This is a genomic window from Ensifer aridi, from assembly GCF_002078505.1.
Classification (GTDB): domain Bacteria; phylum Pseudomonadota; class Alphaproteobacteria; order Rhizobiales; family Rhizobiaceae; genus Sinorhizobium; species Sinorhizobium aridi.
Window position 1 is genome coordinate 55,857 of the sequence record NZ_LUAV01000022.1, and the last position, 57,671, is coordinate 113,527.

45 protein-coding genes and 6 pseudogenes (3 of these 51 running past the window's edge) are annotated in these 57,671 nt (G+C 58.5%); 22 read left to right on the plus strand and 29 right to left on the minus strand.

Going from position 1 to position 57,671, the window contains the following annotated elements; all coding sequences use genetic code 11:
* Positions 1–22 carry the 5' portion of a P-type conjugative transfer protein TrbJ gene (gene trbJ, locus AYK65_RS19330; RefSeq protein WP_081159674.1) on the minus strand. The gene continues 782 nt to the left of window position 1, outside the view, so the window shows 22 of its 804 coding nt (coding positions 1–22); the start codon lies at positions 20–22; its stop codon lies beyond the left edge, outside the window.
* On the minus strand, positions 1–2,450 hold the 5' portion of the coding sequence (locus AYK65_RS19335) for a conjugal transfer protein TrbE (protein WP_081159676.1). It extends 7 nt beyond the left edge of the window; only the first 2,450 of its 2,457 coding nucleotides appear in the window; its start codon is at positions 2,448–2,450; its stop codon lies beyond the left edge, outside the window. Before AYK65_RS19335 ends, trbJ begins: the two co-directional genes overlap by 29 nt.
* Positions 2,451–2,460: 10 nt before the next feature.
* A complete protein-coding gene (locus AYK65_RS19340) occupies positions 2,461–2,760 on the minus strand; it encodes a conjugal transfer protein TrbD (RefSeq protein WP_028002687.1) in 300 nt (99 codons plus the stop codon).
* Positions 2,753–3,136: a TrbC/VirB2 family protein gene (locus tag AYK65_RS19345; RefSeq protein ID WP_081159679.1), complete on the minus strand. Its 384-nt coding sequence runs from the start codon at positions 3,134–3,136 to the stop codon at positions 2,753–2,755. The genes AYK65_RS19340 and AYK65_RS19345 overlap by 8 nt, the downstream gene beginning before the upstream one ends.
* Complete coding sequence (gene trbB / locus AYK65_RS19350) at positions 3,126–4,097, minus strand: P-type conjugative transfer ATPase TrbB (RefSeq protein WP_081159682.1); 972 nt, start codon at positions 4,095–4,097, stop codon at positions 3,126–3,128. The genes AYK65_RS19345 and trbB overlap by 11 nt, the downstream gene beginning before the upstream one ends.
* Before the next feature lie 10 nt (positions 4,098–4,107).
* Entirely contained in the window at positions 4,108–4,734 is a 627-nt protein-coding gene (gene traI, locus AYK65_RS19355) for an acyl-homoserine-lactone synthase (RefSeq protein WP_081159684.1), read from the minus strand.
* A 354-nt stretch (positions 4,735–5,088) separates the two neighbouring features.
* Here traI and repA point away from each other — a divergent pair, with 354 nt between their 5' ends.
* The 3 genes from repA to repC all read left to right on the plus strand — a co-directional run bounded on the left by repA (position 5,089) and on the right by repC (position 8,748).
* Positions 5,089–6,312 carry a plasmid partitioning protein RepA gene (gene repA, locus AYK65_RS19360; protein ID WP_081159687.1) on the plus strand — a complete coding sequence of 408 codons (1,224 nt, stop codon included), beginning with the start codon at positions 5,089–5,091 and terminating at the stop codon, positions 6,310–6,312.
* A complete protein-coding gene (gene repB, locus AYK65_RS19365; protein WP_081159689.1) occupies positions 6,309–7,337 on the plus strand; it encodes a plasmid partitioning protein RepB in 1,029 nt (342 codons plus the stop codon). The genes repA and repB overlap by 4 nt, the downstream gene beginning before the upstream one ends.
* Positions 7,338–7,533: 196 nt before the next feature.
* The gene (gene repC, locus AYK65_RS19370; protein ID WP_081159691.1) at positions 7,534–8,748 is read left to right on the plus strand and encodes a plasmid replication protein RepC; all 1,215 of its coding nucleotides are present in this window, start codon (positions 7,534–7,536) and stop codon (positions 8,746–8,748) included.
* A 398-nt stretch (positions 8,749–9,146) separates the two neighbouring features.
* Here repC and AYK65_RS19375 read toward each other — a convergent pair whose 3' ends face one another.
* Positions 9,147–10,964 carry a vanadium-dependent haloperoxidase gene (locus AYK65_RS19375; RefSeq protein WP_081159694.1) on the minus strand — a complete coding sequence of 606 codons (1,818 nt, stop codon included), beginning with the start codon at positions 10,962–10,964 and terminating at the stop codon, positions 9,147–9,149.
* 290 nt (positions 10,965–11,254) lie between these two features.
* Positions 11,255–12,166, minus strand: a complete 912-nt coding sequence (locus tag AYK65_RS19380; RefSeq protein ID WP_081159696.1) for an HNH endonuclease — start codon at positions 12,164–12,166, stop codon at positions 11,255–11,257.
* 171 nt (positions 12,167–12,337) lie between these two features.
* Between AYK65_RS19380 and AYK65_RS32490 the strand changes: the two genes are divergently transcribed.
* Positions 12,338–14,695, plus strand: coding sequence for a hypothetical protein (locus AYK65_RS32490; protein WP_081159699.1), 2,358 nt, complete (start codon positions 12,338–12,340; stop codon positions 14,693–14,695).
* A gap of 1,000 nt (positions 14,696–15,695) precedes the next feature.
* Here AYK65_RS32490 and AYK65_RS31895 read toward each other — a convergent pair.
* The gene (locus tag AYK65_RS31895; protein ID WP_139793250.1) at positions 15,696–16,169 is read right to left on the minus strand and encodes a hypothetical protein; all 474 of its coding nucleotides are present in this window, start codon (positions 16,167–16,169) and stop codon (positions 15,696–15,698) included.
* On the opposite strand from AYK65_RS31895, the gene AYK65_RS19395 reads away from it, so the two are divergent.
* Positions 16,140–17,192, plus strand: coding sequence for a PAN domain-containing protein (locus tag AYK65_RS19395; RefSeq protein ID WP_081160186.1), 1,053 nt, complete (start codon positions 16,140–16,142; stop codon positions 17,190–17,192). The two genes, AYK65_RS31895 and AYK65_RS19395, sit on opposite strands and share 30 nt — an antisense overlap.
* Positions 17,193–17,371: 179 nt before the next feature.
* On the opposite strand, the gene AYK65_RS19400 is transcribed toward AYK65_RS19395, so the two are convergent.
* Positions 17,372–22,708 (minus strand): hypothetical protein, encoded by a 5,337-nt coding sequence (locus AYK65_RS19400; protein WP_139793251.1) that lies wholly within the window; start codon positions 22,706–22,708, stop codon positions 17,372–17,374.
* Positions 22,709–23,116: 408 nt separating this feature from the next.
* Here AYK65_RS19400 and AYK65_RS31900 point away from each other — a divergent pair, with 408 nt between their 5' ends.
* The gene (locus AYK65_RS31900; protein ID WP_139793252.1) at positions 23,117–23,632 is read left to right on the plus strand and encodes a hypothetical protein; all 516 of its coding nucleotides are present in this window, start codon (positions 23,117–23,119) and stop codon (positions 23,630–23,632) included.
* A 411-nt stretch (positions 23,633–24,043) separates the two neighbouring features.
* On the opposite strand, the gene AYK65_RS19405 is transcribed toward AYK65_RS31900, so the two are convergent.
* The 3 genes from AYK65_RS19405 to AYK65_RS32750 form a co-directional block, all read right to left on the minus strand.
* Positions 24,044–24,676 carry a Shedu anti-phage system protein SduA domain-containing protein gene (locus tag AYK65_RS19405; RefSeq protein WP_172402027.1) on the minus strand — a complete coding sequence of 211 codons (633 nt, stop codon included), beginning with the start codon at positions 24,674–24,676 and terminating at the stop codon, positions 24,044–24,046.
* Positions 24,677–24,990: 314 nt separating this feature from the next.
* On the minus strand, positions 24,991–26,295 hold the full coding sequence (locus AYK65_RS19410) for a hypothetical protein (RefSeq protein ID WP_081159706.1): 1,305 nt from the start codon (positions 26,293–26,295) through the stop codon (positions 24,991–24,993).
* A 271-nt stretch (positions 26,296–26,566) separates the two neighbouring features.
* Positions 26,567–26,692 (minus strand): nucleotidyl transferase AbiEii/AbiGii toxin family protein, encoded by a 126-nt coding sequence (locus AYK65_RS32750; protein WP_244560027.1) that lies wholly within the window; start codon positions 26,690–26,692, stop codon positions 26,567–26,569.
* Between the two features lie 117 nt (positions 26,693–26,809).
* On the opposite strand from AYK65_RS32750, the gene AYK65_RS32755 reads away from it, so the two are divergent.
* Both AYK65_RS32755 and AYK65_RS32760 read left to right on the plus strand, forming a co-directional pair.
* Positions 26,810–27,343, plus strand: a complete 534-nt coding sequence (locus tag AYK65_RS32755; RefSeq protein ID WP_210190409.1) for a PIN domain-containing protein — start codon at positions 26,810–26,812, stop codon at positions 27,341–27,343.
* Positions 27,309–27,842, plus strand: a complete 534-nt coding sequence (locus AYK65_RS32760; RefSeq protein WP_210190410.1) for a hypothetical protein — start codon at positions 27,309–27,311, stop codon at positions 27,840–27,842. The genes AYK65_RS32755 and AYK65_RS32760 overlap by 35 nt, the downstream gene beginning before the upstream one ends.
* Here AYK65_RS32760 and AYK65_RS19425 read toward each other — a convergent pair.
* The 8 genes from AYK65_RS19425 to AYK65_RS19455 form a co-directional block, all read right to left on the minus strand.
* Positions 27,839–29,131, minus strand: a complete 1,293-nt coding sequence (locus AYK65_RS19425; RefSeq protein WP_081159709.1) for a hypothetical protein — start codon at positions 29,129–29,131, stop codon at positions 27,839–27,841. The genes AYK65_RS32760 and AYK65_RS19425 overlap by 4 nt on opposite strands.
* A gap of 5 nt (positions 29,132–29,136) precedes the next feature.
* Entirely contained in the window at positions 29,137–29,382 is a 246-nt protein-coding gene (locus AYK65_RS32765; RefSeq protein WP_210190411.1) for a hypothetical protein, read from the minus strand.
* A gap of 226 nt (positions 29,383–29,608) precedes the next feature.
* Positions 29,609–30,313, minus strand: coding sequence for a hypothetical protein (locus AYK65_RS32770; RefSeq protein WP_210190412.1), 705 nt, complete (start codon positions 30,311–30,313; stop codon positions 29,609–29,611).
* 4 nt (positions 30,314–30,317) lie between these two features.
* A complete protein-coding gene (locus tag AYK65_RS19435; RefSeq protein WP_244560028.1) occupies positions 30,318–30,968 on the minus strand; it encodes an Abi family protein in 651 nt (216 codons plus the stop codon).
* Between the two features lie 133 nt (positions 30,969–31,101).
* Positions 31,102–31,584 carry a helix-turn-helix domain-containing protein gene (locus AYK65_RS19440; protein WP_081160188.1) on the minus strand — a complete coding sequence of 161 codons (483 nt, stop codon included), beginning with the start codon at positions 31,582–31,584 and terminating at the stop codon, positions 31,102–31,104.
* A gap of 342 nt (positions 31,585–31,926) precedes the next feature.
* Positions 31,927–32,769 (minus strand): hypothetical protein, encoded by an 843-nt coding sequence (locus tag AYK65_RS19445; RefSeq protein WP_081159714.1) that lies wholly within the window; start codon positions 32,767–32,769, stop codon positions 31,927–31,929.
* A 9-nt stretch (positions 32,770–32,778) separates the two neighbouring features.
* Positions 32,779–33,504: a DUF6602 domain-containing protein gene (locus AYK65_RS19450; protein ID WP_081159716.1), complete on the minus strand. Its 726-nt coding sequence runs from the start codon at positions 33,502–33,504 to the stop codon at positions 32,779–32,781.
* Positions 33,501–34,256 carry a nucleotidyltransferase domain-containing protein gene (locus AYK65_RS19455; RefSeq protein WP_081159719.1) on the minus strand — a complete coding sequence of 252 codons (756 nt, stop codon included), beginning with the start codon at positions 34,254–34,256 and terminating at the stop codon, positions 33,501–33,503. The genes AYK65_RS19450 and AYK65_RS19455 overlap by 4 nt, the downstream gene beginning before the upstream one ends.
* A gap of 553 nt (positions 34,257–34,809) precedes the next feature.
* Here AYK65_RS19455 and AYK65_RS19460 point away from each other — a divergent pair.
* Positions 34,810–38,067 (plus strand): NERD domain-containing protein, encoded by a 3,258-nt coding sequence (locus AYK65_RS19460; protein ID WP_081159721.1) that lies wholly within the window; start codon positions 34,810–34,812, stop codon positions 38,065–38,067.
* Positions 38,068–38,222: 155 nt separating this feature from the next.
* Here the strand turns inward: AYK65_RS19460 and AYK65_RS19465 are convergent.
* A pseudogene (locus AYK65_RS19465) lies at positions 38,223–39,362 on the minus strand (RHE_PE00001 family protein).
* 237 nt (positions 39,363–39,599) lie between these two features.
* On the opposite strand from AYK65_RS19465, the pseudogene AYK65_RS19470 reads away from it, so the two are divergent.
* Positions 39,600–39,801 (plus strand): annotated as a pseudogene (locus AYK65_RS19470) (type II toxin-antitoxin system VapB family antitoxin).
* Positions 39,801–40,182, plus strand: a pseudogene (locus AYK65_RS33895) (type II toxin-antitoxin system VapC family toxin). Before AYK65_RS19470 ends, AYK65_RS33895 begins: the two co-directional pseudogenes overlap by 1 nt.
* Positions 40,183–40,208: 26 nt before the next feature.
* Here AYK65_RS33895 and AYK65_RS33900 read toward each other — a convergent pair.
* Positions 40,209–40,456, minus strand: a pseudogene (locus AYK65_RS33900) (type II toxin-antitoxin system Phd/YefM family antitoxin); the annotation flags it as partial.
* Positions 40,457–40,603: 147 nt separating this feature from the next.
* Between AYK65_RS33900 and AYK65_RS33100 the strand changes: the two are divergent.
* Both AYK65_RS33100 and AYK65_RS19480 read left to right on the plus strand, forming a co-directional pair.
* A pseudogene (locus AYK65_RS33100) lies at positions 40,604–40,803 on the plus strand (integrase); the annotation flags it as partial.
* 1,805 nt (positions 40,804–42,608) lie between these two features.
* Entirely contained in the window at positions 42,609–42,950 is a 342-nt protein-coding gene (locus AYK65_RS19480) for a hypothetical protein (RefSeq protein ID WP_081159724.1), read from the plus strand.
* A 6-nt stretch (positions 42,951–42,956) separates the two neighbouring features.
* Here the strand turns inward: AYK65_RS19480 and AYK65_RS19485 are convergent.
* Both AYK65_RS19485 and AYK65_RS19490 read right to left on the minus strand, forming a co-directional pair.
* Positions 42,957–43,521, minus strand: a pseudogene (locus tag AYK65_RS19485) (tyrosine-type recombinase/integrase); the annotation flags it as partial.
* Positions 43,522–43,870: 349 nt separating this feature from the next.
* Entirely contained in the window at positions 43,871–44,788 is a 918-nt protein-coding gene (locus AYK65_RS19490) for a recombinase family protein (RefSeq protein ID WP_081159727.1), read from the minus strand.
* A gap of 529 nt (positions 44,789–45,317) precedes the next feature.
* Here AYK65_RS19490 and AYK65_RS19495 point away from each other — a divergent pair.
* Positions 45,318–46,463, plus strand: coding sequence for an RHE_PE00001 family protein (locus AYK65_RS19495; protein WP_081159729.1), 1,146 nt, complete (start codon positions 45,318–45,320; stop codon positions 46,461–46,463).
* A gap of 88 nt (positions 46,464–46,551) precedes the next feature.
* Here the strand turns inward: AYK65_RS19495 and AYK65_RS19500 are convergent, their stop codons facing one another.
* Complete coding sequence (locus tag AYK65_RS19500; protein WP_081159732.1) at positions 46,552–47,433, minus strand: ImmA/IrrE family metallo-endopeptidase; 882 nt, start codon at positions 47,431–47,433, stop codon at positions 46,552–46,554.
* Entirely contained in the window at positions 47,430–47,789 is a 360-nt protein-coding gene (locus AYK65_RS19505) for a helix-turn-helix domain-containing protein (RefSeq protein WP_081159734.1), read from the minus strand. Before AYK65_RS19505 ends, AYK65_RS19500 begins: the two co-directional genes overlap by 4 nt.
* A 205-nt stretch (positions 47,790–47,994) precedes the next feature.
* Between AYK65_RS19505 and AYK65_RS33495 the strand changes: the two genes are divergently transcribed.
* From AYK65_RS33495 to AYK65_RS19525, 4 genes are all read left to right on the plus strand, one after another.
* Positions 47,995–49,068 (plus strand): patatin-like phospholipase family protein, encoded by a 1,074-nt coding sequence (locus tag AYK65_RS33495; RefSeq protein WP_275531675.1) that lies wholly within the window; start codon positions 47,995–47,997, stop codon positions 49,066–49,068.
* A gap of 111 nt (positions 49,069–49,179) precedes the next feature.
* On the plus strand, positions 49,180–50,118 hold the full coding sequence (locus AYK65_RS19515; RefSeq protein ID WP_210190413.1) for a cyclic GMP-AMP synthase DncV-like nucleotidyltransferase: 939 nt from the start codon (positions 49,180–49,182) through the stop codon (positions 50,116–50,118).
* Positions 50,111–51,940, plus strand: coding sequence for a ThiF family adenylyltransferase (locus tag AYK65_RS19520; RefSeq protein ID WP_081160191.1), 1,830 nt, complete (start codon positions 50,111–50,113; stop codon positions 51,938–51,940). Before AYK65_RS19515 ends, AYK65_RS19520 begins: the two co-directional genes overlap by 8 nt.
* A gap of 117 nt (positions 51,941–52,057) precedes the next feature.
* Positions 52,058–52,558 carry a hypothetical protein gene (locus AYK65_RS19525; RefSeq protein ID WP_081159742.1) on the plus strand — a complete coding sequence of 167 codons (501 nt, stop codon included), beginning with the start codon at positions 52,058–52,060 and terminating at the stop codon, positions 52,556–52,558.
* Between the two features lie 9 nt (positions 52,559–52,567).
* Here the strand turns inward: AYK65_RS19525 and AYK65_RS19530 are convergent, their stop codons facing one another.
* Positions 52,568–53,161 (minus strand): hypothetical protein, encoded by a 594-nt coding sequence (locus AYK65_RS19530; RefSeq protein WP_081159745.1) that lies wholly within the window; start codon positions 53,159–53,161, stop codon positions 52,568–52,570.
* 159 nt (positions 53,162–53,320) lie between these two features.
* Between AYK65_RS19530 and AYK65_RS19540 the strand changes: the two genes are divergently transcribed.
* Genes AYK65_RS19540 through AYK65_RS19555 form a run of 4 tightly spaced genes read left to right on the plus strand, consistent with a single transcriptional unit; the run spans position 53,321 to position 57,137 of the window.
* Positions 53,321–54,457 carry a radical SAM protein gene (locus tag AYK65_RS19540; protein ID WP_244560029.1) on the plus strand — a complete coding sequence of 379 codons (1,137 nt, stop codon included), beginning with the start codon at positions 53,321–53,323 and terminating at the stop codon, positions 54,455–54,457.
* The gene (locus AYK65_RS19545) at positions 54,448–55,038 is read left to right on the plus strand and encodes a 3'-5' exonuclease (RefSeq protein WP_244560030.1); all 591 of its coding nucleotides are present in this window, start codon (positions 54,448–54,450) and stop codon (positions 55,036–55,038) included. Before AYK65_RS19540 ends, AYK65_RS19545 begins: the two co-directional genes overlap by 10 nt.
* Complete coding sequence (locus tag AYK65_RS19550) at positions 55,035–55,619, plus strand: AAA family ATPase (RefSeq protein WP_081159755.1); 585 nt, start codon at positions 55,035–55,037, stop codon at positions 55,617–55,619. Before AYK65_RS19545 ends, AYK65_RS19550 begins: the two co-directional genes overlap by 4 nt.
* Positions 55,620–55,676: 57 nt before the next feature.
* Positions 55,677–57,137: an HD domain-containing protein gene (locus tag AYK65_RS19555; protein WP_081159757.1), complete on the plus strand. Its 1,461-nt coding sequence runs from the start codon at positions 55,677–55,679 to the stop codon at positions 57,135–57,137.
* 12 nt (positions 57,138–57,149) lie between these two features.
* Here AYK65_RS19555 and AYK65_RS19560 read toward each other — a convergent pair whose 3' ends face one another.
* Positions 57,150–57,671, minus strand: partial view of a PIN domain-containing protein gene (locus tag AYK65_RS19560; RefSeq protein WP_210190414.1) — the 3' portion only. It continues 162 nt past the right edge of the window; 522 of the gene's 684 nt are visible here — the last part of the coding sequence; its start codon lies beyond the right edge, outside the window; it ends in the stop codon at positions 57,150–57,152.

Consider the following 57,671-nt stretch of genomic DNA (forward strand, 5'->3'; position numbering starts at 1 on the left):
ACGTCGAGCAGCGATGCGGCATCGTGAACTCCTCTCATTTGAAGCCATTGGATTGGCCAATTGGGGCCGTGTTCGGAACTGAGCGCGCGAATGCGCTTCAAGTCTTCCTTGCCGGATGCGCCGACGAAGCTGAGCGCCACGGGACCGAGCGCCATGTCGAAGAGCCGCCGGCCTTCGGGTGTGACGACATAGTATTCGCGCTTGGGAATCGCGTTCGAAACGATCTCGATCTGCCGCTCGTTGAATCCGATCCGTTCGTAGAACTCGCGCGTCCCGGGCTCGCGTGCGGCGCCGTTCGGTAGGCAGATCTTCGTCGGGCAGGATTCCTTCAGCACGTCGATGATCCCGGAGCGCTCGGCATCCGAGATAGACTGGGTAGCCAGCACGACCGCGCAGTTCGCCTTGCGGAGCACCTTCAGCCACTCGCGGATCTTACTTCTGAACACCGGATGCCCGAGCATCAACCAGGCCTCGTCCAGCACGATCAGACTGGGCGAGCCGTCGAGGCGCTTTTCAATCCATCGGAACAGATAGGTAAGCACGGGCACGAGATTGCGCTCGCCCATGTTCATGAGGTGCTCGATCTCGAAGGTCTGGAAGGCGCCGAGCGCCAACCCGTCCTCCTCTGCGTCGAGAAGCTGACCCATCGGCCCGTCAACTGTATAGTGATGCAGCGCGTCCTTGATCTCGCGCATCTGAACGCCGCTCACGAAATCCGACAGCGATCGACCACGTGCTCTCGCCATCAAACCGACTTGCCGCGAGATGGCGTTGCGATGATCGGGCGTGATGGTGACACCCTGCAGCGCGACCAGCATCTCGATCCATTCCGCGGCCCAGGCCCGATCGCCGTCACTTTCAAGGTTAGACAGGGGGCAAAAGGCCAATGCCTTCCCCTCCTCCGCATTGTCGCCGCCGATCACGTAATGGTCGCCCCCGGCAGCCAGCGTCAGCGGCAGGAGCGAGCTGCCTTTGTCGAAGGCGAAGATCTGGGCTCGGTCATAGCGTCTGAACTGTGCCGCGATCAGTGCGACAAGTGTCGACTTGCCCGAGCCGGTTGGTCCGAAGATCAGCGTGTGGCCGACGTCATCGACGTGCAGATTCAGCCGGAACGGCGTCGAGCCGCTCGCGACCTGCATCAGCGGCGGAGAATTCAGAGGATAGAAGGGGCAAGGTGCGATCGGGTTTCCCGACCAGACCGAATTGAGCGGGACTAAGTCGGCGAGATTGCTGGTATTGATCATTGGATCACGCACGTTGCAATACCAGTTGCCCGGCAAGCTGCCGAGGTAGGCGTCAGTGGCGTTGAGCGATTCGATGCGCGCACCAAATCCTTCGGCTTGGATCAGCCGTCGGATCGCCTCGGCTTTTTCCTGCAAGGCTTCCCGATCACTGTCGAAGAGAATGATGACGGGCGTGTAGTGGCCGTAGGCAACAAGTTGCGAGGACGCGTGCGCGATCGCATCCTCGGTCTCTGCCACCATCATCATGGCGTCCTGATCGACCGACCGGCTTTGCGTCTGGAATAGCTGGTCGAAGAACGGACGAACTTTCTGTTGCCACTTCTTACGGGTCCGCTCCAACTTTTGACGCGCCTCTTCCGCGTCAAGGAAGACGAAGCGCGACGACCAGCGATAGGTGAGCGGCATCAGGTCGAGACTGTTGAGGATCCCCGGCCAGCTCTCCGCCGGCAGCCCGTCGATCGCTACAACGCCGAGAAACCGGTTTTCGACTTTCGGGGTCAGGCCATGCTCGAGTTCAGCGGTCGCGATCCAGTCGAGATACATCGGAGCATCGGGAAGTCGGATCGGGTGGTTCTCGCCGGTAATGCAGAAGCGGACGAATTGGAGCAATTCGTCGTAGCGGGCAACGCGCTCCCCTCCCCTCTCGGCAACCTCGCGCGTTTGCATACGCCGGATCGAAAGCGTGCTCGCGAAATATTGCTCGATCTCACGGACGGCGTTCTTGAAGATGAAAAGCACCGTGTCGGCATAGGTCTTCTTGCGGCTCTCCTCATCGGAATAGATGTATTTGCTGAGAGCCGTCCTTTTGGACTCCAACGGCCGGTAGGTGAGGACCAGTGCGTGCTTGCTCTCGAAATGTCCCCGCTCACGCGTGAAATGCGCCCGCCGCTCAGCGTCGATCGCCCGCGTGACAGCATCAGGGAAATGGCAGTGGTCTTCCGGGGGATAGTCGATCGTCGGAATACGCACGGCCTCTACCTGGATCATCCATCCGCTTCCGAGCCGTGACAGGATTGCGTTGATCTGCCTCGAAAATTCGTTGCGCTCGAGGTCGGTGGCGCTTTCGGAATCTGGCCCGGCAAAATACCAACCAGCCATCAGGCTTCCGTCTTTCAACAGAAGGACGCCGTTGTCGACCAGACCGGCATAGGGCACGAGATCGGCGAACGACGGACCTGTCGCGCGGAAAAGCTTGAGAGCAACCATGATCCGCTCCTCAGTGGCGGCGCCAGGGCGAGGTCGTCGCCCGATAATAGGATCTGTAGGAGATGTGCCGGATATAGACGTTTCGCATCAGCGGATCGGACTTGGCCATCATTCGCAGCAACCCGACAATGACGATCCAAACGGCGGCGCCGAAAAGAGCCGAGTAAAGGGTCAATACTACGAAGATCAGGATGACCGCGGCGATACCCGTGAGCAGGACCAGTTCCCGGTCGGCACCCATCAACAGGTTCGGACGCGAGAGTGCACGGTGGATGCGATTGCGCTGAAGGCCGGACAAGGACTCAGCCATGAGTCCCCTCCCCTTCTCCGCTCTGCCCGCTTGGAGTAATCGACTCGTCTGCCAGTCCGATCGAGGCGCCGGTCGCACCGAACAGGCCGACGATGTTGGTGGCGCCAAGCAGGATGCCGGTGACGAGGACGATATACATGAGCCTCCGCGCGAAATCGTTGAGCTCACCCCCGAAGATCAGCATGCCGCCCGCGATGGCAACCGCTGCCAGCGCGATGGCACCAGCGACGGGACCGGTGATCGACTCCTGGATTTGCTGAAGCGGCCCTTCCCAGGGAAGGCCGCCGCCGGAACTCGCGAGGGCCGGTGCGACAGAGGCAAAAACCAAGGGAGCTGCAAGCAGCGCAATGGCGACTAATGCATTCTTACGCGACATGGCGCGCCTCCTGTTCTTCGGTGAGCTGGCCGGTTTCGTACTGGCCGTTGACGTACCGCTCGACCTGGATGACATCGCGAACGCGCCGTCCGCGCGGCGTTCTTTCAATCGAGATAACGAGATCGACCGCTTCGCCAATCACCTCGTGCATGGGCTGCTGACTGGCCTCCGCGGTGAGTTGCTCGAGCCTGCGCAGTGCCGACATGGCGGTATTGGAGTGAATAGTTGCCACGCCACCCGGATGGCCGGTGTTCCACGCCTTGAGCAACGTGAGCGCGGCTCCGTCGCGGACCTCGCCCACGACGATCCTGTCGGGGCGCAGGCGCATCGCGCTTTTGAGGAGCCGCGCCATGTCGACGGTATCGCTGGTATGAAGAAGAACTGCGTTGTCGGCTGCGCACTGGATCTCGGCGGTGTCCTCCAGAACGACGAGCCGGTCGTCCGGCGCGCTCTTCACGATCTCGCCGATCACTGCGTTTGCGAGGGTCGTCTTGCCAGAGCCAGTTCCACCGGAAATGACAATGTTCAGGCGTGAAGCCATCGCGCTGCGGATGGTCGCAGCCTGATTCTCTGTCATCATGCCGGAGCACACATAGTCGTCCAGCGGGATAAGACGCGAAGTACGACGGCGAATCGTGAACGCGGGCTTGGCGACCACCGGCGGCAAGAGACCTTCAAATCGGTGGCCGCCGATCGGCAGTTCTCCGGAGATGATCGGCTGTTCCGTGTCGACCGTCGACTGAAGCGCATGCGCAACGGTGCCGATCACCATTTCCGCCGCAGCTGACGACATCTCTCCGGCCGGCGCAACGCCATGCCCAAGCCGTTCGATGAACAGCTGTCCATCGGGGTTCAGCATGATATCGACGACGTTGCCATCATCCAATGCGACGCAAAGCTGGTCGCCGAGGGCGTTCTGAAGCTTGCGGACGAGACGAGCATGGGAGCGAAGCTGTGTCACGGACTTCTCCTCATGCTGCTTGGCCAAGTCGGCCGATGATCTGAGAGCGGTAGTCGACGGGGCGGAGCTTCCGAAAAGTGCCCGCATTAGCCGTCAGAGTGCCGGCCACAGCCATGGTCGTCCCGATCCGTCTCGGCTCGCCAAGGCGCTGAAGCGGCCAACCGACGCGGGCGAGGATCCGTTCAAACCGAATATCAGTCACCGTGACTATTTCGGTGAAACGGTTTGCCAGCGACCATTCGATAACCCCCGCAAACATGGTGAGCGTCGCCTCGTGAATGGAACCAGCTCTCCTACCCTCAGCAAGGGAGGTGTCCACGCAAAAGCGCGAGCTCTCGACCATGGAGGAATGCGCAGTAAGGTGACCTGCAGAAAGGAGCGAGGGGAAGACGTTCGCCACCATCGTGGGGCCGAGTGCTGGAAGAAGGCGGGCACATCCGGCCAACCGGCCCATCTTGGCGATGGCTAAAATGTAGGTCGGTTGAAGATCGTCGAAAGCATCCGACTCATAGCCTCCTGCAGCATTGACTTCCCAACCCAACCGGCCGGAAAAGACGCGGGCGCGCAGCTGATGATGGCATTGGAGAAGTCGGGCTTCTTCGACATTCCGGGGCCTTGAGATCGCGAGAACCTGCATGAATTTCTCCGTCGTTGAAAATCGCCGCGGAGGTAAGCACGGATCCGAATCGCTGTGCAGTTGTAGAATTCAACAGGGTTGTGCTGGGGGTGATTCGGGCAGTAGATTGAGTGAACGACGGTTGACGTGTCCCTGCCCGACTGCAGGGTTCACAGGAACAGTTTGGGATCAAGCTAGTGGAAGCGTCGGGCTAAGCCTCGGAACGGAAACCAAAAATTCAAGAGTCCCCTTGGGATTTCTCTCCGGACCTTAACCATCTGTTAACCCTAAACTTCTGGACGGGTTAGGAGAATCGTGTTCTATCTTTGGCGGGCAATGGTCGGTAAACCGGCGGAAGGCCGCTAAGAGGAAAAGATGGCGATAGCAAACCGAGTGGAATCAGTTGTGTGCTCGAGGGAAGATGCTGGCAGCAAGATCATGCGCCACGCAGGGCTTCTGTCCGGGCAATTGCAGCAGCTCAGAACTCGCATGTATCCGCCAAAATCGGAAAAGGCCCTACGTTCGTTCTTGACCAATGAAGTGTCGAAGCTGACGTCAATACCCGATTCGACCTTAAAGCTCATGTCGACCGAAGGACGCGGACCAGTTCCCAGCAGACTGGAGAATAACCATCGCGTCTACACGCTGGCCCAGATCAACGAACTGCGCGAATTGTTCGCGAAGCAGAAGCCGTCGGAGGCCCTGCGATTCCTTCCTCGCCGTCGGCCCGGCGAGCACCTTCAGGTTCTTGCAATCGCCAACTTCAAGGGGGGCAGCGCAAAGACAACGACTTGCGTGCACCTCTCGCACTACCTAGCCCTCCACGGCTATCGCGTTCTCGCACTCGATCTGGACCCCCAAGCATCCTTGTCGGCTATGTTCGGCGCCCAGCCAGAGATTGACGTCGGCTCGAATGAAACGATCTACGCCGCTTTGCGCTACGACGAAAACGACCGTCGTCCAATCCGCGATATCATTCGCAAGACATACTTCGAAGGCATCGACCTCATTCCAGGCAATCTGGAAGTGATGGAGTATGAACACGAAACTCCTCGCGTTTTGGCGAACAAGTCGAGTTCCGGCGCGATCTTCTTCGAGCGATTGAAGCTCGCCCTTTCAGAAGTCGAAGCAGACTACGACGTCGTAATCCTGGACACACCGCCGTCGCTCGGCTTTCTGACATTAAGCGCGATATACGCTGCGACCAGCATGATCATTACGGTGCATCCGGCAATGCTAGACGTTGCATCGATGAGCCAATTCCTGCTGATGATGGGCGATCTAATTAGTGTTCTGAATGAGAGCGGCGCTCAGTTGGACCAGGACTTCATTCGATACCTGGTAACACGACATGACCCCAATGACGCGCCGCAATCGCAAGTTGTTGCGATGCTCCGCCATATGTTCGGTACAGATGTCCTGTTGCCCACTGCCATCGAGAGCACTGCCGTTGAAGCCGCTGGCCTCGCGAAGCGCTCCGTTTACGAGCTCGAAATGGGGCAAATCGGACGGGACACCCAAAAGCGCGCCCGCGAGGCCGTGGACGCCGTAAACGAGGCCATTGTTCGCCTTATCAACGATAGCTGGGGGCGGACATGAGCAAATCTCCTCGTAAGTCGATTGTCGCCAGCTTCGGACTGCTGTCTGCAGAGCTGGAGAACAAGCTGGCCAGCGATCAGCAGCCAGCGCCCCCTGTTCCATCCGTGGGCAATCGTGTTGGGGCTGGTGTCATAGGCGCAGCCCACCGTGCGATCGACGACATTCGATCAGAGCGAGATCGGTTGAAGGCTCTCGTCGAGTCGGGCGGGGGGGCGATTCGCGAGCTGGATCCTTCCCTCATCGACCCCTCCCCGTACCCGGACAGACTGCCGGATGATGACGAGGCAAGCTTCGAGGCATTCAAACGTTCCATTGAGACCGAGGGCCAAAAGGTTCCTGTCCAGGTCCGGAAACACCCCTCGTCGCCCGGTCGCTATCAAATCGTGTACGGTCACCGGCGCTGGCTTGCTACCAAGCAGCTCGGCAAGCCCCTTCGAGCCATCGAGGTGGAAATTTCTGACCTCGATCTTGTTCTCGCGCAGGGGATTGAGAATGCAAGCCGCCAGGACCTGACCTGGATCGAACGGGCGCTGTTTGCGTCGCGCATGGATGATGCGGGAATCAAGCCGCGCCACATCTACGCGGCGCTTTCGATCGAGGACACTGAACTGGCTCGTATGCGGAATGTCTATCGTGTCGTGCCGGCGGATATCATCGAGGCCATTGGACGGGCACCAAAGATTGGCCGGCCGCGATGGCTCGACCTTGCCAAGGCTGTTGCCGGAGATCCGGACACTCTCGATTCTATTCGCACTACGTTGGCCAAGGTGGACCCCGTTGAAACTTCCGACAAACGGTTCCAGCGCGTCCTGAGTGCGATCAAGCCAGCCACCAAAAAGGGCATAGGGCCGACTCCGATTTCGGATGGTAGCGGTACAAAGCTTGCCGCGTTGGTGATGTCCCCGAAAGAGGTTCGAATCTCGGCCGAGGGCTCGCTCGGCATCGAGTTCTTGAAGTTTGTTGAGGCGGAACTGCCAAATCTTGCTGCGCAGTTTGCCCTTCAACGAAACCACGAAAAGCCCTGACAGCTGTCAGGGTTTGTATCTTGTTCAGGAAAGGAAGCGCTGCAAAAGAAAAAGGCCCCCCAAACGTTGCCGTCGTGGAAGCCTCTCTCTGTGTGTGACAACTAGAGAATCGCATTTCCCCGAATCCCCGTCAAGAGTCTTTGGCACCGATTTTGGTGAGCAGCTTTCTTTTGCCTCTTAGAAGGTGAAGGAAAAAATGCAGAGTGGAAGTGTGACGACGCCCTTCGGGCGGCGGCCGATGACGCTTGCCCAGGTTCGGCAACAAGTTGCCGCGACCGTCATTCAGCCCGGCAAGTCGGCTGACAAATGGAAGGTCTTTCGAGACGCTTCCGAGGCGAGAGAATTGCTGGGACTTCAGGACCGAAGCCTCGCGGTCCTTGACGCCCTGTTGAGTTTTTATCCTGACAATGAACTCCGTCAAGACGCGCAGCTCATAGTCTTCCCATCCAATGCGCAGCTGACACTCCGCGCTCATGGCATTACTGGCGCCACGCTTCGTAGACACCTAGCCCTTCTGGTAGAGGCAGGTCTCATCGTGCGTAAGGACAGTGCGAATGGAAAGCGATACGCCCGAAGGCATAGGTCAGGCGAGATCGAAAGTGCGTTTGGCTTCGATCTCTCCCCCCTGCTCACCCGTGCCGAAGAGCTTGCTCAAATGGCGCAGCGGGTCGCGGCGGCTCGGGCGGCCTTCAGGAGAGCCAAGGAAAATTTGACAATATGCCGCCGGGACGTCCGTAAGCTCATCACTGCGGCGATCGAAGAGGGCGCAGACGGGGATTGGGAGAAGATTAACTCCAAGTACGTCGAGCTAGTCGGCCGCATACCGCGCACTCCAAGCCCTTCCGAGCTGTTGGGGCTTCTCCATGAAATGACGACGCTGCAGGAGGAAGTCCTTAACACGTTGAAGTCTCAGCAAAATGCAGAAAATTATAGCACCAATGATGCTCACAATGAGCATCACAAACAGAATTCACATACCGAATCCATTCATGAATCTGAACCTCGCTCTAGAAACGAGCTGGGTGCGAAGGCGAGCCGGAAACAGGACCGTACGAATGAGGCGTTGAAGGTGTTTCCGTTGGGAACCGTGTTAAGGGCATGTCCGGAGATTTCGTCATACGGTCCGAACGGCGTCATAAGCAACTGGCGAGACCTGATGACTGCTGCCGTCACTGTGCGATCCATGCTAGGGGTCAGCCCATCGGCTTATCAGGAAGCATGCGAGGCCATGGGCTCGGAAAATGCGGCCGTGACGATTGCTTGCATTCTCGAGCGGGCGGGACACATCAACTCGGCAGGCGGCTATCTGCGAGATCTGACGTCTAAGACGAAGCGCGGTGTATTTTCACTTGGGCCTGTCTTGATGGCGCTTCTCAGGGCTCATGGGCAAGGTGACAAAAGAACCGGATGACCGGAAAGAGCAATGCGAAACTCCGACACCTCATACTTGGCAGTTCGCGTCTGAAAGCGACAATGGCATCGCGATCGCTGTGGTTCAGGTACCCTACGGAGCCGTTCACTGTCGCCATGCGTGAGGGTCAGTTCCCGTTGATACATTATGCGATCTTCTGAGCACGGAACGAGAACATCCGCGGCGTCAGCCCTGGGGAACGTGGAGGTAGGGCTGCTCTCGACCGATTGTGTAGCATGTCGTCGACCAGATCGGCCGCTTGCGCTTTCAACCAAGTCGCTCCATGCCAGCTTACTCCATCAAGTGCCACCTGAACACAATCGACCCGCTAAGGACCTTGGGGTTACCTCTCGTTCTGCGACCGGCGCGCTGTCGCTCTAACCAGAATACGCGGGATGTTAGCTTGAGAACAAGCTCCTCTCCCTCTCTGGCACCCGTCGCTGGCATGGGCGGGGATACACACCCCGGCTGATACTGCCATTGGCATCGATTGCAATCACCTGGCCGGAGAAGTTCTCGAAGATGAAGACTGGCCCACTTATGTCCTCTGCAAAGGTGAGTGCCTGCTCCTGCAGCATTGCCAGTGCAACGGCCTCTCCTAGGGCGAGAGACTTTGTATAGTCAGATCGATAATGGACTCCCGCGGCGTTGCGCGCGATAGCGATGTTGGCTGCCAGTTTGTTGAGCTCGCCTCCGACGGTGAGCTTTGGACTGCTTGGATCCGCTTCTATTCCGCTTCCATCGCGTTTCACTCTCATTACGTGCGATGGGTCAAATTCGCACCTCGGATCGAACATAGCTTTGAGGATTGTTACGCAGGCTCCGGCCACTGTAGCATGACCGGCGCCATAGGAGGGATGCATTGGGGATCCCTCATGGAAGGCCTGAGGAAGAAGCCATGTCCTTTTCTCGGTTTTGGTGGTTACTAGCGCCTGTGAGGTGAGGAGATCTGCGTGTATGCCATGCCGATTGGTACCGGTTTTCTTCGCCACGTGAACTCGGCCGCCAAACTCTTCCGGCCGTAACCGGCGGTGCACAAACCATTTCTGGTGCCACACTACTTTGAGAGCACGCGTTGCAACCTCCGTCAGGAAGGCGAGTATGTGCGGGCCGCCCAATGTACCGAAACCTCTTTGAGTAAATTCGCGGGACATATCGGCGTATGGATTATTTGGCGCTAACGGCGCAAGAAGGCCGTCGAGTATTAGTGCTGCGTTGAAGTACGCCTCGTGCAGCGCGTCGAATCTAACATAGTGGGTCAGATCCCTGAGTGAATGAATATGCCGATAGCGCCTGCCCCTGACCTGGCGGTCTGTTACTCTCGGCTCGAACCTCTCCTTTGCCGGTGAGGGCTCGAAGTCAATGCCACGTCCCTGCTGAACATCAAACCATTTCCGCCAAGTAAGCATGTGATCTCGGAAGGGAACCGGCCGCTGCCGCTGCTCGATCCGCAACGTTCCATAAGGAATGTCGTGGATTAGAAACTGAGAGACATAGCCGCCAACTTCATTTCCTGGCGCGGCACCACGGAATAACGTGGACAAGTCGATAGTCTTCGACAGGATACCGCCTACGTAGTGCTCGGCAAAAGGTGCGCCCGTGTTGTTCAGCGCGTGCAGTTCTGAAATGGCAGCGGCAATGTTGGCCGCACCCGGTGGCGGGCGATTTACCCAATCGGCAAATGGTACGTCCCGGACGAGCGCCATCCAATAGAGTTCGACCATTTCTTTTGCGGCTACTTCGCTGCTGAGGTCGGGCGCAGGGGGCATTTTGATGTCGTAGGGGTCGAGGCCATAGACATCGGTAGCGAGTCCGGACAGGGGATTAACGAAAGACCTGCCACGCCTATGTGTGTTGGGTAGACCGTCGATTGCCGCAAGGCTGCCAGGGGCGGGAAGACGCGTGAGAGCGTTTGCAGCTTGACCATCGAGCGCTGACATCAGGGCGCTGTATTCCGCGGCGATGGGAAGGCCGGTACTCCAGTGGTGATTCAGCCCTTTAGAGAAACTGGCTGCAAAATCTGGATGCGTTGCCTCGTCGCTGTTATCTTGATGCCGTTGCCGTGCAGCGAGAATTCTCACGCCTGCATAGGGGCCGTCGCTTAGAAATTGGCTAAAGTTCCTGTGTGTTCGGCGGCGAGCAAGCCGGCGCATCTTGTTCCGGACCGAGATCGCTGCGGATATGAAGGCGCGGCGGTTGGTGTGCCTGTTAGTCATAGTGCCCCCCACTGTCGGCAATTTGTGCTCGCGCTTCCCGAGCGGTAGAGCCGACGGGAGAAAGAGTATCTCAAGTTGCTAAATTAGACAACTTAGCGGAGAGAAATAGGCATAATGCAGCCGGTGCGGAATCGCGTTCATTGGTCTGCTTTAAAGGTCCGCGTCCAACCCACTCTAGATGATCGGCGGGTCCGATCGACCGGGCTCTCGGACCGCCGGCTCTGCATCCCTCGCCTTGAAGGGAATCGAACCGCAGACCCTATCCTGGCCGCTGAGGATTTCCGCCGCACTCAAAGCTTAAAGCAGTTATCCCGGTGCCATCGCAGGAAGTGCGGATGCGGCCTTTCGAATAGTCGCTGCGGAACGATGGCGCGTCTCGTTTTGTTGATGAGCGACTGGATGCTCTCCGGGTCGTTCACCTGCCGCGAAACAAGGATGTCCAGCTCGTCGGAAAGGCTGATCAGGCCCCGATCGAACATCCAGTGGGCAGTCCCCGAAAGCGCGATACCATTGCTCAGGACATCAGGACCGTTGGCTTCCACCGGGCGAATATGCGCTGCATCGACTTCGGCACGACCGCCGCCATTAATCAGCTTCAGTCCGGTGATCGCGCATCGCTTATCATAGGCTTTGAGTACAAGGCGGCGGAAAAGACGGTTGCGAACGATTCGAGACGTGAGCTGAGTGACGCGATCACGCTCCTGCTCAAAAACGAAGGGTGCCTGCAGTTGTTCGCCAAGTCCGGGCGCCGGATCGACGATCTCCGGCTCGCCAACCCGTGGCAATTCCGGCTCCCGTTCATCGAAACCCAACGACAGAATGCGATTGAAATCAGCCGGAGAGATCGGCCTCACGGCGGACTGCGCGCGCCCGGAGATGCGGCCGTCGTCATTCAGCACGCCGCGTTCGATCACTCCTTCGGCATTGCTGAAGGGAACCGGGTTGAGGAAATCGAGATAGCTCCCCGGCTCAATCAACGCCAGGTACATGCCTGGCGCTTTGCGATCCGGGATGACCTCACCGACCTTGGCAATGGCAAAATAGCCGCGCGTCCCGGCAACCTTCCGCGGCTCGTAGTAGATGATCCAATCTCCGATGCAGGACCGGACACGGCCCAAATACTGGCTCGGAAACTGATATCGTTCCGCCGGGCTGTCGTCGTAGACCGAATCTGAGCGATGAATGAAAACCCCGAATCCCATATTGCGGCTATAGCAGATTCTCGCACCTGCTCGACAGAGTTGTAGTCATTATAGATCCGCGGCACCACGCAGCATCCATCCTGTTGAAGATTCAGCTTTCATTAACCAGAACGGCTTAGCAGGCCACGCCCGGCACCAACCGGCCAAGGATCATGTGAACTGCTTATCGCCATGAGAAATCAGTCTACTTCGTCCCTTCATTTTCAGCGCAAGATCTCTGAATTCTGCAACGTCCGTATCGCTCCGGTCGCCTCGAAGCGGGCTCTCCAGAACATCAGGCCTTATCTCATCAGCTTGGTCAGCTACCGAAAGACGCCGCCCATGCGGAACGGGCGCATCAATTGGCAGGCGGTCACGGAACCCTGCGGCATCGAAGATGAGTTGACGGCGGAGATGAAAAAAAACCTTCGCTCTGGCCTTGAAGCCATCATCCGGTGGTTGGACAAGGAGCGACCGGCGGAAGATGACCGCCCGGCAGTCGAGCAGCCTAGAAGAAACAGGAACCCTGCTGGTGGTTCGGCCAAGATAATGGCCACTGGGCGGGTTTCCTCGGCAGCTACGGCCCCCATCGAACGAGAGCAGACACGAGCGAAACCGGGCGTTCAACCAAGGCCCATCGAGGAATTCCCGAAGCCGTTGTTCGACTGGACCGAAGAGCCTGACGGATTTCAGCAGGCGCTGATCTATCACATGCGCCGGCACGGCGACAGTTATTGGCATCTGCATCGCGCCGTTGTCCGCGAAGAGGATGCCTTCGATCGCAAGACGCTCCTGAGTTGGACGAAAGGCACCAAGGTGCCGCGGTCGATCGAAAGCCTCGACATCCTCTCTCGTATCGAGCGACGGTACCGTCTGCCCGATGGCTACTTCAAGGCCAAGCTGCCGCACCAGGCGCGATCGGCGTCCGGTCACGAGGTCGGAAGCGTTATCGGTGCTGCGGAGCGGCGCCGGCTCGCTTGGCATCTGCCGGACGACTTCAATAGCCTGCCGTTCGCCAAGCGGGATGAAATCCTAGAATGGGTTCGTCGGGTGATCATTTCAGGATCCACTGACTACCGCCGCTTCCAGGCGATGGCGACCAGGCAGCGCTACGCTATCCGCTTCCCAGCGATTTCCTACGGCGGAACTCGTTCACTACGTGGGTCTGCGGATGCACTGGATTGGGAGGATGACGAGCGCGCGGTGATCGAGGATCCCGATCTTCTCTCCGGTGTGGTCGACGCCCCTCCCCGGCTCGCCATGGAAATGGCGAACCTCATTCGATTCAAGACGGCGACGCTGACGGCCCTCGGATTCCAGCGAAACGGCGTCTGGGGAGAGGAAACGGCTGCGCAGAAGATCGAACATCTGGACTTGATGTTCGGTGCCTTGGCTGCATCTCCGGAGGGCCCGGTCAAAGGCTATGGCGTTCCGCTGAGCCAGCTGACCTTCGGGCTCCTGGTCTTTCCCGGTGTTTGGGATTGGAATCTGCAGTGGCGTGAAAGCCGGCGCGGCTTCTACACGACATGGGAAGAGGACATGCTGAACGTTCTCCTGAACCTGGTGCGCACCGAAACGGGCTGGCTTTGGCAACATCCGGAGCTCGTCCGAAATGTGAAGCCGATCCCTGGACTGATCTCCGCAGCGGAAATCGCGGCGGCCGAACGGGATTGGCATGCGGCCTGCGACACGTGTTTCAAACATGCGTCGCATCGTTCGAAGGAGATCCAGCGGGTGATGCGCGTTCACCGGGATCCGTTCGAGCCGATCATGTGCGTGCTCGAGGCGGACAGCCCGCTCGCCGAATATCGGAAAATCACGGACGAGATCCTCAAGCGCATGCCGGACGAAGATCGCTATCCGCGGGCCGCCGCCGAGGCTGTCAGGTCGTTCCTGATGTTGCGGCTCGGCCTGCACCTCGGCCTTCGCCAGAAGAACCTGCGGCAATCGCTTGTCTGCCCGCGCGGGGATTTCCCGACATCCGAGCGACGGCTCGAGGACATGAAGCGTGGCGAAATTCGCTGGAGCGATCGCGACTGCGGCTGGGAGGTTCTAGTCCCTGCGAATGCCTTCAAGAACGCCAATTCATCCTTCTTCGGCTCGAAACCTTTCCGGCTGGTCCTGCCGGACCTCTTAGATCTCTACAAATACCTCAACGCCTACATCGAGCGGCATCGCGAAGTGCTGCTGGCCGGCGCCGACGACCCCGGCACTCTTTTTGTCAAGACGGTGAAGGCCAACAGCAGTGACGCAGCCTATAACCAGACGACCTTCTACGAGGCGTGGCGCCTGACGATCCAACGCTATGGCATCTACAATCCTTACACCGGCCGCGGCGCGATCAAGGGGCTGCTGCCGCATGGGCCAGATAATGTCCGTGACGTGCTCGCAACGCACATCCTTAAACAGACGGGCTCCTACGAGCAGGCGAGCTACGCCATCCAGGACACCCCCGAAATGGTCGCCAACCACTATGGCCGCTTCTTGCCCCAGGACAAGGCCGCGCTTGCAGCCAAGATCCTGAACCAAGTATGGGAGGCCGCCGCTTAGTGATGCGTTCGATGCCAGGGAGGTAAAGACCCCTTGAGTCCACGGCAATGACGTGACGCATCGTCGATAGAGGCCTCTATCAGATTGTTTTCATTGCGTCCGGATAGAGGGAAAGCTTCAGATCTGACAAAACCGGGATAAAAGCGAGCCGCTGAAGTTTGCCGCCGCCGAAACGATAGCCGCAAACCGAACATTCGAAACGCGGAAATCGGCATAGAATGTTCATCCCATCGCTTCGTTTTCTATGGTCCGTGGCGCTTCGCCTTGCGTTACAATCGGGAGCGAAACGCATCGATCATCGCCCGGGAGACATCGCCCGGATAGCAGAGTGGCGCCGCGCCGCCGGGCTTCGAATACGCGCTCCTGCGCCCGCAGCGCCGTCCAGCGCGATCGCGACTTTCCGGGCACGGACACGAGCCACTGTACCCGGAGATCGATTCAGCGATGATGCGTTGAGTGATCACAGAATCGGAAATCCGCGGGGCTTCGATTGGCGCTTCACGAGATGACTCTTTAGATGCGGGTGTGTCGCGCTTTGGCTCCGACTGTGGCTTGTCGGAACTTAGGAGATGCGATGCGATCCACCCCTCCCGCCGTGTAAGATTGTCTTGGACACGCGACCATTCACCCTCGATAGAAAGTAAGCGGACCGGCCGAGCCGCATCGTAGCGATCGAGGACCGGAAACGTTTTCCCCGGCCCTTCTCGTAACGCAACGCGCTTACCGCGCACGAAAACCGTGGCGATCACTTCCTCAGCGTTGGCGCTTTCGCCCGGTGCAGAAGACTGGGCGTGCTGAGGCGTAGTCGCAGAGACTTGCGTGTCACCACCCGCCACGGGTTTCTTTTCTTGTGCCTCAATTCTTATTGAGGGCAGCCGCGTTTCATTTACCGCCCGCCTCTCGCCGCTAATCGCGCCGACCCAATAGACCAATGCTACAGCTACGGTCCCACCAACAAGAAATCGTCGCATGACACTTCCCCGCCCTTGGGTTGTATCATTCAACGCTTTCCAGAAGACGGCAAGCCCGGGAACCAGTCACTCGGGCGCGTGGCCGAGATCCACACCATCGTCCAACCAGGGATGGACTGAGCGACCGCGACTCCTGCCCCCGTGCCGTTAACCGTTGCGGCTTTTTTGTGTTGCAACTTCAACTTGATCAATGTTGTCTGAATATAAACAGAGCGTGGGGTACCATTTTGCCAAGTTTGCAGTTCGGCCTCGTTCGGATGTTGGCCTTTTGCTTGGCTATTTCGGTTGGATATCATCCAGCATTGGCCGGCACAAAGAAATTTGGCCCCTTCTCGTTCGAGGAGAGTGACCCCAGCGTCATCACTCTCACGGGCGAGATCGACCTTTATTCCGCTCTGAATTTCAGACGGGCGCTGCATGCGTCGCAGAAAGCCAGGCTGCTGGTGCTCGATAGCGTCGGTGGCGCTGTCCAAATGGCGCTGTTGATTGCCGATGATGTGCATGCGAGGCGGCTTTCCACCTTTATCCCGAAAGGGAAAGGTTGCTACTCGGCCTGCGCATTCATTTTTATGGCGGGTGTTGAACGCCAGGTGGACGGTGAGCTTGGAGTCCACCAGATCTCCAGTGAATCGAACGACCTTGTGAACGCACAGCTGTCAATCTCCGATATCATCGACATGCTCACTCGCTTCGATACGCCGGCAGAAGTCATGACAACGATGTTCAAAACGCCACCGTCGCAGATGCACGTGTTCTCAAACGAGGAAATCGGTCGCTATAAACTCAACCGCAAAGGCGCGACATCGAACGAGCCGATGCCCACAAACCCGACCGCGAGTCTCGAGGGCACACCACCCTCGAAGGAAAACTCAACGGCGGTCACCATCCCTGAGCCAAGCAGCCAGCAAGTTGCCGCTTCCAACACCTCGCCTGTCGCTCCGGGCCAGAGCGACAGCCTGTCGGCAATTGAGGAGTTTGCCCGTAAGCCGACGCGCATCGCCGTCTACACTGGCCTTGACCTGTTTGGCGATGACCTCGCCTCGAAGAGGACGGTGGACGTCGCCGAGTGTGCCGCGAGCTGCCTGGAGATGAATGGCTCTTGTAAAGCGTTCACCTTCAATGCCAATCCCAAGATTGTCCGTGGACCGAATTGCTTTCTGAAATCAAACGAAGGTCGCGCGGATGGAAACTCGGTCGCTATCTCCGGGAAATTCCTGGCGAGCGCTGACCCGGATCCAACGCCATTTAGCATGGGCATAATTGATCCGAAGAAAGCACTATTCGAGGATGTTGATCTGCCCGGAGGCGACCTGGGCGTCCGCGCGTCAATCGCGAACGCAACGCCACTTCAGTGCCGACTGGCCTGCATCGACAATGACCGGTGTGTTGCATTCACCTATATCAAGAAAAAGAGGGAGTGCTGGATGAAAGGCGCCGTCGGCACACCCGTCTTCAAGTCCGGTATGATTTCCGGTGTGAAGACCTTCCAAACCTTCGCACCGGCGAAGGTTCTGGGACTCGACTAACAAATGACCATAGGCCTATCTGCAAGCTCTCGATGGGAGTAGAACCTGAGACCCCGTCAATTCGACGTCTGGCGCAGTTGAAGGGATACGAACCCACGACCAGTCAGTTTCGCCGCAATTATTTTGGTAGAACAGAGACTTGCTTGTAGTGAGGTGAAACAACGATCGACGGTCGTGCCTCACGTCAAGCCATGGTTTGTACAGACGGTTTCGGCGCGGCGCAGTTGGTTTATCAGATCCCATATGGGCATGGCCCCAGCCGGTGAAAGCTGCTTGGCGAAGACATCCAGAATGTCGAGGCAGGCGAGTCTGCTCTCCGGCCACTGTCGCGCAATGACAGCGATTCCCAATCTAACCTCTTCGCCAAGGTGATCAAAGCTTTTCGCATAGAGAGATGCGAAAACCCAAACGGCCTCTACGAGCGACGTAAATAACCGGTCCTGAGGCGTATCCTCGACCGTGAGATTGACCTTTCGCTGCCGGGCATCGAGGACCTTTCGGGCCTCGTGGGCTGCGACATTCAGATCATCGAGGAAGATCTTCTGGTTTTGCAGCCGTCCAGCGACATGCGCCCGAAAAATCATGCCGGAAACGACATACCGCCCCTCAAGCTTCAGGAGCGAGATAAGGCCTTCGCGGGTCTGCAGTGATCGGGTCGCAAGGAGCGTATCGCGGGAGAGCTCAGCGGTTTCGCAGAACCAGAGAAGGTTCCAGACGCCCTCGCCCTCACCGTAGGTGGCAGACTGTATTTCCGGGATGATCCGCGCTGCGATAAGTTCGGCCTCTCGCAGCTCAAAGGGTGGCGGCATCTCGACGACAGACAGCAATTGCAGTTCATGACCAATATCGCGTGAAAGCCATGTGTCCGGCACATCCTTGAATGATCTGTCGGTCAGGAGCTCGGAGAGTGGCACATCGTGACGGCCCACACGGCGGGATACGATCGCTTTCAGTTTCGTAAGACTGGCGTCGTCGAGACCGATGTCCGGCGTCGCGGCCCATGCGCGCCAGCTGGCGGCTGCCGCAAAATACTCACCCCGTAGATTGGACGGGCTTCGCATCCGCATTCCGGGCAGTTTCGCGTTTTCGAACGACTCGTCCAGCCGGGCCTTGAATTGCATGTCCAGGAGCTTGATGGTGTCGGGAATGGCTACATGTTGGTGCAGCATCACATCGACAACGCTGTTGGCATGGCACCACAAGAGAGCCGTCCGCTCCCAATCGAGGGAGTGCCAATCCGGCGCCTGCGCAACTGCCCGAAACGTGAGCTGCAAAACGCTGACAAAGAGCTCGGAGAACTCCTCGATATTTCGAAGAACGTCTGACAGAACGAAGCCGGGGAGCGCCAACCCGTTTTCGCAGAGCGCCTTCCACAGCGCCACGATGGCAAGCGGCGTTGGACCGGTTCGGGCAAACACATCCTGAAGTGACATTGTTTTGGCTTCGGCTGCAAGCGCCACGTTCACGTCTTCAGGAAGCTCCACCGGAAGCGCCGAAATCCGCCGTAATGCCCGCAATGCGCCGACCTCCGGGCTAAGTGCTCTAAAACTTGCAACCGCGAGGTCGGTCAGGTTGGCGAAGCCGCTGTCACTGTCGGCGATCCGCAGGAAGCGCCGGAGAGCCGCGGGGTTTGAGGGAGCCAGTAAATCATTCGGACTTGCTGTGCCTGCGTGAATGTCGGCGGCGAGTTTATCCAACCGCCAGACGACTGTGTTTTCTTGCCGGCGTTTCAGCTCTGCTCGGCGCTCGTCAAATGTTGCCAGTTCCGCAACCTCGCGGGCAGACCTTTCGAGATCACTCCCCGTGCTGTCGAACCAGTCAGCGTGACGCTTTAGGGCCTCGACACGCTTTTCCGGGTCCTCCAGCAACAGGGCCAAGGTGTCATCTGCGATGTTGGTCGTGGTTTTCCGATCGACAATCGTGACCCCGAAAGCCCCACCGGCTTTTTCCGGGTCGAGAGGCGCAAACCTTGCCTGGCGCCGGGTTTTGCGAAGCGGCGCGGTTGCCCTCCCCTGTTCATGGGCGAGCTTTACCGCCGCGAAAAACGATTTGGCCGAGAATGACATGTCGCCGATCGTGACGATTTCGGTTCGCCGGAGCGCCAACTTGTCACTAAGAAGCGCGTGCTCCTGCAGAAGCGTCTGGATCCGCTTCGGAAAGCAACCAACATAGTCCCGGGCCAGGGCGACCCGGACCGGATAGTCGTCCTCGTCCATTTCGAGACCAGGCTCGAACAGCAAGTTGATAAACTGCGCCACCAAATCGACGAGCACCTTGTCGAAGGCGGGACGCCGAGCCGCATAATCGTCGAGTACGGTCTTGAATGCCCAGTCGAGATATTGTCCACGCACCCGACCGATTGAGCGATAGGACCGGCCGGCGATCGAAAAGACCACGGTTGCCAGGCCTGCATATTGCAGATCGACAAAATGTTGGCGGGCAGCGGGCGCCCGATCTTCGATCGGAAGATAGTCGACCTGTTCCAGGCGCAAGTGCTGCCATGCCCAGGTACAGGCCGCAGCCTTCGTTTTGAGAGCGACGTCCTTGCTCCAGATTACGGCCACGACCTTTCCCGCCAGCCGCATCAGCTTCGACAGAAAAAGCAGTTCCGACCCTGCAGTAACGTTGCTCCCAAGGGGCACGTCCTTGAGATGGCGCCCATATTCGATCTGCCACGCGACCACTTCGCGCAACTCGCCAAGGCGCGAAGTTTCGACAATACCCGCTTTGCCGACCGGCGCGGACAAAAGTGAATCCACGAACTCGCCGGTCCTTGGAAGCAGAAAGCCGTAGTGAGCTTTCTCCAAGCTCCGCATCAGCTCCTGCTCTCGCTTGCCGTCGATCCGTCCGCGCGCTCGCAACACAGCAATGATATCGGTGACGTCCATCGCCGGGCTTGAAGCCAGCGCACCAAAACGGGAAAGATATCTATCCTCGATCCAGACGGCCGCGGCATTCTCACTCTCGCAATAGTGCAGGATGCCGACGAGACTGCGCAGCAGAGGGCCGGACTTTGCGAGTTCACGATCCCCCTTCGGACGCGGCAGTTGGGGCAGCAGGCTCCATTTCCCGGCAGTCAAGTGATCGCTGACGTGCTCGCGCAGGAGGGTGAGCGCCTCGGCCTGTCGCACCCCATCCTGTACTTCTGCAATGTCCTGCCGCATGCGGTCAGCGTCGCTTTCGGTAATGTGCAGCGGGAGGAAAGTTTGAAGCGGCCTGAGCAAACCCGTGTCGGACAACTGAATGAAATCGCGCGCTGAAACCAACAGTGCTTGCTCGGTCGGTGAACCTTTGCTTGCCTCGGCCTCGCTCAGGCCAAGCCGCGCCAATGCCGCCGCGCCGAGGTCACGGTCGAGGCCTTTTTCGTAAAGCTCGTTCAAGAGTTCCGGCAGGGTTACGTCCGTGTCGCTCGACTTGCCGCCAGCTAAAACAAGGCGAGGCAATGACGTTGCCTGAGTGGCGTCCACTTTGGCTATCTCGCCGTCGCGGACAAGATCTTGGACGTGAAGAGCAGCGCTTGAGACAGGTTTGAAGTTCTGGGTCAGCGTCGTCTCGGCCGATCTCAAAACCTCCGGAAGCTCCCGCGCGAGCATGATCCGGGCGCCGATCTGGTCGATCTCGTTCAACAATCCAAGTTTGGATGCGAGCAAAAGCGCAGATGCGTCAACGATCAGGCCACGGGCGGCGATGGTCGCGGCAAGAGCTTCGCCATTTTGTCGGGCACGGACGTGGCCGCTGCGCAATAGTAGCGGGGCATCGAACGCACCGGCCTTTCCTCCCCACACCTCCCGATGAAAAGGCCGGTGGAAGTAACCGGCCCATTCGAGCGGCTTGCCGTCGAAGAGCAGATGAAGCGGGATCTCCAGATTGAGCCAGCTGGTCCGCAGCTTGTCGAAAACCCCTTCCTGCTTCTTCCGATTTTCTTCAAGCCAGGCCAATAATTCGTCAATCGTCTCGATCGTCCATCTTTTGGCGCGGTTCTGTGGAAGGGCTTGGACTTTCGGCAGCAAAGCGCGCTGTGCTTCGGCCAGGCCAAGTTCTGCCGCGAGCGCCAATGCCGGATTGATTAGCCGTTTCTCAAGATTCGACCATGATACGTTCTCGAGTATCGAGCGCGCCAGCTCCGGATCCTCGTGGCGAAACTCGCCGGCGATGTGAAGGATGTTCTCGACCCCAATATCGCTGGGAATTGCCCTTCCCTTGATCTGCCGGGCCGCTCCCGCCACGTCGCCAAGGCCAAGACGCAGCCAAGCCGACCGGAACGCGATGCCTGACCCATCCCCCTCTCCCGCCTGCAAGCTCTCGATGACCTTCAAAGCGAGATCGGGCCGTCCCATCAGTGATCTCGCGTCCGCCTCCAGCAATTTGAGCCTGCGGGGCAGCGAACCATTGGCAAACAGCTCGACGTTCTCTTCCAATATCTGGATACAATCGCCCCAATCACCCGCTTCGCATGCCGCGACAGCCATCATTTCGACGGAACTCGCGGTCTTGAACGGTGCCAACAGAGCGCGGCGCGCGTTGGCCTCTTCCCACATCCGACCCGCGAGCAAGGCTTCGAAGGCCGCCAGCAATTGATCGGATTCCAGGTCACCGTCGTCGATGAATGAGACAAGCTTCGTAGCGTCGCGCTTCTTGTAGACAGCCGTCATGGCTGCCTGGAAGCCTGAGCCGTCGTGGTCGCCAGACGCTTTGGCCGCTTGCATCTCGCTGACCTGACTGATCCAGTGGTCGATCAATTCCAGGTCTCCTGGCAGATCGAATGCGGGCCGCCATCTTCTCAAGAAGTTCAGCGCACGCGGACGATTTCCTGCATGGAGCATCAGGTATGCGGAAACAACCACCTGGGAGGAGGTTCCGCGACCAGCGGAAAGCTCATTCCTGTATATGTTTAAGAGCGGGTCGGGTTTGACTGACAGGCCGAAGTGCACGGCCCAGGCGATCGCACCCGGGTGTGGGACCGATCGCGACATAATGCGGGCGAAAGCATTTTCAGCGTCTACAGTCCGGCGACTGTGACACAGGAGTGCCGCGAGATTCCAGATTTCGAGTTCCTCGATCTGGCGTTCCACGTCGACGGCTTCGGTCAGACGACCGAACATCTGGGCGGCCTCTGCGAGAAGCTCGCGCGAAACATCGTCTTCTTTGACAAAGGCCGGCCCAATCGGATTGGGGTAAGAGCCACCCTGAAACCGAAGCTGTGGAGACAAGGCTGCATTGAAGCGGATGAGAGCGCCTGCCCATTGAACGGCATACCGCCTGGGGGCGGCAATCTCGGCCTTGCGGATGTAGGCGAGCGCTGCCTCGTCCTGCCGTTCGACACTGCTGGCATAGGCCAGAAGGCGATCACGCTCCGACGGGTCACCTTCAAGGCCCTTGCGGTGAAGAAGGAACTCCCTGGCTTCTTGGCTTTTACCCTCTTCGATCAGGACGCCGGCATAAATGCTGTTTTCTTCGGCCGTTCTCGGCTCGACAAGCAGCGCAAGGGCTCCTTCTGTGTCGCCTTCTGCGACCAAGAGCAGTGCGGCGGCACTTCGGTCGGGCGCGGCATGGTAGAGAGCCGCCTCCGAATGGAGGGCCTTGGCGCGGATGATGTCCTGGTCTCGTAGCGCTAGCGCAGCCGCCGAACGCAGGACCTTGGCCTTCGTCTCACCGCCAAGACTGTCCCAGGTCACGAGATCCTCGCGCACACGGGCAACCAGGGCCTCCAACGCTTTTGCCCTCCCCTCTGACAGGTTGGCCAGCGCTCCCTCCAACTGAAGGCCAATCTCCCGGCCATAACGCTCTTTGATCATTCCGACCGCATCCGCCAATTCGGCGCCTGCGTGGCGCGTCACCACATTGGCGATAGCGCGATCGTCCCGCGATGATAGGGTCGTTTCGGACTGGGTGCCAGGATCGCAGACGATCGGAACCCAGGCAGGATGCATGTAGTTTCCCACGACCCGCGGAAGCCCGCGCAGCTTGTTGGTAAGCTGCCTGAGGCCCCAGGCTTCGTAAGCAATGCCCCAAGCCCCAAACCGCAGCTTTTCTTCGCGGATGGCGTCATTCAGGCCGTCATCATTGAACTCGACCGTCGCTGCGATGACGAAACGCTTGACGCCTTTGCCTTTCCAATGGCCCTCATAGGCATCAAGGAAGTCCGTTCCCCATTTCTTCAAAGTGGTTGGCGTTACCTTCTGGTAGCGTTTTGCGGAAATGACCAGTACGGGGACATGCTCGGTCGAGAAGCCTTCAACATCGGCACCGAACTGCTCGACGCCGCGGGATCGCTTCAGATCAGCCTGCGCAACTTCGGGTTCCCGCTCTGCGATATCGATACAGATGAACTCGAAATTCTCGTCCAGCATTTCGTTGAGCGGCAGATATCGGGCAGCGGTGTTCGGTGGCGGGACCTGCGCGAGGTTTGCCACGGAGACACCCTTGATGTCTGGCTTTAACTTCGGTCTGGAACGACTGTTTTTACTCATGTCTCGATGTCGCCGCCGAATATTTGCGGGAAGGCGAACCTACCCGCGTAAGGCCGCCCCGGGAAGTAGATGCGCGCGCAACCCACAACTTCCGGACAGGTTGTTGGCGAAGGCTGCGATGGCCTGTCGCATGAACGGCACCAACCGATACGCCGAGTTGAGCTGACGTGGAGAGCGTATTGAGGAGCAAAGAGAAGAAAACTTCAGGCGCTCGATCGATATCAGGATTCGTTTGCCGAGGGTGCGCGGGCTCGCTCCCTCGCCTTTAAGGATACGAACCTCTGACTGAGTCATATATCCGGAGCCACTACACTGATTTTCCATGGAAAATCCCGTCCGATCAACATTCCCGCCGCCGTCAGACGCTTTCGTGTTTTGGAATTAAGTTCCAGCGCTGATGGCCCGTGGGGCAGCCTTATCGGCGCCAGTCCGAAACCGTGTGTCGCTCCGAAGCCCACGAACTATTCTGTCATAGGTGACGATCTTAACCCTGGGAGCAAGCTGTTCGAATTCCGCTCGACGGGCAACTTGCTCCTGCGTCTCAGTCGATGAATCCCCGATCAGAACGATCACGTTTTCGGGCTGGATGATCTCGGCGATGCCAACGTTATTCCGAACCGTCTCGATGTACTGATAAAAGTGACTCAAATAGGTCGCGCTCTGAACTACCGCCTTTAGTCCAGCGGCGCTGAGCGACTTCCCATTTGGACTTGCAAACTGGGTATCGCGTCGTTTTATTTCGACAATGTGCCAAGTGAATCCGAGCGAGCTGCTGGCCGCAACGAGATAGTCGGGTATCAGACCCGGCGTTTTGTCGGCCTGCTGCGTGCGGATCATCCGCTTTGGGAAAACCCAGACGCCGTGATGGCCAGTGTTCGGCATAGCATATTGGAAAAGATAGGGATTCGCTGTCAGCACCCGCTGAATCGACTCTTCAGGCCCATCATCGAGCGCATTTTGCAACTCGACGACCAAAGCTGCCTCGACATTGCGAATGGAGCGGGGCGCTTGCAATTCGATATCTCATGAAGCTTGAACCGGTGCGCAGACCGCTCGGTCCCTGATGGACAATAGTGACCGCTCGTGCGTGAGACGGCCCGCGCGGCGATGGTCCCGGCCGAGATCAGACGGCTCTGTCGATCCGCACTGGTCTCCAGTTCCGGTGATCAGAGGTCGCTAGCACAGGCTCGCGGCGATGTGTTCGTTCGAGGCCGAAAATCTGTCTCGCGAGCGAGAACACCGGGTTCACGAAAGTGGCGTCGCCCGGACTACGGACGTGGAAGCGTCGGTCCGAGCGATCGTTCTGAAGCGGCTATTGCCGGCGAGCGCTATGGCTTTTCCGGCGGCCGCATTTCAGCGGCGCGCTCGAACTCCACCATGTTCATCGGTGGCTGCCCGTAGGCATCCCGCAGCTCGTTCCAGAACCGGAGGAGGAGCTCGCGGCGTACAGCTGGGGTCCAGTCTTCCGCCTCCTGCTCGGCTGCAGCGTGGCTCGCGACGTCTTCGTACCGTACGTCCCTGTAGGGATCGGGGAGAACAGTCTGGCTGAGATCGGTTGCTCCGAGCTTGATGCCGATAGCCCCTTTGCCGCCCATCTCGCGGATCGCCACGATACCGTTGCGAAGGAATTCATCGAGTTGCCCGAACGGAATCGCGGACGAGAAGTACGTCTTGCCCTTATGTTCGCTGAAGCTGTTGCAGTTGACTGCCCAAAGTTCGCCGGTTCGCTGGAACCATTGCGTGGCGTTCCAGACGTCCATCTCGTTGCGCTCGGATTCGATACGCCCCCAGACCGACAAGGCGCCGTCTCGATTGAGTCCCCAGTCGCCATCGCGGCTGCGGATGTGAAGGCCGACTTTCGAGATTCGTGTCTCGAGGTCGCTGCGCGGCGGGGGAGTCCATTGCGCGGGTGCGATGCGAGCGAAAATCCGTCGGCCAGCGTTCAGTTTGACCTGGCGCTGCGGCTCGCCCAGCGATGCGTTGCGGAACTCAAGATTTTCCTCAGCGCCTTTCCAGATGGCAGGATCCTCGTCGCTGGCTGGCTGCCAAGTGATTGCAGGAGGCGCGGCCTTCGCGGGCGCCTGCGCTGCGAGGATCGGCTGAATTTGGTCCTTGAGGACCTTAGCGAACCGCTTCCTCTCCTCTGTGATCTCCGCCTTGGTCGCGCCGTCGGCTAGCTTGTAGGTCTTGGCACCGCTGCGATGGCGCCAGTCGAAAGGCAGCGCCTCCGGACCGGGATAGTGCGCCGCGTTGGCGACCAGAACGATACGGCCCGTCGTGACGGCGCGCTCGGCATAGCCGAGCTCCGACATCACATTCGGGTTCTGGAGATATTTCGGCTCGGAGCGTTTTTCCTCCGGAACACCCGGCTGCAGGGCGGCCGGGTCAGTGACGCCGACCGGCGTCATGTCAGCGACAAAGACGTTTGCCGAGGCGATTTTGGCCAGGATGGTGGAGGCGATGTCCTCCGTCCCGGGCACGTTTTTCATGTCGTGATCGACTTCTGGCCGCTCTGCTTCCTCGTAATCGGGATCGCTGGCAATCAGCTTGCAGGCCTCTTTCAGGGCATCACGGACAAAATAATGGTGGAGCGTCTGATCGCGATCACTCTGCCAGGACCAAAATACCTTCATTCCCAAAACTTACTCCCTCTTACTGTAATAGGTGTCGTAGCAAGCGCCGTCATTCAGCGAGCCCCATTGCATGCAGCCAGGCTTAGACCTGCTATTGCTCCGGCGTACGCTCGCCTATCGCGGTTGTTCCCTCGACGAACTGGCGAACCCACACGGGTCCGATCATGTCCTCGTGCGCAAACTTCCCCGCGATGCCCAGAAAGCCCTCGCGTATATCGGGAAAATCGAGCAATGGCAAGCACGCGGCGGCGAGGGCTTCGGGGCCGCCACCTTAATTGCGGATGCAGTAGTAAATGTCGTAGGCGTCCTTGCGCTTCTGCCGGCGCATCAGCGCGTGCCCTTTCATGGCGAGCAAGGCCGGTATGGAGGCGACGGCGATCTCCACGCGGATGCGCACGCCGCATCTGGTGGAGGGACAGGCTAGAGTCGACGCGACGGCTGACGCACATTGCGAAAATCTGTAACGTCACGCAGAGCTACGATTTCCGATTAACCATAAAACCGGCATCCACGAATGTTGCATCTGTTGATTGATACCTGCATATGGCTCGACCTTTCCAAAGATTACCGCTCGCAACCCCTCATCAGCGCCCTGAAGGATCTGATCGCGGCGGGGGAAGTAGAGCTTATCATTCCTCAAATTGTCGTTGACGAATTTCTGCGCAACAAATCGAGGGTCACAGCCGAAGCGCAGCGTAGCCTGCAGTCTCATTTCAGACTGGTCCGCGAAGCCGTCAATCAGTTCGGTGCTGACGAAATTAAAGCCCCTACCCTGCAGGGACTGAATGAAGTCGACCAAAAGATTGCCACCGGCAGCGATTCCGTTCTGAGCGTCGTGGACTCCATTGAAAAGTTGCTGCTCGCACAAGCTCCCGTTCCAACGACGGATGCGGTTAAAGGACGGGTGACGGACAGGGCGCTCGCAAACCTCGCCCCCTACCACCGGGCAAAAAACAGTGTCGGAGACGCTATCCTGGTCGAGATCTACGCGGACATTGTCGCGCGGTCCGACGTTGAAGAACGCGCGCTTCGCCTTCGTTACACATAACATCAAGGATTTCAGCGAGCCGAACGGAGACCGCCGTCTCCCCCACCCCGACCTGGCGCCCTTATTCGCAGCGCCAAAATCAAGCTATTGGATTTCGCTGCTCGATACGCTGAAAGACATCGATCCGGACCTGCTGGCCGATCACGACGCTGAATTCAACTACTCGCCCCAGTTCCGCAGGCTGTCGGAAATCCTGGAAGCCGAACACCTGTTGTTCCGCCAGGTCTGGTACAATCGGCATTGGAACCTCCAGTCAAAAATCGAAGACGATACACATCATGTGGTGCCTGAATCCGAATATTCCCGGTCCCCATATCGACAGGATCAAACGCTCGACACGGTATGGGTAGGGGCGCTTACGGCAGCGAAAAGAACAGAGGACGAGGTAGGAATCGAAAATCTCGGCCCGTGGGACGATTTCGAATGGGGCATGATTAACGGAAAGCTCTCGGCTTTACGTTGGGTCATGGGTGATGAGTGGGATATGCTCGACACCTAGCCTGCCAACGCGCACCGTGCTGCCTCACGGGTGAGTGCCCTAAGCAGATCGGCTAGATCGAGGATAATCTGGTCATCCTCTTTGCTGGAATAAGGTGAAACGAGCTTGCCGTGCATCACGCTGTTGCGGATTTTTATCCAGGACTTGACTTGGGCGCGGGTTCCCGCCCCCCGGTCCGCCAGTATATAAAGCGCCCGCTGAACGGAAACCGCATCCGCTCTTCTCACCGCGTTTAGGGCCGCATCTCGTAGCCTCGATGCGCCTTGCCACTCTTCGATATGAGCGACTAGGGAATCGATGGCCGCCTGATCGGCGTCGGTTCTGAGCGTCCCTTCAGGAACCAGACGACGCGCCAGGCCCTCGATGCTGCTGGCCAGCGTCAATGCCATCACCCATCTGGAACCCTGCGCGGATTGGATGACCTCCTCGTAGAAGGTGGTGATCGTATGGCTTTCCCATCCTGCGTCACGCGCGATCAGCGTCAGGAGGCCGGCGTAAAGAGCAAAGAAATCGCCGTCGTTCGTAAAACGGTCGTCACCGTTCCACAACGCGGTCCATGTGGAATCCGCAGTCCAAGCGGGCGAGTGTCGCACCCAGAGCATCGACCGCCCATCCGGAAACCGACGCTCGACTAGACGCGGGAACACCAACTGTCCGAAAAGAATCCGGAGCGGTTCCCCGAACCAGTTCTCCGCGTTGTGCGCGGGCAGATCCGTGCTGCTACCAGCCGAGATCGAAAGCACGTTGGTTTCGCTGTCGAACGCGAACCTGACCGGCACGCCGAGAGCTTCGATCGTGCGAGTCGCCTGTAACCCGCCCTTCCCGTCGTCGCTTCGCACAAAGCGACGGAAAATGATCGACGCGCTATGATCGCGGGGAATGAGAAAGCGGGCTTCGGCGCCGCCTTCCCCCGTCGCAGGCCCCTGAACGACAGCGCTCAGACTTTGAACTGTGCCTTTGAGCACCCATTGATCGCCATCCGCATCTATATAAGGGGTCGTCCAGCCGCCCATCCATTCTATCCCGTCCGCGCCAGTCATCACGAGTCGGAACCTGTTGAGTGGTTCGTACGGCTCATTCCGCTCGCGATTGAGCGCGTGCAGGCTATGCTTCAGATCGGGAGGCAGACCTGTCATCCGATAGCGGAATTCCCGCTCCGACACGATCTCCAACTCGCCTTCCCCCTCCGCCAAAGGCGGTTCAAAATCCCGGGCCAAGAGCGCCATTTCCGGAGCGCGGATCGTGACAGGGCCCTGCAGATAGGGGTTCAGGCGATCGATTTGTGACATCGGGATTAGCGCGTTTCTGATGAAGTGGAACAGTGCCCAAACTCTGCGATCGTAGGTCTTTTTTCTTCAAGACGACGCGCGCCTTCCTCCATTTGATCCCTGGTCGGCATATAAATTTCCAGGTCGCGCTGCCACCGGCCAACGCCCTGCACGTCGAGGTCAACGCGCAAGGGCAGCCGGTTGTTTTCGGGCGATCCCGACAACAGCTCGACGCAGCGACGCGGGTGACGCACCGCAGCGGGGTCGTCCATGGCGCGGTTAGGATGCCGTCGCCGACCGGTATTGCCGCCTGACGGATCACATCGAGCATCAGCATCTGCGGTAGCCAAAACGTGCCTCTGAACGCCTCGAAATATTCATAGAAGCGCACGCCCGCCGTCTCTGCAAAGATGTTTCCCCCGCGCTGCATCGATAGCAGCGCCCGTATTTTTTGCGGGCAAGTAATCGACGCCGGAAACCCGGGCGATGCTGCCGTTCTCAACATAAAGGTCCTTTGTTTCGGGGTGCAACGCGAAGTCGCTCCCAAGCTTCTGCGCGTCGATGCGCGGAACGGGCGGGGCGACCGGGCACGTCACCATGCAGTTCCCGCCCTCCATCGCGAGGGCTGGCGCTCCTGAGCGGACCCGGCCATCGCCCAGCTCGTTTGAAGTATATACCGGTCTTCAGCCGCACGGCTGGCAAATCCGCCAACAAGCCGACCAGTTCATGCCGGTCGCCCGCCACAAAATGCTTTAGATGCAGGGTCCAGCTCCCGGACGTGACTTGCGCAAGGTCGCCCGTACAGACGATATCGGGGCCTATCGCGAAAAGGCTCGCGCCTTTCCCGGATCTCTGCTCCTCTTCACTGGCCTTTTCGCGCGCCGCCTTCATCGCCCGGAGCCTGGCGGCGGTATAAGTCACTTCGTCGCGGTCGATCAGCGTGGCATGGTTGGCGCAAAGCCAAATGGCGTTGCCAATGCCCGACCGTTCCTCGCGGCTCATGGTTTTGTCATAGCGCCGCGCCCCCGGCCCTGGCGCGGCCGCGCAGATATGTGCCGCCACGCCGATGTTGGAAACCGCCTCGGGCGATTCAGCGCTCGGGCCGTGGGTCCCTTGCGTGCACCCTTCAAAGGAGCACGGCCACCCGGCGCGCGCCGCTACCCTATTCTTTGTGCTTTGGGAAAATTCGTCGCGGTTGCTCATCCGATCAGGATTCCCCGGCTTTCGCTTCCTTGGGCGGCTGATGCAGCACGATCGGTTCCGCCGGATAGACCTTTAGGAACCGGCAGTGCGCCTGGCACCAGGCCGCGGCGGCCGGGGATAGCCAGCCGGTCATTTCCACCATGCTTTCGTAGCGCTTCGGCAGGTTCCACATGATGACAGGCTCGTGATGGGCAATGCGATTGCGCAGGCTGCGGATTTGCGCCAGCGGGCCGGAGAAATCCTTTCTTCGCAGCCCCTTTCCGTCTGGCTTACGGCCGATCTTGTGCAGCGTCGTCTGCCACAACGTTTCATAGTCCTTGCCGAACATCGCGGTCCAGAAGCTGAAGGTCAGGGCCGCGACGATCCGGCCGGGGTTCGGTTCCTTTTTGTCTTCCACAATGTCCTGAATCGCCTTGGCGAGCTGTTCGGGCTGCCATTCACCGAGCAGCAACCCCGGCTCATGAAACCAGCTTTCACTGACCGCTTCGGTCATGACTGCATGGATTCGGTTGCGCAGCGCCACTTCAAGCATCTGCAGCGGCGTATAAAGGCTTTCCGAAATCAGCGTATTGAGCGTATATAGCTCAATAGCGCGGCTACGGTCGCCGTTCGCCCAATCGAGGTAACGGCCAAACCGCTCCAGGGAAAGCGCCATTTCCAGCGCTTCATAGGAAACTGGCTTCCCTACTTCCCCTTGCATTTTTTCCCCACCCCTTCTATATTGGTAATCGTACACCCCGGTACCGTCTCTGCCCTAGGCATGCGGCCGGGGTAATTTTTTGCCCTAATCACTTGACGTGCTTCGGAATTTGCAAAGCCGCCTTGGCTTCCTTCCGCTGCTTCTTTTCAGCCGCGAATTCCGGCTCAAGCGCCTGAATCTTCGTCACCAGGCCGTCGAGGTGGTAGATATTGCTGTTCCAGTCTCCGGCAGCCGTCTTGCGCATTTCGCGCTTGATATAGCCGGCCTTCTCCAGGGCGCGCATATTGTTCTGGATGGTTTTCTCCGTGACATCCATGCGTTTCGCCAGTTCCTTTTTGGCCGGAAACGGCTTGCGCGTCGGCTCGTGCCAGTAATCCAGGAGCTGGATGATGATGTTCATCTGCATCGCGTTGATGCCGAGGCGCCGCTGTGCCCGGATCAAGATGGAGGGGATGCCCGCATAGCCGTGACTATAAACAGCCTTGCCCCAGATGCGCTCCGTAGAGGACGGCTTCTTGGCTGCGGGCTTTGGAAAATTGATGACTTCTGCATCGGCAGGGATTGCGCTCATGGTTAGATCTCCTTCGGTTGCAAAGAAGATACGCAGGCGCATACCAGCTTTCAATGAGGCGGGCTGTTGGGGGTATGGAAAACGCAGAGGCTACCCCTATCTGCGTTAATTGTGCTGCGTCCACCACTAAAGCTATATGGTCCACGCTGCTTTACTGGTCGGATTTCGCCCCTACCATGGGAAGCCCCGTTCCCGACGGGTGGGATCGCTAATTTCCATACTTAAGCATCATTTTTTGTGCCGCAAAGCGGTTGTAACATGCCGGACACCAATCGGACCGGAAAATGCGCCCTGTTCCGATCCTAATTCGACCGATCCGAAACGATGCAACTCCGCGCTGCTTCACGCTGCAGTGGTTCCCATCTTCTGAAGACGCTCGTGTTCCTCGATGAGATAGGTGATGTAGCTCCGGATCAGATTGCAATACAGCCGCGCCTCATTCTGCTGGATGGCGACCCCGGCCTTGAGATCCATACCGTGACGTACGCCGCCGCCGGTTGGCGAGGACAGATAGCCGTGCAATTTCGTCATCCAGTCAAGGATCTGCTCCTGAGCCGTTCCGCGATTGCCGGATCTCATTTCGCCAATGATCTTGTTGAAATATTTCCCCTGAACCGTGCCATCGCTCGTGCCGGTGCCCCGGAACACGGTCGCGACCGACTCCAGAAGCCAGAGGATTTCAGAAACCGCCTGGCGGCTTTTCCCTTCCTCGAGGAGCTGGTGCGACTCCTCGAGCGATGCTTCAATTAGCGCCTGCGCCTGCGCGTCGAGGGACGGTGCGGCGTCCGGCACGGGAATCGGTGGGGCCTGCGGGTTTGTGGCGACCAGATGGGGCGGTTCGACCCGATAGCCCGCGCCATGTTCCGCAAGCACACGGTTGATCATCGCCACGTCGGGCACGCCCAGGCCGTCATCGGCGCACTCCATGCAGACTGTATAAAACGCCTCGATGAACAGCGGCGCGTTCTCTTCCGCTAGGCGCATTGCGCTATCCAGATCGGACCACGCCCAGCTCAGGCTGCTGCTGCTCCCTGAACCGCCGAACGCTTCCTTAAAGCGTTCAACGATCCTCCAGGTGTTTCCCTGAGAGGCGATTTTCTCGATAAAATCGTAGAATGCGCGCGACAGGGTCGCCGGCGCCGGTCCGGGGCTGGAAAACCGCCATGCGGTGTCGAATTTAAGCATCAGGCGCTCCTAGTCTTCCGCCAGCCAGCGTGCATAGGCCCGCACGTCGATCATCGGCACGGTTCCGATCTCCTGCAGCCGGGCAATCAGTTCCAATAGAAAGCCGGTGACCGACTTCCCGTTGAGCGACACCGCCGTAACGCCGTCGCCGTTGCGGCCGAACCAGCCGTGCGCCGCCACGCACCCAAGGTCGAGCAGACTTTCATCCGGCGCGCTGTCGAGCAGGTCCGTCATGGTCTTGCCCATCGGCGGGCTCCACTCGCTTTCGAACGTTAGGATGCCGCCGAGAATCCAGTGCGGCTTTTTGGGCTCCGACTTCCCGCCGAGCCACGTCACCGCCAGGCTGGTGCGGTCGAGCTTGCGGACGCTCGCCGCCTTGTCGCGGGCATAGCCCACATAAGTCGCGTTCAGCGTCTGCTTAGCCTCGAATACGGCATAGACGCTTTCGGCCGGAATGATTTTGATGCCGTGCATTTCGAAAATCAGCGGCGTGTATTGGCGGTCGTAAATGACGACGTCGATCTGCTGACTGAACGTGCCATGATTATCCACGATATGGGCAGTGTCCACCTGATACCGCTTCGGCAGATAGGTGTTCAGCAAATCGACCCAAACGGCTTCGCTGGCGTCGCCTTTCGTGCCCGAATGGGCGAACGACTTGCGCGCCCGGTTCAGGTCCTCCTGCACCTTGTCATGCAGCCCGGCCAGTAATTCCTGCAGCGACCACCCACTCATCTGACAAACTGCTCCCAGCTACCGTTAAGCGCCTGCCCCGCGGCAGCGCTGATCCTCTGTTTTTCCGCAGCCGTCAGATCGTCCGAAATTACGTTGTTGGTATTGGCCGGATCGACAAACCGTGCATTCGGAAATGTGTCGCGCAGATAGGTGAGGCACGCGACGATCCGATCGCTCAAGGTCGGGTAATTCGTATTGCTCAGCGCCGCGATAACGGCCAGTTCAACGTAGAACGACGGAAAATCCAGCCCTTTCTGGTCCCGCCACAGCTTGATGAGGCGCGACTCCTGCTGCCGGCCGCCCGCCCAGACGGTTGTGATATGCGTCTGGACGTTGGTTTTGGTCCACGTGCTGGCCTTGCGGCGATAAAGGCTGTGATCGTTCGACAAGGCGTTCTGCCGCTTGGCAGGGACTAGGTCCACGTCGTAGCCGCCGACCCTGATGTTGATGGAAACGTTCTGTCGTTTCGGCGCGTATCCCGCCCCTGTGAGCTTGGCGAAGAGCTTGTCGTATATCTCCTGGAGCGTATTAGGCGTGTTCTCCGACAGCGAGATAAACAGGTCGATATCCGTGCCGCTGTGATTGGCGGTTCCCTTGGAAAATGATCCGCTCGGGCTAATCGAAATCAGATTGCCGTTGGCCCACTCGCCAAGCAGTGGCGCCAGAATCCCTTGTACACTCCTCACCGGCGAGGAGGGGCCGGTATTAACGGCCTCACGGGCTAAGATCCCCTGCAGGTAAGCGTCGCTCATGCGTGTGGGTCCTTTAAGGTGGGAGTGTAACGTCACATTTTACACTCCATCCCGCAAGAAGCCTGTTCGCGGCCGATCACAGATCAGGACAGGCAGCGAGCAACGTGGGCCGCTCCACGCCCGTCGTCCAACATTAGGCGGTTTGAGCTGGACTATTGCGTTTGGGACATCTCAGAACTTGACTCGCGGCCGAAATGGAGGCCCAAAGTCATTGGACAGATCCATCGCAATCTTCCCGATACTCCCGAAGGCCATAGCTTACAAAGGGCTTGATGGCGAAAAAAGCGGCGAGCCCTCATTCGGCATCCAGGCACGGTTGGACGATTCGAACCGACGCCCCAAAAGCCCGCCTGCGATCGGTGAATGCGCCAAATACGTCCGCCCAATGTTTGCCGGATAAATTCTTCTGCGGCTGAATTTAATGGTGGTAATCCAAAGCCACGACTCAGCTCCGTCCGTGGCGACAGGGCGGGAGCTTTCCACAATTCGCGCGGCAAGCCCGTCCGGATTGGCGTTGGTGCGAGTGAGCTAAAACTTTGTTACAGTAAGTCGCATGAGTTACGATGAATATTTAGACGTTTTTATTGGCGACCCGATCGCGCACGGCTCAGAAGGAAAGCTTCTCAGAGCTTTGAGTAAATTCTCCAACGAGAACAAACAGCCACTTCTGGTGTTCGCCAATTTTGAGCTTTCAGGCCGGCAGTTCGACTTCGTTGTCATCACAGCTGCCCGCGTTGTCGTCACTGAGGTCAAATCAAGTGCCTTTCCTGTGCGCGGCAATATCGAGGGGATTTGGGAGTACGCGACAGCCGATGGCGGCTGGGCAACCGTCACCAACGGCTACAAGCAGGCTCTCCAGCGGAAGAACATCCTTCGCGATGCCATGGGGCGCTTGCCGGAAAGATTTCATCCAGAGGCGCACGTCGTTTTCAGCGACGAAATTCCAGAGGGCTCCAACCTCACGCCTGGAAACTTCAAGGTGCAAGTTGGCGGTTTGGAAGACTTTCTCATGGCTATTTCTCGGGAGGACGGCAATCCCTGGTCTCTTGAGGAATGGAGGCAATGGGCCGAACGTCAGCACCGCAGGCGAGTGCCATTGACCGAGGCATTTGACAAAGCACCTGCCGAATTGATGAGCCGGTATCGTGAAGCTCTCGTCAGAGACTATCAGCCGCAGGCAGATGGCTGGATCGCGCCCAGCGATCAACAACGAGAGGCCATTGCGTCCGCACTGGTTGGGGGAAGTGCCGGAGCATTCATCACAGGCCCTTCGGGATGCGGAAAAACTATGATGGCGAAAGCGGCGGCGGTACATCTTTCGCGGAATGGTATGGTAGTTTTGTTCGTGCAGGCGAAAGATATTTCGGTATCGCTTGCCGACGCTTTGAAAACCGAAATTGCGCTCGTTGCCGATATTCCTTTGGGCTCGCTGCTGAAAGCAATCCGGCAGACGTCTGCGCGTGTGTGCATCTTTCTTGACGGCATAAACGAGCTGCCCGGTACCGTCTTTGAAAAGACGCTTCGCGGATTGAAAATCCTTGCCAGGAGATACGGAGCACAGTTGATCGTCACCAGCCAGGGCAAAACACCGACCATTCTCGAAGGACTGGCACTCATCACGGTGAGTGAACCGGATGATGACCTGAAAAATAGAATCGCGACATCCGCAGCAGCATTCTCTCTCTCTGCTCAGGCGAAGAAGGTTCTCACAGGGGTGCGAAGCGGCCTTGAGGCGAGAATGGTGGCCGAACTTCAAGGAGAGCTTGGTCTTGATGCGACAAGAAGCACTCTTGTTGATCAGATCATCCGCAAACGCTTGGGAGAGAAAGCGAGAACCTGCCATGCCGGTCTGAGATCCTTTGCCCTTCAGCTCTTTGGGCAGTTCTCTTATTCGATGACCGAGACGGCATTCGACGATATTATGATCGCGAATGGTCTCGGCGATGAACAGTGCGAGACAATGCTCTCATCCGGCCTGCTTGAACGCCGCGCCGGCCGCATCTCTTTCTTTCACGAGATGTTCCTGTTTGGCTGCGCCGCGCAGGCCTACGGGCAGCTTGCCCGTTCGGAAACAGGCGCAGTGTCGCAAACGCTGAATACCGCCTTTGCCGAAGCCCTGGCACCGGATGTTTTGGCGGCGGTCGACGATGAGGCCACTGCCCGTGAAATCCTGGGCTCCCTGACGAGCGCTGATATTTTAGCAAAATGCGCTATGGGCGAGTCCGGCCCGGTCGCAAGGTCGGCATCCCGAAAAATATTAGCCCAAGCGGCATCCCAGATATTTTTCGACATCGAAAACCTGCGATTGGCGCTTCGTGTGCCCGAGGACAAGGTCAGTGTCGAGTGGGAGCAACTGCCGGACTACAGCAAAGAAGAGATCGCACAGTTCTGCGGTTTGGGCATTGCTGCAAAATACGGCGTTATGGTCGAGGAGTACCTGAAGCTATGCCGCGCTATGGATGCTCAGCTCCTCTCGGAGCGCAAACGGCTGGACGATGATGCCCGACGGTACAATGCCGGGCTTCGAAGCGTGAGCTTTGGACTTGCGTATCTCGGCCTGTATTCCGGTTGGAAATCGAGCTTCCGGCTGATGGTTGGAGCTGCCCAATCGTTTTGGGAGGATGTTGGCCAAAGCGATGTTATGCGCTCCAAACATTTGATGGATTTGACATCAGGCGAACTGCATTTCGTCGTCGAACATAGGCATTTCCTGTACGTGGGACATGAATCGTCCTTCTGTGAGCAACTCGCTGAGGTGATTACGGCGAGGTTCCGGCGCGAACCATATCATGTACAGCTCGCCATCCTGCACGCCGCCGGTTTCGTTCGTCGGGCCTCAGACGCGGCGCTCGCCACCTTGACCGAAGCGCTCAAGCAACTCGAGCCGAACGGTTTTCACTTATTTATAAGCACCAGCATCATTGAGGCGCTGAAGCTTTTGGGCGCTCTTGACGAGGAGGCGGAGGAGGCGCGAGAAGGGATAAGAGACCAGCTTCGGGCCGCGCTGGACGGCGAAGACGAAGAAGATACCTTTGAGCAGGCGTTGTCGATCTACGTTGCCCAGTTCGACCACCCCTTCGACGGCATATATTGCGAGGAGGTCAACGGCCTTTCGGATATCGAGAAGAAGCGGTTGGTAACCCGCGCTTTTCAGGCTGATAGCGTTCGTCACTCCCTGTCGCTCAAATGGCTTGCGACCGCAGTGGCAGATGAAGATGACCCTTCGGATGCGCCACTGTTCGTCCCCTATGCGCGCTATCCAGAAATTAATCCGCACTGGCAGGACGAAATCGCGGTTTTTGTTCTAGCGACGAGGTTCCTGGCGAGACATGGAGTCGAATTGGCTGAAACGCCCACGGATGACGATCGCCAACGATGTTTCGTACGCCTCCGTGAGATCGTAAGGTATGCTGAAATTCGTTCGGAGGCTGCCTTATCTGCTGCAGCTGCCGCCTGGGAAGCGTTGCTGCTTATACCTGCTCCGATCGTTATTAGTTGTCTGCATGACGTCATTCTGGAGGGGCTTGAGCAGCGCTCGCCGATGTCTGAGTCAAGAAGCTATGGATCGGTAGAAATTTCTCGACTTTTTCAGGCGGAATTACTGAAAATTGCACGGCAGTTCCTGCCTTTGGGCACTCCAGCATTGGACAGTCGCGGCGGCAAAGATGAGCGCGCCACAGCATGGGCAGCCAGCCTCGTCGGGGAGCTGGGCGACAGGAGCGATTTGGGAATGCTGCGAATTCTCCTCAATCAACCAGACTTCGCGCGATCGGCGACTGCTGCCATTCGCCAGATCGAAATGCGCTGCTAGGTTTCTGGTCCCCACCACTCGGTGCATTGCGCTATCCACGACGCGGCCGACGTCGTGCAACAACACTATGGGCGGTTTCCTACCGCAGGTTAGGGCGCCACTAGTTGCGCGGAACACTCGACCAAATTTTGAACGGGTGTGAAAGCGGTTCAGGCCTATAAGATCCCCCACGCCCGAAACCTCCCCCTCCCCGTCATCTCACGCAGGCCGAGTTCCAAAACAATCCGCCGCGCCGCCTGCGGCGTCATGTCGAGCGTTTGTCCCACCATCCCGGCCGACACAAGCGGCTTTGCCATGACGAGCTCGACCAGCTCCGGCAAGTTTGACGATGCCCGGCGCCCTTCCAACTTCCGGTCCATCATAGTCCCGGCCAGCGTCAGCCGGTTATGTTCTTTCATGCCGATCTCGGCGGCCGCGATCAGACTATTGGCGATGGCGAGCAGCCGGGTTTCGCGATCGCGATGGCGGCGCCGATCGACGGGAATGGTTTTGAGGCCGAGATTGATGGCCGCGAGATGGGTGCCGGTCGTGATGCCGGCTTGGCGCAGGATCGAGGCGCAAAACAGCCGGCCGAGCCAGGGCGCGTGCTGAAGGACGGAAAGCTCGTTCCAGGCATCAAGGGCGACGATGGCCTGCAGCGCCGCAGGCAGATTTTCGGCCTGTCGCAGCACGCCGCGCCATTCGTCGAGCCGGACATCCTCGTCCCAGTCGAGATCGTAGATCATCGGATCTTTTTCTGCGGCGCCGACACGGCCAGGCCGTGTTGCGTTGTCGATCACCGCATTCGACCGGGCCAGCACCGCATCGATAACAGCATAATCGACACCCGGTAGGTTCTCCGCGTCATCGTCATCAATCCCCCTCCCCTTCTGGGTCGACGACGACCGGCGGGCGAACGACGCCGGCAGGCTCCACTGCCTCGGCGCCGACCGAATTGATGTCCGACGTTTGTCGCAAGGTTCGGATACCCTCTGCGGACAGAGCCCAACCTGGTGACTGCCCGGCAATGCGCCGGCGGGTGCGCAACACGTCGCGGGCGATGGTGAGTTCGTGGGTTGGGGTGCGGGTGTCTCGAAAAGCGTCGTGGAGGACGAGGTCTTCGAGATGGACGAGTTCGCCGTCGATCCAAAGGGAGGCGCATGCGTCGGCGAAGTGGGTACGCTCGATCCAGCCCTGCCCGACCGGCGAGCGGGTGATACGCTCGTCGAGACGGGTCAATTCGACACCCGCGCGAAAAGCCGGCTCCATCAGGGCTGGCATGCTGAATTTCGTAAATCGTAAACCATTGAAATCATGGTAAACGATTTGCTAAAGGAACTCTATCTATAAGTTAGAGTTCTTCACTGGGTATGCTTTTGAGTTCGAGTTTCAACTATCGATAAGGACCAAGTATTGATTGTGCGACTTTGCGGCGAAGGTGATGGCTTTTCGCCAAGTGCCCCCATGTTCTCCCCGCGTTCGAGACCTTGATTCTCCGCTTGCGCCTGGAGTCTAGGTAGAAGCTAGACAAATAGGAACCAAGAAACCAACCAATGGCCCTCAGCATCAAATGTCCAGAGACGGAAACGCTTGGCAAAGGCATTGGCCGAAACGACTGACGAAACCATTACGATGGCCACCCCCCTTATCGAAGAACTCGCTGCCAGCCGTCAACGATGGGCGAAGCTGCCGGTGCTGGACAACCGCTCTGCAGATGAGATCTTGGGGTATGACGAGAACGGGATCCCCAACTGATGGTCATCGACACCTCGCCATCGTTGCCTCGTCTTCGAGGAGCCCGAACCGGAAACCTTCGAGCAAAAGGGCATCGACGCTCCACGGCGCTTCATCTGGGCCGCAACACTCCTGGAACTCGCAATTGTCATCGAGGTCTGCCTCGGCGAAGCAAGGACCGCAGAGCTTGATCTGTGCCTCCATAAGGGCGTCGAAATCGTCGCGTAGACGTGAAGCAGTTCCTCGTGGCGCGGCGTGCCTGGCGCAGCTACGGCCAAAGGGCGACATCCGGCAGGTCTGAATTATGGCGACTGCTTCTTCTATGCGTTGGAAAAGACGCACGGTGAACCGCTGCTATTCAACGGTGACGGCTTCTCACCTACAGACAGAGAGGCGGCATGATGAAGAAGTGGCCGAACTTGACGCCAGTCGGCAGCATTCTTGTCCGTAAAGCGTTCGGCATTGAGATGATGAGACGGGCTCCATTTGGGCCTGTTCGACCGACTCTTGCGCCGCCTCGATGCGGCGATCACGCCGCGAAAGGCGCAGATAGTCCATAGGCGATGAGCACGGTGCGTTCGGCCGTTCTTTGTGATGATCACCGTCTCGCACAAAGCGGCGTCCTGATAGGCTCGGAAGTCTTTGAATCCGCAGCGACGGTCACTGTCGACGTCAAACAAGCATCGAGGGTCTTCCGGAACTTTTGCACGAATATTGGAGGCTGCGCGCATGATCAATAGCCATAGAACGGCAGATCGGAGCAGCGAAGCGGTGCATCACCGGCCGAGGAACTCGCCCCATCCTGCCGACCCTCCCCTCCTGCCCGGCGCCAAGATCGCTGCTCTTGAAATTCATGGCCCTTCATTTCCCGGATCGGTCGTGCGCAGCGAGGATCCGACCCACGGCATGACTGCGGAGGTCGAGGCTGAATTGTGTGCGGAGAAGCTGCTCAAGGCCGACGGCCCGCACTTGCCGGGCATGCTGCGGCGGCTGTCCTCCTGGTCGACCCTAACGCGCTGGCGCCGGTCTTGGAAACGATGCTCCTCTTCAGCAGCTTCCCATTTCGGCGCCTTCTCTGCCCTGATGGGAGATTTATCGGGTTCGCCAGGAACCGCCGCAGTCTGCAACACCTCGACGCCATATATCCCTGTTAGCTGAATGTCCTTCGCTGCGTGAAACCAGCACCCAGGACTGCCACCGTCTGGCCGCCCTGCTCTCTCCCGGAGCTTATAGCCGGTCCCTAATCAGTTCTTCGTGGGCGGTCTTCATGGTAAATCGCTCTTTGCCGACTGAGGTGGGTGGATGACGTCGGGCGGCAGTAAAGCCTAATGCGCGTCTGATGGGGAGGTTAGACACCACGCGTGCTTTGAAAACGGCAGCGGTTTCTTCTTGCAGCTTCAAGCGAATACTGATGCCCACAGTGCCGCGATTCACTCAACCATCTCAGTTTCCTGCTGCGAGAGCACCTTCTTGATGAGTGTCGACGCTCGCGCTCGCCGGCTGAAGTGCCTTTTCGGCCGTGGTGGTACTCTGATCGTCCTTGGTCGCTCCAGTCAGCGCAGGTTTCGGCGTACACGAAGGTGTGGCAGGCCTGCCGAAAGCTCTTGCCTGTCTCTTGCTCGCCGAAACCAAAGCTGACTGCTTTCTCATCGACTGCGAAAGGGACCCTGTTCACTGGTGGATCATGAGCGAACGTTCCCATTCTCCCCTTTTTGATGCAAATGTCCTTCTCTTATTGAGGAGAAAAACCCTGACAGCTGTCAGGGTTTTTGATCTCGGGCGCGCCCTCCTTTGTGGCAGCGCGGCAATCAGTCTGTTGATCTTTTCATTACATTTTCAGCAAGATGCTTGGATTAGTCGTTTCCCACGACCGAACGCCACACTACGATCTCCGGATCCTGCATTCCCGGATTGGATCGTCTGCGGTTCCCCGCGTTGGCAGGGACGCACAATGGGCAGATCACCTCGGAAAGGACTGCGCTTGTGTCATTGCGTTTGTCGAGGAAGGTCATGGGAATACGCCAAGCGTTTCGGGGTGTCGCCACGCTTCGTGAACAAACTGATGAAGCTCAAACGCGGCCGGATGGCTGCCACCAAGTCATTTGTGCGGTGCTAACCTGAGCGCGCAGTGCGATTGGGCATGCAGTCAGCGATCATCACGGCCCGAATCGGGCCGGTGCGTGAACTGCGTATCCTTGGCGCCGCCGGTTCCTCAAGGCATCGAAGCAATCTCTATTGTGGGACTTTGAACGCTGTTCAACCGGTCGAGACTGGGGGGCAGCGTTATCGTGCCCACGGCCCTTCGGCTGCAGGAGACTCGGACCTTCACCGCCCGGCGTAGGTCACATGGCGCCCCTCATGTCCATGCGCATTTCCCACGTGTCGAGTTTCGCTTCGAGTTCACTGAGCGACGGGCGATGCTCTCTGTGGTCAGCCCTCGGGGTAGAGGAACCCGCCTCCGCCTGACTTCCTGCTCTTCCTAGCGGCTGCGAGCGAGGCGGCTACGAGGGTAATGAGAGCAGTCGGGGACGAGTAACGCTGACATTCAAGCTGTATGGGCGCCGTCGCAAGGGAGGGAGCGTTCATGCATGGCTTCTCCGAGGATTACCATTGCGCTGGTCTGATTCACTGTTAGGCGCGGCCCTCTCGTCACCTTGTCGCTCCGTGACGCACCGCCGCCTTCGGGGCACCGCGCAGTTGCTCAAGCGCTTCAGGCGAGGCAGCGATGCGGAAGCCCCATCTTCTTTCCTCCAGCGTAGGAACCTATCCCGATTTTGCCATTCTTATCGTTCAGTTCCCGCAAAGAGGAATTCCATGGAGGAGGGATCGTGGAAGTCAGCGCCAGTGACCGCGAACTTATCGCGGTGATGAGACAGTATTTTGCGGCCAAAGCCGAGCTGGAGAGCTTGAGAACACAATTGGAGGCGGTACGACAATCAGCCGACGAGGCGATCGGCGTGTTCTACGATCCCCGCCAGAACGCCGAGCACGCCGCCGACCTCGAACGCTCGCATCGCCTGAGGGGAGAGATGGCGTCGCTGATGCGGCGTGCTGAAGCTTGGGGCAGGGCAGCATCGGGTGCTGACCAGCACGATAGATCGGAGGCGGAAGCGGAACCGGAAGAATGGCAATCGTTTGAGAGGCGAGCCGAGGCATTCTTCGGCGGATAGTCACGCTTAGACGATCAGCCGGGCCGCTCGTCCATTCTTTCGTTCCGCGTTGTTGTAATAGCTGGCCGCTTGGGTCAACGATTTGTGCAGCGCTTGCTGCATCGCTTCGGGCAGCGGAATACCGCGGTTTGCCGCCTCTGCAGATAGCCAGATCTTAAGCCGTGCGCCGAAAACAGCGTGGATCGAGCCCGCCCTGCTTACAGCGCCGTTTCACGATCAGGTTGACCGACTGCGGCGTGATCGCCCGCCGGTCGACATTGCCCCACTGGTCGATGCGTCGAAACACCGGTCCCTCCCTGATCGCGGCTTCGGCCAGCCATCGCTTCAAGGCGGTGACCGGCCGGCCGATCAAAAGCACGTGCTCGCTGTCGTCACTCGTTGTGGTTTTGGTGCGGCCGAGATGAATTGTGATGCAGGGCAGGGGCGGGGAGTTCTTGTCGTTCGCGTCGGCGCTGACCGGCTCCTCGTCGACGAGATCCTCGATCCGAAAGCCCCGCCACTTCCGAGCGCGACGACCGCCGGAGGCAAGTGCGGTCAGGAGCAGCGCCTGGTCACGCAGGTCGTCCAGCCGATTGCGGCCAAGGGCATCTGCGCCGCTATCCACGCTGCCTCTCCCCTGGCGGGCCGCCTCTATCGATGCCATGGCAGAGCTTGCAGGTCTGGTCGAGCGTCGTGATGTCGGAACCGTCCCGCCCTTCGTGCATGAGGCCTTCAGGAAGATCCGGAGAGGGGAGGGAGAGCAGGCGCCGGGAGAACCCGCCGCCGCGTCCCAGGAGGAAACCGCTGAGCTAAAACTGCGGCCGATGGCGATTACCGTCGCCTGGCGCTGCAGGTCCTCAATAGCCAAGCTTGGAAGACCATGCCGGCGAGCAGCGGCAGGAAGAAGAATCACGTGATCGGTCGCCTGATAAACCGTGCCCTCAGCGGCGGATAAGTCCAAACCGGTGTGCTTCGTCCAGCAGGTCCCGGACGGAGGAGGGCTGCCATTTCTTGCCGCCGCGCGCAGGGCGTTCTCCCATCTGGTCCAGTTGAGCGGCAATGCCGCGAAGCGACAGATCGGGATCGGCAATGGCGATCGCCGCCACCACCTTCATCAGATGGTCCTTGGGAGCGCGGCGAGGGGACCGGGCGAGAAGCTCTTTTTCCGCGAGCTTTTCGCGGACCAAGCGATGAACGGCGCGACGAAGGCGCTCGACGGTCAAGTCGTGGCCGCGGCGATTGAGCACCCGCACGACATTGTCCCAACTGTGCTGAGGCCGGAGTTGCCGCACCATCGGCAGCCACATCTGCGCGGACGCAATGAGCTCGTCGAGATAGAGTTTCTCGCGTGCTTTTGAGACTGCTTTGATTGCCTCCGGTCGTCGTTCTCGCAGGCCGGGGTTTCCAGGGAGCTTGCCGCGCGCCTTCGCCGCCTTGATGCCGGCTTTGGTGCGTTCGGCGATCAGCGCTCTCTCGAGCTGCGCGACCGCACCGAGAACCTGGAGGGAAAACATGCCCTGCGGGGTCGAGGTATCGATCGGATCGCGGATCGATCGAAAATGAACCCCGCGTTGCTCGAGATCCTCGATCACTGTCAAGAGATGGCTCACCGATCGGGCCAATCGATCGAGGCGGACAACGACGAGGACGTCTCCCGCAGTGAGCTCTCCGAGCAGCCGCGTCAAGACTGGCCTGGCGCGCGATGCCCCGGAGCCATGCTCCTGATAGATCCGATCGCAGCCGGCGGCCCGCAGCTCGTCCATCTGGGCATCGTGGACCTGGACGTCCGTCGACACGCGGGCATAGCCTATCAGCCGCTTTAGAGGCTGTTGAACGTTAACTCTTTGTGGCTTCGCCATCGCGCTTTCAACGGCCTTGTTTCGAGGTGATTTGTACAGACAAGAAATGCGCGAGAAATTGTTCCTTTGCAAGCGTGGTTTATGGTCGAAACGGAAGGCCGTACAGCGCGAAATCTGGTTTGCAAGAAGTCGGGCCGTCGAAGATTGAGAAACCGCTTCAGTGGCCTTCTGTGGCCAAAACGTCGGGAAACCAGCCGTCTCGAAGAAAGCCGAGCATCGCCCTGTCGCTTCAGGCGAGCCTTGGATCTGAAAAACGATCCGGTGGCGCTCCGCGGCCGGGCGCTCGGGAGAGGTCCAGTCCACTCGACCCGGCAAATTGAGTCGCTGAATAGGGGTGGGGAAGGGACTGAAAAGCCCGGATTTCCGGGGGAATCCACCGATCCAGGAGGACCGACAGTAGGCGATTTGCAGTTTCAAATCCGTCACTTCCGATAAGCATTACTTATCGGAAGTGAGGCGTTGTCGCCACAATATCATCCAGTGACGAACCATAACTATCCACTAGAGTTCGTTTAGCAAATCATTTACCATGATTTCAATGCGTTACAGTCTTGCCAACTTGCCACTCCAGAGCCTGTTGCGGCCCATATCGGACGCGGGCATCGCGCTGGCGCGTCTCGACGAGCGGGTCGCTCGCTCGCCGGTCGGGGAAGGGTGGATTGAACGCATGCATTTCGCCGATGCCTGCGCTTCGCTGTGGATAGACGGTGAGCTCGTGCATCTCGAAGACCTCGTTCTTCACGACGCCACAAAGGATGTCCGCACGCCCACCCACGAACTGACCATAGCCCGCGATGTCTTGCGCAGCCGCCGGCGGATTGCGGCGCAGCCATCCGACTGGGCGCTGTCGGCCGACGGCCTTCGTAGCCTCCGGGGCCAGGCGTGGCCGGCAGCATCAGATGGTGCGGCCAGCGCCGGGGGGAGAAGCGGCGGCGGGTCGGAGGTCGAAGCGGCCGCAGCAGGGGAGGGGGAGAATAACGGCAATGAAGATGCCAATCCGCTCGACGCCGAGTTCGCCGCCATCGATGCGGTGCTCGCTCGTTCCGACGCCGCCATCGAACAAGCGAGAGCGCCCAGCCTCGCCGGCGCTCGCGAACGAGATCCGTTGGTCTATGATCTCGACTGGGACGAGGACGAGCGGCTGGAGGAATGGCGTGGCGTGCTGCGGCAGGCACAGGACCTGCCGGCGGTGCTGCAGGCGATCGTTGCCCTAGATGCCTGGAACGAGTTGGCCGTGCTACAGCATGCGCCCTGGCTCGGCCGACTGCTGGCGGCCTCGATCCTGCGCCAGGGCGGCGCCACGTCAACAGCGCATCTCGTTGCGTTCAATCTCGGTCTCAAAACCATCCCCGTCGATCGTCGTCGGCATCGCGATCATGAGACCCGGCTGCTCGCCATTGCCCAAGGGCTGATCGCGGCGGCCGAGATCGGGATGAAGGAGCATGACCGGCTGGCGCTCGCGAAAACGATGATGGACCGAAAACTGGAAGGGCGCCGGACGTCGTCGAAGCTGCCGAAACTGGTCGAGCTCGTCATGGCAAAACCGTTGGTCTCGGCCGGCATGGTGGCGAACACCCTCGAGGTGACGCCGCAGGCGGCGCGGCGGATTGTTTTGGAGCTCGGTCTGCGCGAGATGACGGGGAGGGGTAGGTTTCGGGCATGGGGGATAGTTTGATGGCCGTTCTTCGAAAACGTCGTCATCAGCGACTAGCATACCGACCGAGTGCATTTTGTATCGAGCGCCGCCATTGCATGTGTGATGCTTAGCGCTTGAAGCGTGGCGTCCAACTTTCAATCAACTCCTGCTGCTCGTCCTCTTCGTCAGGCTCCAATTCCTGCCCAATCTTGGTAGACGTGAGAACAGTCAGCACTTTTCCGTAGGTGCCAAGGCCAAGGGACTCCTCCTTCACCGTCTCGCGTGTGGGGCCTCCTAGCCATTCTCGGACATCGATTTCATCCTTGACTCGCTCGCCGGCGGCGACACGCCTCGGATCAGCGGCGAGCGTGGCAGTTACAGTCCCCAAGGGCAACTTGATACCCTTACGAAGCCAGTCAAGCTTTGGGAGGGATTTCATGGCCTCGGACATGAAGCAGTAATCGATGACACCGGCGGTGCTCATGATTACGGCGGTAGCAGCATCGCCGACTTCTGCATATCGGATTGCCGCGGCCGTCCTTGAGGCCACACAAAGATCGGCGACGGCTTCGATTGCCGACAAGCCGGGCTCGCGGCGGTCGATTTCCTTGCGGAATGGCTTTTCCGGCATCAGCAAACCAGCTGCGAAATGGTCGGCCTCAAGCTCATAGGGATCATTCGTGACGAATCCGCCGCGAGAAACGTGAACGCCGTTCTGAATAACTTGATCTACGTGACCCGGAAGAAAATAATGGCCAAGCTCGTGGGCCACGCTGAATCGTTGAAACCCTTCGCTGCGGATATGGGTCGCATAGACGATGCCGAAGTCGTTTCCGTGTCGGAGCAGCATTCCTGAGACGCCATCGACCTTTTCCGGTTTGCCCTCCACCATGATGTCGCGGCTCGCGGCAATTGCAAAGGGATCAACCGGAAGCGATAGGAGTTCCTCCTCCTTGAGCAGAGCCTCAGCAGCCTGCCGTGCCATCTTAAGGCTGAATACCTTGCTCATCCACCCGAACCCTTTTTCTCAGCCGCGCGTCGCGCGAGCATCTGCAGAAAGTCCTTCGCAATTTCACGGTCATTTCCTGTCAGCTTGCTCATGTCGCGGAACAGCGGGTCGCCATCCTTTGCAAGTTCTGGTTCTTCGGATCGCCCCAGCAGGTAATCGGTCGTAATCTCGAGAGCGTTTGCTAATCGGCGAAGTGAGTCGAACGACGGTTTGCGTGTACCTGTCTCAAAATGAGCGATGGAGCTTGCTGGCATCCCCGCTTTTTTCGCGAGTTCATCCTGATTGTAACCTCTTAGAATCCGGGCACTTTTCAGCCGTTCCTGAAAAATTTGCGACGGGTTCTTTTCTTCTGGCATGTCTACTCCGGCATGTAAAACTTGACGAGTTGTAAACCAAATCATATATGGTTAGACAATTATCTCATGTCGAACGCGACAAGTGAAGAGAAGAACGATGGCGGCAGGTAATCCAGATGCAGTTGTAGCTACCGCGCCGCCAGACAAGGCGGTCGTTCCGTCGCGCGAGCGCCCCTTCCGTGTCCTGAGCCTTGACGGCGGCGGAATGCGCGGGATCTACACCGCGGCGTTTCTCGCGCGGCTTATCGATCAGTTCGCGCGCATTCGCGGGACAAACGCGCTCGATCTCGGCGCCGGCTTCGATCTCATCACCGGCACCAGCACTGGCGCGATCGTCGGATGTGCTCTTGCCGTCGGACGTCCAATGCAAGAGGTTGTAAGCCTTTATCGCGATCACGGGCCGAAAATCTTTCCACATCGCATTACTGGAAAGCGCAGCGCTCTCTTTCGTGCGGCACGCGGAAGCCGGTATGTGCGCCAGGGGGATCAGGCGCTTCGCGAGGCGCTGACGAGTGTCCTCGGCACCAGGACGATGCTTGATGTTTTCCAGGCGCGCAATATTTCCCTTTCCATCCCTGCGGTTCTGATGAGCACGCACCGAGCATGGGTTTTCAAGAAGACGCCGCGTAGTGGTGTGCGGGACGACCTCTATCCTCTCGTCGACGTCTGCATGGCGACAAGTGCCGCGCCAATCTACCGGTCGCTTGCTGCGATCGATGATCCCAATTCGGCCGGCGGGCCGAAGCAGGTCTTCGCCGATGGCGGGCTCTGGGCCAACAACCCGATCATGGTTGGTCTCGTCGATGCTCTGACCATTGCCAGACCCGATCAGCCGATAGAAATCTACTCGCTCGGGACCTGCCCGCGTCCCGAGGGCGACCATCTTGACGAAGAATCGGCTCATCGGTCGATGCTTGACTGGTCTCTCGGAGCCGACGTCGCCCCGTTGAGCATTTCCGCTCAGGAATTTGCGTTCGACAATATGGCGCGCCTTCTCGCCAATGCGATGAGCGACTGTGGGCGCTCGATTCGGCGCGTCAGGTTCCCGAACAAGGCAGTCCCCGCGAGCATGATGCGTTATCTCGCTCTGGACGATACCCGTCCTGAGGCGATGGATAGGCTTGTTCACCAGGCTCACACGGATGCGGATTTGACGAAAAGTGCCTGCGATGATCGCAACAACCCCGATGGGGCGATGATCTTGAGTCTGATGAATGATCTACCGGCTATGCCGGTATCGGGTGTTGTGTGGCCGACTGATGATGGCCGGAAAGGATAAGGCATGTTCGACTGTTCAAAAGATGTCCGGGCCTACCACGACCAGGATGTGACGCTGCCGCAGACCGAGCAGGACAAGATGCGCAATCGGCGTGACGCCAACCGGACGCGTTTGCGCAACGGCTTGCAGAAGGCGGACAAGCCCGGCCCTCTGGAATTCGTCAAGCAGGGCAGTTACGCGATGAAGACGATGGTCCGCGACCCGGACAATGATTACGACATCGATGACGGCGTTTATTTCGCCAAGGAGGAACTAGTCGGAGAGCGTGGCGCCGAGATGACGTCTCTGCAAGCGCGTTCGATGGTGCGTGATGCTGTTGACGACGGAAAGTTCAAGCGGGCACCAGAGGTTCGTTCGAACTGCGTTCGAATCTTCTACGAGGCGGGCTATCACGTCGATCTTCCCGTCTATCGTCGCGTCACGACGTCCACGATCTTCGGAGACGTATACCACTATGAGTTGGCGGCAAGCAGCGGCTGGAAGCGATCCGACGCACGCGATGTTTCGGCCTGGTATGAAGCCGAGCGTTCGAACTCTTCCGATGGCCGTCAGCTGCGCCGCATCAATCGCGACCTGAAGAAATTCGCGCGTAGCCGGTTCAGCTGGCGTTCATCGATCTTGAGCGGTTTCGGCATTACCGTCGTCTTGACTGAGCGCTACCAATATTCCACCCGTGAAGACAAGTCGCTCTACGACACGATGGTGTCGATCCGAAACAGGCTCAATTGGAACCTGGAGATCGCCCATCCGGTAACGCCGGAAAGCTACATCACCAACGGAAATGATGACGCGCGCGCCCGATTTTTCCGCGACAAGCTGACTGATGCAATCGATATGCTCGCACCGCTGTTCGACACTGACTGCACCCGTGAAAAGGCCTTGAAATGCTGGGACAAGGTCTTTGCAACTACCTTTTTCAGTGAACGGCTGGAGGAAGAGAAAAGGGCCAATGCATTTGCGCCCGCGATCATCGGATCAGCGGCTCTTCTCGGTCAGGCAGCCGCTGCCGCCGCTGCGGTGAGCAGCGCAGGTGGCGGACGCCATGCATGACTTTAATCCATCGCTTGAATGGCGACAGGCCGCGCTTCAGCTCGAGGCGCGGCTGCGGGACCTTCTCGGTCAGGCGCCAGAGCGATTGGACGGTCACACGATTTCGACCTCCTATCCCAAACGGAGTTGGGTCGCCGCCTGGAGAGTGAGCATTAGGTTTAGCGACGGCAAGACACGGCGTATCGATGTTGTTGCGACGGCAGCGTTTCCCAGAATCCCCGTTCGGACTGCGTTGGTAGATCATCCCGAAGCCTTGACCTGGCCGCATGTTGAGGGTGACGGGATCCTTTGCTTGCTGCCGAATATGTCGGAGGTCGATCCCGATGATCCAACGGCCGTCGCCGAAAATCTGCTGATCCGGTCGGTCGGTCTGATCGAGGAGCTGTTGCAGGGCGATATCATTGAACGGGACTTCAAAGAAGAGTTTCTGACCTACTGGGCCTACAAGACACATTTCGATGGCAGCCGACTGTTCAGCCTGATCCGCCCGATACCTCCATCGCGCCCCGTCTGCGTTTGGAAAGGTGAGGGCATCACCGTCGTCGGCGAAAACGAGGAGGCGCTTCTGACATGGGTTGCGCGGAGGTTTGGAGAAGGCGCAACGGGTAACACGGCGCAAGGCGCATTCCTATGGATGGAAACTCCACCGCTTCCTGCACAGTATCCGGACACGGCAGCCGACCTCTATTCGCTGGCGGCAGAACTAGGACCCGATTCCGTTAACGCGCTCGAGGATGCCGCACGTCAAATACCTGAAGAAATTGTTACGGTCCTTGGCGCCGAAGGCCGTGGCGGCGCCGGCCTTATTGCCGTCCGGGCATTGAATCCGAAGTTCGCACATAGTCGACCATCACCGGTCGCTGAGCCAGTGACGAAGGGATTTCGCGCTGGCAAGGCACCGCCAATATTAATCAGTCAGCGATTTTTCGGGAGGACGCCCGTGGTGAGATCGTCAGTGCAGCGCGCGGATTCGGCCTGGATACACGGACGCGGGCAGGACCCTCGAACCGAGAGGCTTCTCTCCTCCACTGTCGTGGTCATCGGTTGTGGTTCGGTCGGAGCGCCCGTCGCCTGCTCGCTGGCGCAAGCTGGCGTCGGTCATCTCGTTCTTGTCGATCTCGACGAGTTGAGCTGGCCGAATGTCGGCCGCCATCCTTTGGGGGCGACTGCGATCGGCAAGAACAAGGCGGTTGCCCTGGCTGAGCGCTTGCAGATGGATTACCCCCATCTTCTTGTCGAAAGCCGGTCAGATGATATGACCGCTCTCCTGCAGATTGATGCCGAATTGCTCGCCGAGGCCGATCTTATCATCTCGGCGACGGGCAGTTGGGCGGCGGAGCATTCTCTGAACGACTGGCATCTCAAGCGAGGCAGGAAAAAGCCAGTCCTCCATTGCTGGACTGAAGCGCACGCTTGCGCAGGACATGCAGTGGCAATAGCCGAAAACGGCGGATGCCTGCAATGCCATCTTGGCCGTACGGGTACCCCGGATTTCAAAGTGGTGGATTGGCCAGACGGTCTTGGTCAAAACAAGGAAGAGCCGGCGTGCGGCGCGCATTTCCAGCCTTACGGCCCTGTGGAGCTTTCATTCGTGAACGCCATGGCCAGCGACATGGCGCTCGACTGCTTGATTGACGCGCCGACTACCTCCTCCCATCGAATCTTTGCTGCCTCGCAAAAACGCATTGGGATGCTGGGTGGGGTATACAGCGCTGACTGGCGTTCCGAGTTCGGAATAAAAGATGGGGACGGTAGGGTGGTCAATCGCGACTGGAGCGGGCTTGGTTGCGCCGCTTGCCACCGGTCGCCTCCAGATAAATAATGATGATATCAAGAACGACGCGCCTCTGGCTGACTATCTTAGGGAATCGGAATTTCAAGCAAAGGCAGTCTGCGGAAGCAAAGAAACCGCGCCTGCCTGTTTTGTGAAAGCCAGGAAATGGCAGATCGCATTGCACATACCAGTCGGGGCAAGTGGTCTTCGCCAGGAATTCCACACAAGGGGTGGACTTGCGTAGGTATTGATGATCTTGAAGCGCCGTCGCAGGAATGCGAAATGTGCGAAAGCGTTGATGTGCGCTATGTTCATTACATGGAGCATCCGGACTATCCGGAGACACTTGCTGTGGGTTGCGTATGTGCGGAGCATATGGAAGACGACTATGTCAGGCCAAAGCAGCGGGAGACGGGAATGCGTCTGATTGCCCGCCGGCGCAAATCCTGGGCGGGGAAGAAGTGGCGTGTTTCGCAACTCGGCAATCATTTCGTCAATATAGAAGGCTTTAATCTTACCGTCTTTGAACGCGCCGAAGGTTTTGGAATCTCTGTCGCGCGTCGCGGAACGGATAGACATCAGACTGGTAGGAAGAGTTATCCGACGCGTGATAGCGCGAAAGCCGCCGCACTAAGCGCGCTCCTATGGGCGAAAACGCATCTGTGAGCAGCCGCCTCATCGAAGCACTGATGTCATCGACGCAAAGCTCGATTGCGCCGGTGCTCCCGCGAGATAGATATCACGCAGATCCGGGTCACGGCTGCGAGCGAGCATTTCTTCGTGCTCAGCTTCCTTCCGACGGGCGACGCGAGCGGTGGAAGGATCCCTCAGCATCTGATTGACAATGGCTATTGAAGCGGGCGGTCGCGAGAGATGATAGCTATATTCTGCTGCACCCGGCCGCAGCGTCTCGTCGAGGATAATAACGGCGCCCGGAAGAGTAACGTCGGGCCGGTCCATAACGTAAAGGCCAAGATCGACCTTCATGCCGTCGAATTCCAGCCAGGCATGCGAGATCATGATGTCGTCGGTACCATCGTTGACGTACCCGACAATGGTCCTGCTGACTATTCCATGCGCCTCCGAGAGATATTTCTCGAGTGTCATGGTGATCTGATAGCAGGCCCCGGTAAAGTGGTGCGGCAGGATGAAACGATCGAAGAGATTGATCGCTGATTCCGCGACGATACGGTGTTGGCCTTCGTGGCGATCTAGCAGAAGCTGTCTTGCAATCTCGTAGGATTGCCTCCGACTTTTCGCCTCGCCCATGTCTGTCCTCCAATTGCCGGCGTTGACCCCCAGCGCCGAATTGGAACTACGGTTTATGCAGTATCGCATAGATTGCAAGTGCGGTTAAGAACCGCACTCGGCAGCCTTGTATTTTCTTTTGTCGTCGTTCAGTGTCAGGTTGTGGTTGGGGAGGGGCTTTTGGCTGAAATTGATTTTACGCGTGCAAAGTCCGTTCGTCGCGCACCCGACGATCTCCCGACCAGCCTCCGCAATTATATAGACTATCGAAAATCGGGACTGAGCCTCAACCATGTTGTTGGGTGCCCACTCGACTGCGGCTACTGCGTGCGCCACTTGTTCGAAAACTTTTCGATGAAACGGCCCCACCTCATTGTTGATGACGAAATCGCTGTGCAGGAGTTGGTCGGCCATTGGGCGTTCCGAGTTGGCGTGACACCCATCCAGATTTTCAACCGAGCGACCGACCCGTTTCTTCCCGGAGTGAAGAAACATCTGTTTAGGACGCTCGAAGCTCTCGACAGGCGAGGATTGAGCAATCCCGTGCTGGTGATCACGCGGTGGCGAATTGAGCCATCCGATGTGCATCGTCTTGAAGCGCTCAAAAACCTTCAGCTGACGATCCTGGTTACGTGGTCAGGGATCGATGATGAACGGGTCGAACCGGTGTCCTCGGCTATTGCGGCCGAGAGCCTGGAGGTGTTAGCCAAGTCGGCCTCTCGCGTGAAGAAGATATTCTACTGGCGTCCAATCATCTCCGGTTTAAACGATACGGTCGAACACTTCGAATCCGCCCGCCAGCTTTCGGACTTGGCAGACGCGACAGTCTTCACGGGCCTATTCTACCGGGAAGAAATTCGGGCCTATTTTCGCGATGCCGGAGTCCCCGACCTATACGCGGCCGTAGCAAGGCGTAAGATTCTGCCGCGGGACACCGAAAGACGGATTCTAGCCCATTTCGAGGACAAGCCGATCTTCCGCAAAACCTCGTGTGGTGTCGCTTTCGCCCATGGTGTTCCCGACTTCAATGGCCATTTCGGTATCAGCGAGATCTGCGACATCTGTCCGGAAGCCCAGCGCAAGATCTGCAGCGAACATCACTATAAGCCTGACCTGGAAACCGTGAGAGAGCTCGGACGGGTCGTATCGCTGGCGCGCGTCGACGATATCGAGATCTCTGATCGCCGCATCGAAGTTAGTGGCAGCTCCGAGGCCCAACGCTATTTCATGCAACATGCATTGAACTTTCAGGTCCACGACCGGGCGCAGCCCCATAGGCTCAATCGGCACGGCCGAGCGGAGGTTGGATGGGAATGATTTGGGAAAAGGCCTGGGTGGTCGATGTGGAAGGTAACGGCGCGACCCCTCCCGAAATTGTCGAGATTGCTCTGTTAGAGCTTGTTGATCTGCGGCCGAGTGGCCGCGCGTTCCATTGGCTCGTCAAGCCCGAGCAACCCATCAGCGCTGCTGTGACTAGGATCCACGGTCTCACGGACGAAGATGTCGAAGGTGCTCCGAATATCGACGATATCGCCGAAGACATCGTTAGGTGGACCGACGGAAGTGTTATTATCGGCCACAACGTGCGCGTTGAGCTCGACGTCATTGGCAGGTCAATTCCAGAATGGAAACCGTCAGCAGCAATCGATACGTTAAAGCTCGCTCGGGCGCTGCGCCCCGGCCTCGATTCCTATAGTTTAGAGAAGCTCGGTTCCGCGCTGGGCCTGACCGCCGAGGCGGAGCGCCAAACAGGGCTGAAGCACCACTCAGCCCGGTTCGATGTCGCACTGACGGCCCTTCTGTTTGCTTTGCTGCTCGATCCGCTGGATCGAGAAGGGCGCGATTTTCTCACTCGTGAGGCCGATATCCTTTTCAAGGCGCAGGAGAGTTTTCTGTGAGCGTTAGGAAAGTTAAGGTCGGCATCGCCGGCACGCATTCAACCGGAAAATCGACCTTCCTCGAGCAATTAGATACTCTTCTTTCTGTGGAGGGGGTTCGGATCGGTCGGGTGGGCGATCTGGCAACAGCTGCTCGGGGCCGAGGTTTCCCTATTCTAACGGACCATAATTTCGAAAGCACCCTTTGGATCATGGCAGAGGGCATGAGGCAGGAGGCCGAAGCCGCCTTGTACAGCGAGGCCATTCTTGTCGACCGGCCGGTTTTTGACGCCCTTGGTTATCTCTATGCGGCTCTCGAAATCTCAGGGCGATCGTTGCCGGATCGGCAGCTCGAGGAACTCCGCTCGATCGCCGTCGCCCACGCCGGAGACTATGATGTGCTTGTCATGACGGAGCTTGATCCAGGAATCAGTCTTGGGGAGGGGCGCGACAAGAACGAGGAATTCCGGATTGCAGCCGGCAACAAGATCCGTGCGATCGCCGAGGAAGCCGCCCTGAAACCTGTCATCCTAACTTCTACCAATGGTTATGAAGTGTTGGATCAGGTTTTGGCTAGCGCCCGGAGGCACTTGGCGGAATAGGCTAGGGAGCGCGCCCGCGCGACCTACGGATTTTTGGAAGCACAATGGTGGGGAAATATGCAGGAGCTTTTGAATAAGGTCATCAAGGATCCGATCCACGGGTTCATCGATTTCAACGGAGCACGTGAAAACGAGCTCAAAAACCTGCTTTCCGATCCATTTTTTCAGCGTCTGCGCCGCGTGAAGCAACTCGGCTTCTCCGACTACGTCTTCCCCTCCGCCGCCCATTCCCGCTTCGCCCATTCTCTCGGCGTCTACAAGATCGCAAAGCGAATGCTGACGATTATCGAGCCCGAAGGATCAAGCGGGAATTGGTCGCAAAAGGCCGAGGCATGCCTCGCTGCTGCGCTCCTGCACGACGTGGGCCATGGGATGTTCAGCCACGCCTTCGAGAAAGCGATGGAATTCTTCCTTGCACGCAATAAGCTCGAGGATGAAAAACGAGAAAGTCTCGAAGACGCCGTCGACCATGAAAAGGTCAGCCGAAAAATCATTACCGACTCCACAATCGGCAAGGCACTGACCAATTTTGGCGGCACGGAATTCCCCGGGATGGTCCGCGACATCATCAAGAAAGCGGACAAAAACTGCATATACACATCCGTCGTTTCCAGTCAGCTGGATGCAGACAGGCTCGACTATGCTAAACGCGACGCCTATTTCGCCGGCGTGTCTTCCGGCGGCATTGACCTGGATTGGCTGCTGCGAAATCTCAAGGTGGGAGAAAACGGTGATGCGCGATTCCTCTATGTCGACAGCAAGGCGTATATCTCGCTCGAGCAGTTCACGGTGACGCTCTTCCAGCTCTATCCCACCATATATCTGCACAAGAAGACCCGCGGGCTCGAGTTCATGTTCGCCCTACTTCTGAGCAGGGTTTTCGAGCTTATTGCAGCAGATGATGTGCCTGCTACCGGCCTTTCGGATACTCACCCATTCGTTCGATTTTTCCGCGACCCAAGCAATCTCGACCACGCGCGCCTGCTGGACGACACGCTGTTTTGGGGATCGCTCCATCAATTCCGAGAGGCAAGTGACGCCTCCGTCAGCGATATCGCCACGCGGCTCTCTGATCGCAGAATCCTACCGATGGTCGATATCTGGAAAGTTGCCGACGAAGTTCTCGCCTCAAGGTCCGATATCGTCGAGCTCACCGCGAAAGCTCGCGTCGAGCGGATCGAAGCAGTATGCAAAGCTGTTGCGGCAAGACTCCAGGAGGAAACCACAATCTGGAGCGACGGCTGCTACTATGACACCTACAATCGTCCCATCTATAAGCCGATGGGTGTCGTAGGTGGCAATCCTCAGCAAATAAATGTCAGTGTTGGCGGGCAGATCCTGGACATCGCGTCCATTTCTCCCGTTGTAGCAAGCGCCGCGTCGTTCAATATCCATCGGATCTATTACGACGATCGGAAAGTCCGGAAAGTAGATGATTTGAAGAAGTTCATCCGTGAAACAGTCGACGCTGAATTGGCCCGCATTGAAGACCAGACTTCCGCCGCGGCAGGTTCTTGACCGTTAGGATTTTCAATCTCCTGTGGCCTTTTGCATGTCGTGCGTCTTAGAAAACATGAGATCCAAGCGTTCTCGTTGCTGCTTACTTTCATTCCCGAATAGATGCCGGTATCCCGGTAAACAGGTGCACTGCTTGGCACGATCATCGCCAATGATGCTGACGACTTCGGACGTGCTCTCCGGGGGAATACGCATGCGCCCGTCACGCAGCGCCAAAAAGAGCGCGTCCACCGAAAGATCAGCTCCCAAGGTGGCCGTCGTCTTCGGGTGAGACAGCAAGTCGAGCGACCATGCCGCCTCGATCCCGATGATCTCCCTGGCGCGGGTGCGGCCTCGTCGCTCGTCGATTACCGGGATGAGGCCTCGCCCCCTGGAAATTGCGATCGTCGCGGCCTCACCGTCATCAAGGGATGACGCTGCTGAAGTGAGCTCGAAGAACATTTCGAACTCCTCCTCCGACAGATCGACCAGCATGATGTGTCCAGCCGCCGAGAGTGCTTGCACAAACGCCTCCTCGCCGTTTCGGCGGCTCGT

Excerpts from the sequence above, each read along its gene's own strand:
- AYK65_RS19340 (WP_028002687.1), bottom strand. The coding sequence starts at position 2,760 with ATGGCTGAGTCCTTGTCCGGCCTTCAGCGCAATCGCATCCACCGTGCA.
- AYK65_RS19345 (WP_081159679.1), bottom strand. The coding sequence starts at position 3,136 with ATGTCGCGTAAGAATGCATTAGTCGCCATTGCGCTGCTTGCAGCTCCC.
- traI (WP_081159684.1), bottom strand. The coding sequence starts at position 4,734 with ATGCAGGTTCTCGCGATCTCAAGGCCCCGGAATGTCGAAGAAGCCCGA.
- repA (WP_081159687.1), top strand. The coding sequence starts at position 5,089 with ATGGCGATAGCAAACCGAGTGGAATCAGTTGTGTGCTCGAGGGAAGAT.
- repB (WP_081159689.1), top strand. The coding sequence starts at position 6,309 with ATGAGCAAATCTCCTCGTAAGTCGATTGTCGCCAGCTTCGGACTGCTG.
- repC (WP_081159691.1), top strand. The coding sequence starts at position 7,534 with ATGCAGAGTGGAAGTGTGACGACGCCCTTCGGGCGGCGGCCGATGACG.
- AYK65_RS19375 (WP_081159694.1), bottom strand. The coding sequence starts at position 10,964 with ATGACTAACAGGCACACCAACCGCCGCGCCTTCATATCCGCAGCGATC.
- AYK65_RS19380 (WP_081159696.1), bottom strand. The coding sequence starts at position 12,166 with ATGGGATTCGGGGTTTTCATTCATCGCTCAGATTCGGTCTACGACGAC.
- AYK65_RS32490 (WP_081159699.1), top strand. The coding sequence starts at position 12,338 with ATGAGAAATCAGTCTACTTCGTCCCTTCATTTTCAGCGCAAGATCTCT.
- AYK65_RS19395 (WP_081160186.1), top strand. The coding sequence starts at position 16,140 with ATGGCGCTGTTGATTGCCGATGATGTGCATGCGAGGCGGCTTTCCACC.
- AYK65_RS31895 (WP_139793250.1), bottom strand. The coding sequence starts at position 16,169 with ATGCACATCATCGGCAATCAACAGCGCCATTTGGACAGCGCCACCGAC.
- AYK65_RS31900 (WP_139793252.1), top strand. The coding sequence starts at position 23,117 with ATGCATGTAGTTTCCCACGACCCGCGGAAGCCCGCGCAGCTTGTTGGT.
- AYK65_RS19410 (WP_081159706.1), bottom strand. The coding sequence starts at position 26,295 with ATGAAGGTATTTTGGTCCTGGCAGAGTGATCGCGATCAGACGCTCCAC.
- AYK65_RS32755 (WP_210190409.1), top strand. The coding sequence starts at position 26,810 with ATGTTGCATCTGTTGATTGATACCTGCATATGGCTCGACCTTTCCAAA.
- AYK65_RS19425 (WP_081159709.1), bottom strand. The coding sequence starts at position 29,131 with ATGTCACAAATCGATCGCCTGAACCCCTATCTGCAGGGCCCTGTCACG.
- AYK65_RS32765 (WP_210190411.1), bottom strand. The coding sequence starts at position 29,382 with ATGGACGACCCCGCTGCGGTGCGTCACCCGCGTCGCTGCGTCGAGCTG.
- AYK65_RS32770 (WP_210190412.1), bottom strand. The coding sequence starts at position 30,313 with ATGAGCAACCGCGACGAATTTTCCCAAAGCACAAAGAATAGGGTAGCG.
- AYK65_RS19435 (WP_244560028.1), bottom strand. The coding sequence starts at position 30,968 with ATGGCGCTTTCCCTGGAGCGGTTTGGCCGTTACCTCGATTGGGCGAAC.
- AYK65_RS19440 (WP_081160188.1), bottom strand. The coding sequence starts at position 31,584 with ATGAGCGCAATCCCTGCCGATGCAGAAGTCATCAATTTTCCAAAGCCC.
- AYK65_RS19445 (WP_081159714.1), bottom strand. The coding sequence starts at position 32,769 with ATGCTTAAATTCGACACCGCATGGCGGTTTTCCAGCCCCGGACCGGCG.
- AYK65_RS19450 (WP_081159716.1), bottom strand. The coding sequence starts at position 33,504 with ATGAGTGGGTGGTCGCTGCAGGAATTACTGGCCGGGCTGCATGACAAG.
- AYK65_RS19455 (WP_081159719.1), bottom strand. The coding sequence starts at position 34,256 with ATGAGCGACGCTTACCTGCAGGGGATCTTAGCCCGTGAGGCCGTTAAT.
- AYK65_RS19460 (WP_081159721.1), top strand. The coding sequence starts at position 34,810 with ATGAGTTACGATGAATATTTAGACGTTTTTATTGGCGACCCGATCGCG.
- AYK65_RS19490 (WP_081159727.1), bottom strand. The coding sequence starts at position 44,788 with ATGGCGAAGCCACAAAGAGTTAACGTTCAACAGCCTCTAAAGCGGCTG.
- AYK65_RS19495 (WP_081159729.1), top strand. The coding sequence starts at position 45,318 with ATGATTTCAATGCGTTACAGTCTTGCCAACTTGCCACTCCAGAGCCTG.
- AYK65_RS19500 (WP_081159732.1), bottom strand. The coding sequence starts at position 47,433 with ATGAGCAAGGTATTCAGCCTTAAGATGGCACGGCAGGCTGCTGAGGCT.
- AYK65_RS19505 (WP_081159734.1), bottom strand. The coding sequence starts at position 47,789 with ATGCCAGAAGAAAAGAACCCGTCGCAAATTTTTCAGGAACGGCTGAAA.
- AYK65_RS33495 (WP_275531675.1), top strand. The coding sequence starts at position 47,995 with ATGCGCGGGATCTACACCGCGGCGTTTCTCGCGCGGCTTATCGATCAG.
- AYK65_RS19520 (WP_081160191.1), top strand. The coding sequence starts at position 50,111 with ATGCATGACTTTAATCCATCGCTTGAATGGCGACAGGCCGCGCTTCAG.
- AYK65_RS19525 (WP_081159742.1), top strand. The coding sequence starts at position 52,058 with ATGGCAGATCGCATTGCACATACCAGTCGGGGCAAGTGGTCTTCGCCA.
- AYK65_RS19530 (WP_081159745.1), bottom strand. The coding sequence starts at position 53,161 with ATGGGCGAGGCGAAAAGTCGGAGGCAATCCTACGAGATTGCAAGACAG.
- AYK65_RS19545 (WP_244560030.1), top strand. The coding sequence starts at position 54,448 with ATGGGAATGATTTGGGAAAAGGCCTGGGTGGTCGATGTGGAAGGTAAC.
- AYK65_RS19555 (WP_081159757.1), top strand. The coding sequence starts at position 55,677 with ATGCAGGAGCTTTTGAATAAGGTCATCAAGGATCCGATCCACGGGTTC.